Consider the following 57,671-nt stretch of genomic DNA (forward strand, 5'->3'; position numbering starts at 1 on the left):
CAAATATATAGGACAGGGATACGACGCCCCTCGCACCCATGAAGAGAAACCACAACCTTATGCGGTTGTGGTTTCTCACTATGCTTAGTTTATCCCATTGAACAACACAGGAAGCAAAATCAACTGGTTAATCACATGCGTGGCGATATGTCCGAGCATGGCGTAGGCTATTCCGTGTTTCCAATACAGATAGCCAAATCCGATGCCCGGCAAGAAGTTAAGCAATAGCGTCCGGGCTACAGTCACGTTGCTTAACCCCAGCATTTGTGCAGTCGCAGGAAGATGCCCTGCGGCAAAGATCAAGGCGGCCAAGACTATTCCCACGATATAGATGCTATTGCGATCCGAGGTGTTTGTCAGCTTGCTGGCCAGCCAGATGAGGATCGACATCAGTCCGAATCGGATTAGAAGCTCCTCAATGATTCCCCCATACAATACGCTTCCCGCAAAATAAAGCCAGGAAAATTCAAACTTCTCCGATAGTCCCAAACTTCCGGCAAACACCAGCTTCTCTGCAATGGCAATAAAACTGGCGGACAACAGTCCGATGCTCAGCGCTGCTACCAGGCTGGTTCTGCTCCACACCAATGGCTTGTTCAGATTCACTTTGGGAGCAGCCCAGATCCCTGCGATTGTAGCCAGTCCGGCTAACACTGCCGTTTGAAGCATGGTGATCAGAATAAGGACTTGCTTCGACCCGAGTTGCGCCGCGATTTGATCTTCCAGTTCAGGGGATAAGACAATCGTTTGCTGGGCTCCTAGCAAAGCCCCGGAGATCAAGCCTAGTACGATCGCGGCAATCACTTTTTTTGCAGATAACATTCTCTTTGTTGTGGTCATCGCTCGTTTTCCTTCCCAATACTAGATTTCAAGGCATTGATGACAGCAGCATCGTCACGAATGCCGACATCACGTAAATAGATCGAGCCGCTGGCGGATTGATCAAATACGAATCGGATTTGGTGGATCCGCTCCGGCTGGAACGACGAATTGACGTGGCTGAAGTCGGATAGCTGGAAAGCGAAGTTTTGAAACACCGGCTCTTTGGTCGGCATCAGCGACGTCAACGGCCATTTTACGATACCGCCTTCGAACATCGGCAGCAGACCGCCCGCTGCACTTAGCGGCAGGGAGGCCGTGTTGCCGCTGATATCCTCGACTTCGATGGTCAGATCGACCAGCTCTTCCTGTGTACCCGACCGATCCGCCATGGAGAAGACGAGGGTGCCATTCGGCGGGATAGCAACCCCATTATCGGGTAAGGCGATCGTATAAGAAGGAGTGCCATCGACCTTGACGCGGTCCCATCCGAGACGAACGGCGTTAAACGGACCAGGGGCGAACTTCATTTCGACCTTTTCTTCTTTCCATTCCGTGAGATGCTCTCCCTTCAGTTGCCCGCCGGGCAGCGTAGTTGTGGAGAGGTCGATATCCTCGTCGAAGGTGCTGATCAGCGTCGTCCGGGCGTCTGAATAATCGTGGATGTACATCGTATCCGGCAGCCATTCCTTTGCGTAACCTAGATTTTGGAAAATAGCTCGGTACTCTGTTCTCCCATACAAGGTTGCATCAAGGAAGGACGAGATGAGCACCTTCGCCGCTTGCAGCTGCTCCTCCTGCGGGATCAGCTGGGCCAGGTTGTACAGCAGGTTGCCAAGCCCCGGTGCATCGCTCCGGCCCCATACCGTATTGAACTGCCCGTGATTGGCCCCGTAGATATAGACGGACGCTTTGAAATCATCGCTGCCCGAGGTAAACCGGATCCGGTTGTACTGGCTTGCTCCGGCAAAGGAACTGACGTCCATGTCGTGGGCGCCTTGCAGGGCGAGGTAGTTCACATCAGTCAACTCCGTTGGCTGGCTTGCCGGTTTGTATTGCCCGTCTGTACCCGCCAGCGAGATGACGGAACGGATGCCAAAGCCGTAATTGAACTTGATGTTGCCGTCCTCCGGCGACGACTTCAGCCGGTTGTACGCGGCCGCCACGGTGACTGCCTCGCCGCCCCGGGAGTGGCCGATGAGCGCGATCCGGTTCATGTCCACTTTCCCGTAGAACGGGTTGCCCGCCGTGCTGTTCCATTCCTTCCATACGCTCAGGTGCTCCAGCATGAGCCAGCCGCGTGCCGGGTTTTCCTTCTCCAGCACGTTCAACATGAACAAGTCGTCGAAGGGCGACGTGTTGAGAAAATTCTCATCGATGGACACGACGATATAGCCGCGGCTTGCCAGCAGTTCCCCTAAATAGGCATAGCCCGGGTCTGAATAATCGGTGGCAAGATGGTTGCCATGCACGATCATCACCAGCGGAAAGGGCCCGTCTCCGTCTGGATACCAGACCAGTCCGTTTAACGGCATCGCATCTGGCCCAAAACCAAATGTCTTCGTCCGGAGCGAGGACCAGTTCGCTACAAAAGCAGACCCGTCCACCGGCTCTGTGATCAGCGAATCCTCTGCGTTAAAAACCTTACGGTAGCTGTCTGCGCTCCCGTAGGTTAGGGTTTGAACCGGATACGTTCCTGGCTCCGCAGGATTCGCTAGGGTTCCCGAGGAATGCCCCGCTGCCTTCATGGCCGACAGCCGGTAAGGCTTCACCAGTTCGGCGCGCCCGCCATCGACCAACCAAACTCCCGTACAGAGGGTAAAAGCTACGGTCACTGCCGTCGCCACTCCGGCCATCACCTTGGTGCGTGTTGTCACTTCGCGATAGGAACCCCGGATCCAGCGGGAGATCAACGCCCCCGATAAGGAACAGCCGGTCAGCACGGACAAGGTGACGATCAGCATGACCGTCATCGGACCGATGAAGCTGATGAACATCAGGATGAAGGAGGCAAGTGCCAGACCTATGTACCTCGAAGGCACACGCTTGGCAAGATGCAGTACCCCAGCAAGGATCATGGCAATGAAAGTAATGGCAATCAGGAACACTCCGGTTCCGATCACATAATCCCACAGGCCCCGCGACCCAATCAGGTGATAGCTTTGGATGAGAAAAATGACGCCCGCGATACCATAGAGCGCGATGGATGCTCCTTTCCAACCGGGAGACAACGGGGGCCTACGCTTGAACCCCTCGACAAGCCGATTCCGCCACGTTCGGATGGAACCTCTTCTGGACAACTCTGTTTCTGCCATAATATGACCTCTTTCTCAGATAAAAGTTACAACATCCAATATAGAAACTTTGCCTTTCTACCGCCTGTCGCTTTCCTTACAATAACCTTACATAGCAGGAAAACGGCTGCACGGTGCGAACATTACGAAGGAGTGAGGTGGTGGAATCATGCGCAAAACGATACTGTTAGTCGACGACGAGCAGGATATCTTGGATATGCTGAAGCTTTTTTTGGAGCCGGACTATCACGTTCTTGAAGCCAACGACGGACAATCCGCGATGGAGAGGTTCGCTCGCGAGTCCATTGACCTGGCAGTGATTGATATCATGATGCCTTATGTGGACGGCTTCAAGCTCCTTCAATGGATACGCGGCCATTCCAAGATTCCGGTGATTGTGCTGTCGGCCAAAAACCAGGAGGCGGACAAAATCGCCGGGCTTGGCCTCGGTGCAGACGATTTTATTACAAAGCCGTTTAGTCCCTTGGAGGTAGTGGCCCGAATTCAAGCGCACTTGCGAAGAACATACGAATTCAACGACGCCGGCACGGCTAAGGGAGCTGGTGCGGGCAAGGGCATCGTGGAGACCCGACTTGGAGAGTTGATCCTGGATCATGAAGCGTGCCTGTTGTACAAGCGTGGAGAACCGATCGAGCTGAGCGCGATCGAATACAAGCTGCTGAAGTTGTTTATGAGCAAACCGGGGCGTATTTTTACGAAAAAGCAAATCTTCGAGCAGGTGTGGTCCGAGCCCTATATCGCAGATGACAATACGATTATGGTGCAGATCAGCCGACTACGGGACAAAATCGAGGATTCGCCGCGGGAACCTTTTTATATTCGGACGGTCCGCGGACTCGGATACCGGTTCGCCAAAAAGGATGAGTTAGATGCGACGTAGACCCCAAAAGCTGTTTGGGATGTTGTTGCGGAATTACGTGATTTTTTCTCTCACGCTGGGGATAAGCTTCGTCTTGCTGCTGCTTTTTTTCGTGGAAAGAACCAATGTGCGGATGCCTGCGGATATGTCATTGCTGCAAGCCCATGCGATTGTTCGACCAAATCCGGCCGATATCCCGACCGATGTGGTTGAAGAAGTGGGCGGTTGGGCGGAAGTTCTCGATGAGCAGCTGCGGATCCAGGAGGTTAGGGGAGAGAAGCGGGACGGTGACAGAACAGCGTATACGGAGCGGGAAGTGAACGCTCTTTTTTACGATACGGACGACAATCCGTACTATACGTCAATGGCTCCATTTCATACGGAGGACGGAGAGCGTCGTTACGTCTTGGTCCGGCTGCCGAAACAACAGATCCAAGCGGAATTCATGCTCAACGAGATGACGGAGGACTATCAGAGAATCTTCTGGATCGCACTAGCCGAGACGGGAGCGTTGTTCGTCTTGCTATTTGGAATAAATGTATATGTATACAGTCGCTTGGCCGCAGTCAGATTAACTAACCCGCTTAGCGCGATTGCCGCAGGTATCCGGAGTGTATCGGATGGGCGTTACCATGAGCGGCTTCACATCGAAGCGAATTACGAGCTGGCGCAAATTCAGGAGAGCTTCAACAAGATGGCGGAAAAGCTGGAGCGAGCAGAAGCGAACAATCGACAGCTGGCGGAGAGCAAGCAGCAAATGCTTGTCCATATTTCGCACGATCTGAGAACGCCGATCACGACGATTCAAGGTTACGTAGAAGCGCTGCAGCATGGGGTCATCAAGGAGGAGGCCGGACGTCAACGGACACTTGGTCTCATCCACGGCAAGACGAAGCTGGTCGCGGAACTGATCGACGATGTCTTCGAGTTGGCGAAGCTGGAGGTTCCGGATTATCCTGTCGTCAAAAAGGGATGTGATCTTGCAGAGTTCACGCGCGAAATGGCCGCCGATTATTACGATATGTTCGAGGAGAAAGGGATGACGTTCGAGTTCGACATTCCTTCAGACGAGGTGTCGGTGCCGATTCATACCAAGCTGCTGTATCGAGCCGTTTCCAATCTGCTGGCGAACGCGCTGAAATACAATCCACCGGGGACGCATGTACGGCTGTCGCTTATTGATGAGCCGGACGTAGTGCGGATTGAGGTTGCAGACAACGGCGTTGGCATCCCCGCTGAACTGCGTGCCCGTGTCTTCGAGGCGTTCGTCCGCGGAGACGCTGCGCGCAAGAGCGACGGCGGCTCAGGGCTTGGCCTGACGATCGCCAAGCATATCGCAAAGAAGCATGAAGGCAGCCTTGTGCTTGATCGCGACGCAGGCTGGACGCGCTTTGTGCTGACCTTGCCAAAGACGGGGGAGATGAGCTCGGTCAAAGCCTAGTCGATATAAGACTGGGCTTTTTTTCTTATCTCTGGTTCGTAGACTTCACAAAATTCTCTAATTTTAAAATGCAAAAAAATTTGAATTTCTGTATTGATATTAATTTTTCATGATGCTACAATAACACTCAGTGATAATGATAATTATTATCAATGAATGATAACTTGCGATGTAAGGAAGTAAATTCATGAAGGATGGAACAAGGTACATACGGATTTAGTTCATCATTCAGTTTATATAATTTTGAATTAAAGGAGAGGTCATACAAATGAAAAGATTCACAATGAGTATCATGATGATAATCTTGGTGTTGGCGTTAGCCGCATGTTCCTCTAATACAAACACTGCGGGGGAAAGCAATGTGAAAGCAAATAACAGCAACGCTTCCACTGCAACCGAAACGTCCGCTGAATCGACGGAAGCAGCAAAACCAACGACCGTTGAGTTTACAGATAGCCATGGTACGGTAACGGTTCCGGTTAATCCGAAGAGCGTCGTTGCTTTGGATAACAGAACGTTTGAAACCCTTGCGGATTGGGGGGTTAAGCTCGCGGCTGCACCTAAAGGGGTAATGCCTAAAGATTCCCCTTATGTTGCCGACGAATCGGTACAAGATATCGGTAACCACAGAGAGCCTAACCTGGAAGTCATCGCTGCGGTTAACCCAGATCTGGTGATTGTAGGTCAACGTTTCTCCGGCTACTACGAAGATATTAAGAAGCTTGTTCCGAATGCAGCCGTCATTGATGTAAACGTTGATGTATCCGGTGAAAATGGCACGCCAGGTGACAATCTGGTCAACGGCTTCAAAGAGATTACAACGAAGTTTGGTGAAATCTTCGATAAGAATGAAGAAGCAGCTCAACTGGTAGCCGAATTCGATCAAGCGCTGGCTGACGCGAAAGCAGCTTACAATGGAACAGACAAAGTCATGAGCGTCATTGTTTCTGGTGGTAATATTGGTTTCGCTGCTCCATCTACTGGCCGCGTATGGGGTCCGCTGTACGATATCTTCGGCTGGGTTCCAGCACTGGAGGTAGAGAACGCAACTACTGACCACCAAGGGGATGAAGTTTCTGTAGAAGCTATTGCGCAAAGCAATCCGGATTGGATGTTCGTACTTGATCGCGACGCTGCAACTTCCAGCGGAGAAGAGAGTGTTCCTGCTCAAGACGTAATTAACAACGCTCCGGCACTTCAAAATACAACAGCCGTATCTAAAGGACAAGTTTTGTATGCTCCTACGGACACCTACACAAATGAATCGATTCAAACGTTCATTGAAATCTTCCAAGAAATTGCGCAAACTCTAAAGAAGTAAAATAAAGGAGTACATGATTGTGCCCGAGAATGTTATCGCTGAGGTTGAGACTACTTCTCAACCTCAGCTTTCTAAGCGTAAAAAGATATGGACGTTTCCCTTCATACTTGCCATCCTCGGCGTTATTATTCTAGGTATCATCTCTCTGTTTACGGGGGTGTATGATATCTTTGGACAAGAAGACGGCTGGGATATGTTCTTCATCACTCGGATTCCAAGAACGGTGGCCTTAATGCTTACCGGGGCGGCGATGGCCATGACAGGGCTGATCATGCAGCTGATGACACAGAACAAAATGGTCGAGCCGACCACCATCGGAACAACGGAGTGGGCGGGTTTAGGTCTGCTTACGGTCTACTTGCTAATCCCCAGCCCTTCATTAGTAGTACGGATGACGGGTGCAATTATATTTTCATTCGTTGGAACGATGGTTTTCTTCTTCTTCCTAAGGAGTGTAAGACTTCGCTCTTCTCTGATCGTTCCGATCATTGGATTAATGCTTGGTGCCGTCATCTCGGCATTGTCCACTTTCTTGTCGCTCTTCTTTAACATGTCTCAAGTGATCGAAGGCTGGTTCATCGGTTCTTTCGCTCCAGTTCAAGCCGGAAGATATGAATATTTGTGGATTATTATCATTGTCACGTTCTTCATTTTTCTATATGCCAATCGTCTAACGTTAGCTGGATTGGGAGAAGACGTAGCCACTGCTTTAGGTGTGAATTACAAGCGACTGATTCTGTTGGCGAATTTACTCATCGCGGTTGCCGTGGGGATTGTCGCCTCGGTCATTGGCAATCTTCCTTTCCTAGGATTGATTGTCCCGAACATCATATCTATGATTCGCGGAGATGATCTTCGCAGCAATCTCCCTTGGGTATGTGTCATGGGGATGGGGACGATCATGCTGTGCGATATCGTATCGAGGGTGATCATCATGCCATTCGAAGTGCCGGTCTCCTTAATTCTAGGGACCGTAGGCGCGGTCGTTTTCATCCTCATTTTGCTCAGACAACGAAGAAGCAGGAGGCTGTAATGAAGACCTTAACTGTGGAATCTCAACTCAGTACAAACCGCGATTCCAATGCCAGCCCTCGTGCTAGATCTGCCAGCGCATTTCGAACCAAGAAGGAAGCGAAACGCTACTGGATTTTACTCATGTCGTTCCTTGGTGTGGGTCTGCTTGCGGCATTGGGGTTGCTGCTTTATAACAATCCCGTCCCGGTGGATTCGCCGTCCTTCGTTCCTGTGGTCAAGCGACGGCTTGTAGCCATTGTCGCCATGTTCATTGCTGCATTGTGCCATAGCTTCTCCACCGTGGCGTTTCAGTCGGTAACGAGTAACCGGATGATTACCCCGTCTCTGCTCGGTTATGAATCCCTGTATTCAGCGATCCAGACCGGTACGTTGTTCTTCTTCGGGGCGGGTGCGCTTGTGAGCTTTACGGGGCCGGGTGCATTCTTCCTTCAGGTTTCGCTGATGATTCTGTTGAGCTTAATCTTGTATGGATGGCTGCTGTCCGGGAAGTATGGCAATCTGCAGCTAATGCTTCTCATCGGCATCATTATTGGAGCAGGTCTCAATTCCGTTTCAGGCTTTATGAGACGGATGCTGGCCCCATCGGAGTTTGACCTGCTGCAGTCCAGGCTGATCGGCTCGGTTAATAATGCGGATTCGGAATATTTTCCGATCGTCATTCCGCTGGTGGTCCTTACGGCTTTAGGTTTGTTCTTCTTCTCTAGAAAATTAAATGTCCTGGCGCTAGGCAAAGATGTGGCCACGACCTTCGGCGTGAACTATCAGAAGGGGATCATCTTCACGCTGGTCTTAGTCGCTGTCTTGATGGCGATTTCGACTTCATTGCTTGGTCCGCTGACCTTTTTTGGTTTTTTAGTGGCGATGCTGAGTTACCAAGCGGCACCCACGTATGATCACAGATATGTCTTTCCTATGGCTTTTGCTATCGGGTTTTGCATTCTCACTTCTGCGTATTTCTTGTTATATCACGTGTTTCATGCGCAAACCGTCGTAGGGGTCATTATTGAGCTGTTTGGTGGACTTACATTTCTTATCGTAATCTTAAGGAAGAGGTCGCTATGATAAGTATTCAGAACGCTAGAAAATGGTACGGGGAAGAGGTTAAAATCGGGCCCTTAAACATCGATATTCCGAAAGCCGGGGTCACTTCCTTAATTGGTCCGAACGGGGCTGGGAAATCGACAATCCTGCTCATGATCGGCAGGTTGCTGAACATGGATGAAGGGCAAATTACCGTCGCCAATATGAACGTGACAACATCGAAATCCGATGATCTAGCAAAGATCCTCACGATCTTGCGCCAGGAGAATCATTTCGTGACGAGACTGACCGTCCGACAGCTCGTAGGGTTCGGGAGATTCCCTTATTCCAAAGGAAGATTAACCAAGGAAGATGAAGTCATCATTTCGAAGTACATCGATTTTCTGAAGCTGACGGACCTTGAGCATCGGTTTTTGGATGAACTGTCCGGCGGGCAGAGGCAAAGAGCCTATGTCGCCATGGTGCTCTGTCAGGAGACCGAGTACGTGCTGTTAGATGAACCGCTCAACAACTTGGACATTGCCCGTTCGGTACAGATGATGGAGCATCTGAAGATCGCCGCGAATGAGTTTGGCCGAACCATTCTTACCGTCATGCATGACATCAACTTCGCCGCCAAGTATTCCGATCGCATCTGCGCGATGAAGAATGGACAAATTGCCGCATTCGGAACGGTTCAAGAGATTATGAAGCCTGAAATTTTGTCGGACATTTTCGAAACGAAAATTGAAATTATCGAAGGACCTTATGGTCCGATCGCAGTTTATTAGGTGAGCGGGAGATCAGTTAAGAGCATAAAGCTGTACGAGGCGAGTTTCAGGTTGTCCTGGGCTCGCCTTTTTGGTGTCTTTTGAACCAAGGAGAGCCCCTTGATTGAGCTAAATTGGCATTGATTGAATCATTGCAGAAGGCGATTGATTATATGGAAGCTCACGTTCTTGATCCTGACCGATATCACGGTTGGTGATTATATTCGGCGGCGTCGGTTAACGCTGGCGGCACAAGAATTAATCAGCACAGACAGCATGGTGTTACTCCGAGTGAAGCCCGAAAAGGGATCGGAAAACTACAATCCAGGGACCTGTCCCAACCGCATTTGTAAATACCTACAGACAAATTTATTCGGAATGGCTGCCTTCAAATGGGTATGTGCCTGCTGAACTCCCGACTATTGAGGCTTATATCAGTCAAGATCTCTATAGTCCGAATTCCAAGAATGAAATCTGGCCTGCCGTAAAGTGAAATTGTATTATCAGAAGGCTTGATTCAGATTCAACGGAGAATCAAGTACATTGGACGAGGCTGATCTGCAGCCTTGAGCCCTATAAAAGCGATCACATGACACTGTCATCCCAATCTCCTGACACCTGTGAATTCCGCCGCTCCCGTGCCTAAATGTAGAATGAAGCTACAATAATTCAAGAAACGAAAGGGCGGGAAAGGGATGGAGAATCACGGCGGGAGAATACGCTTGCTCGATATTCTGAGAGGGTTCGCGGTGTTGGGGACGCTGGGGACGAATATCTGGATTTTCGCGCATTTGGGAGACATTAATTATGTCTTTACTTTTTATCATGCGGCGTGGTGGTCGTCGCTTCAGGACTTCGTGCGAGTCTTCGTGTTGTTCTTGGTCAACGGCAAGCTGCTGGGCTTGCTGACGATCATGTTTGGCGTTGGGCTGGAGATGAAGTATCGCCAGGCCTTGAAGCGGGGGAACCCCTGGCCGGGAATGTACCTTTGGACGTCGTTTATCCTGATGGCGGAAGGGTTGCTGCATTTTACACTGGTGATGGAGTATGACATTCTGATGAGCTACGGGATCACGGCGATCATTGCCGCTTTTATCGTCAAAGGCGGGGATCGGGCGATTCGGCGGGCGATGTGGATCTTTGGCGGGGGGCATGGAGGAATCATGCTGCTGATCCTGGGCTTCGGGATCTATCTCGGACTCTCCGGGGCGCATATCTCCATGGGAGATATGCGTGCGACGACAGCGTTATATGGCGGCGGCAGCTGGGTTCAACAGGTACAGGATCGCCTGGCAAATTTCGTGGCGCTCCGTTTGGAAGCCGTGTTCGTAATTCCCATGAATTTGTTTCTGTTCTTGCTGGGCATTCGGATGATGCGGTCCGGGGTGTTTGCCCCCGATGAGCAGGGGCGGCGGCACCGAGGAAAGCTGTTGAAGCTGGGCTTGGCGATCGGGGTTCCGCTGAATTTGCTGATTTTTATCCCGGGCGGGTATCTGGATTTCCCTGTACGGTACTTATTTGCACCGATCCTCTCGCTGGGGTATCTTGCACTCATCGCGAAGCTGTTTGAACGATACGAAGGGCTGTGGCTGTGGAATCGGCTGGAGCAGGTGGGGCGGATGTCCCTGAGCTGCTATGTCTTGCAAAATATCACCGCTTCCCTTATTTTTTATGGATGGGGTCTTGGCCTGGGAGGCAAGGTGGACGCATTTACCACGGTTCTCATCTGGCTGGCCATCTCCAGTTTCCAAATCGTATTTGCCTCGCTGTGGTCCAAGCGGTTCCGATTCGGGCCGCTGGAAGCGACGAGAAGGTGGATGACGAACCTCGCGGGCAAGCTGGCCGCTTGAGGATCAAGCATAAGGTGAGGATGCCCATTGTTACGGAAGCTGTATCCTGCGGACCAAATCGAGAAGTTTTTACTGCTGGACGTTATTATCATTGTATTTCTAATCTACCGGGTGCTGATGCTGGACGTTCCCTATCCGATCCTCGTCAAAATAGGGTTTCTTCTCCTGTTCCTAGCCTCATACTATATTTGCCTATGGCAACGTCGGTGGCTGATGCTCCTGGGCAGCTGCGTTGGCTTCCTGTTGATTCTCGCGCTGAGCGTCTATGAAGGGATGGGGGCTTTGCTGTATGGCTTCGTGTTTGCGGATTTTTTGGGAAGGGCGGATCGCAAGCGGGTCATCGGCATCGGTATGGTCGGCATTGCCGCGATGTTCATTCTGGCTGGTTGGATCCATGAAGGGGAGCCGGCGGGAGTCTTTCGGACGGTTTATTTTCCGGTGATGATTATTCAACTGGCGGTCCCTCCCATCCTTCAGGTTCGAGAGGGAAATAAGGCGCTGAAGGAGAAGCTCAATCTCGCGAATGCTCAGCTGGAACGATATATTCAAGAGGAGGAGCGAAACCGGATCGCCCGGGATCTTCATGACACGTTAGGGCAAACCTTGACGATGATTAAGATGAAAAGCGAGCTGACCATCCGGTTAGTGGATCAACACCCTGATCAAGCCAAGGAGGAGCTGCGAGATATCGTGAACACCTCCAGACACGCTTTAAAGCAGGTGCGGGAGCTGGTGACCGGAATGAAGTATGTTCCGCTGGAGAAGGAGATCGAGCTGGCGGGGGATCTTTTGCAAAAGGTAGGGATTCGGTTGCTTGTTTCAAATGAGACGCCGTTAACCCCTCTATCCCCGGTGGCGGAAACGATGCTAGCGTTATCCGTCCGAGAGGCGGTCACGAACATCATCAAGCATAGCGGGGCTAGCGAATGCATGATCACCCGATACGAGCGGGATCAGCGACTTTATCTTGAAGTGAGCGATAACGGGAATGGTCAGCTGGAGCCGGGAAAAGGTAACGGCGTGCAGTCATTCCAGGAGCGCATGGCGATGCTGCAAGGTGAAGTTGAAATGAAGCAGCGCCCGGAGCAAGGGATATCCATTACGTTTATTGTACCGCTTATGGGAAATAGGGGGTGAAGACGGATGATCCGAATTGTCATTGCCGAGGATCAACAAATGCTGCGCGGGGCTTTTAAATCGCTGTTGTCTTTTGAAGAGGATATCGAGGTTGTCGCCGAAGCGGAGGACGGAGAAGCCGCATGGGAGGCGATTGTGCGCCTGGAGCCTGACGTGTGCTTGCTGGATATTGAAATTCCGGGGCTGACGGGGTTGGAGGTTGCCGAGCGGCTTAAACGGTCCGGAAATCCGGGGAAAGTGATAATCGTGACCACCTTTGCCCGTCCGGGGTATTTACAGAAAGCGATGGACCTCAAATTAGAGGGGTATCTGCTAAAGGATGAGCCCATCGAGTTTCTGATCGATGCCATCCGCAGAGTGATAGCCGGTGAGCGCGTGATTAGCAAGGACCTGGCGGAGGTGCTGTTTCTTAGAGAGGACAATCCGCTGACCGAACGGGAGACTGAGGTGCTGCGGTTATCGCATGCCGGACGGTCAACTCGGGAAATTGCGGAGACGTTGTTTTTGACGGAAGGAACGGTCCGAAACTACTTATCCCTGGCGATTCAAAAGCTCGGGGTGGAGACCCGGCAGCAGGCCACGGAGCGGGCGAGGGAGCAAGGCTGGATTTAGGCGAAGGCAGGAGACCTTCGTTATAGTCTCGGTCTAATACTATTGTAGACCTTATCGTTCAACGATAAGGTCTTCTTTTTTTATTCTTGTGAAATCCGGCTGCGAATCTCCTCAAGCTGCTGCTCGATCCGCTTTAATTGAAGCTGGGTCTCAAGCTGCACTTGTTCGGCCGCTCTTTGCGACTTGGTGTTGATCACAAGGACGATAATGGTCAGCCCCGCACTGAAAATGGTCAGCCCTCGGGCCAGTTGGTCGACATTCAGGTGGTTAACCGCTAATAAGCTGTCGGCTACCCCAGCCCCAACGAGAAATCCCCCGATGATCATCACCGTATTTAATAACCACTTCTGCTGAGTGAAAGTCCGCTGATCCGTTGGCCTAAACCAATTCGATAAGTTACGGTTCATGTAGAATTCCTGGTCTCCATTTCATGTCATCTCTTTCTTCTATTCTAGCAGAGGAGAATTTCGGGTGGAATGAGAAAAAGAGTTTCCCAATCACGTAAAAATCACTGTACTATATGTCATGATGAATATATTATATATAATTAAAATAGAACTATCATTATGGGAGGGATCAGTTTGAAGAACACAACCGCCTGTACGGATCGGGACTGGGCATCCTACGTCAATACGAATATCGGTACGTTGTCTTACAAAACATGGTCCACGTCTCCAACCGTGCAGCTTCCTCATGGGATGATGGAGGTCGATCCGGTTACCACGCCGGGCATCGGGGACAAGTATTTGGCGGACAAAATCTATGGATTTTCCTTCGGACCGGCAACGGTAACAGCCTCCAGCAGACCTTTGTCCGATCGGCGGGAGGAGCATGCCTCGACCTTCGATCATGATTTGGAGGAGACCCGGCCCTTTAAGTATCGCGTCTTCCTGGAGGATCATGAGATCGATGCCGAGATGACTACCGCTCAGCGCAGTGCTTATTTTCGCTTACATTCTGCTGGGACGGTCCATGTCATCATCGACGGCGGTGAGACAACGCAGGTTCACAAGCACGATGGACGCGTCGTCGAAGGAGAGCGCACGAATCAAGGATATGTTTGCTATTTTAGCTTAGAGATGAAAGAGGCCGCGTCCTCGTTTGGCGTGATCGAAAACAGCTCCAAACTCTATTTCACCTACGATCCGCAGCAGAAGGAAGAAACGATAGAGTTCAAGGTAGGGATCTCTTACATCAGCTTGGAGCAAGCCCGGAAGAACCGACAGCAGGAGCTGCCGGATTGGGACTTCGAAGCTGCCGTTTTCCGTGCCCGGGACGCTTGGAACCGCGCGCTTTCCGCAATTGAGGTGGAAGGCGGGACGGAGGAAGAGCGGACGATTTTCTATACGGCAATGTACCGTACCCTGCAACGGATGCGGAACATTACGGAAGACGGTCAATATTACAGCGGGTTTGATGGCAAGGTCCACTCTACAGAAGGACGGGATTTCTACACGCACGACCAGCTGTGGGATACGTACCGCTGCGCCCGACCGCTGCAAAGCATTATCGAGCCCCGCGTATTCGAAGATATGGTGTATTCGTTGGTCCGCATGTACGAACAAGGCGGGTTGCTGCCGAAATTCCCTCATCCGGGCGGAGATCATGCGGTGATGATCGGTCATCATGCCGCTTCGCTGATTGCGGATGCCTGTGCGAAAGGTCTGGATGATATCCAGCTGGAGAAGGCTTTTGAAGGAATGCTGAAGGATGCCACGGAAATGTCCCTGATCCCTTGGCGAACGGTGCCGGCAACGGAGTTGGATCAAGTGTACTACGAAAAGGGCTGGTTCCCTGCACTTCCGGTGAGGGAGGATGCGAAGGTCGCTGATCCGGACGCGTGGAGAAAAAATCTCTGGAATCTCGTCATGGAGAAGATGCCGAATCAAATCACCTGGGTGCCTGAGGTGGGTGTGGATGAATGGGTGCCCGAGGTCGACTCATGGCACCGCCGGCAATCGGTGTCCGTGACGCTGGAGCGAGCTTATGACGATTGGTGCGTCGCTCAAGTGGCCCGCAAGCTGGGGCGTGACAAGGAAGCCGAGTTGTTCCTTCAACGCGCAGGCAACTACCGCCATCTGTTCCGCCCAGACCTCGGCCTGATGGCGCCGAAGACAGCGGAAGGGGAATGGGTCGAACCGTTTGATCCGAAGCTGTCCGGCGGGTTTGCCGGGGAGGGGTATTTTGCCGAAGTGAACAGTTGGATCTATACGTTCCATGTACAGCATGATGTAGAGGGGTTAATTCGGCTGATGGGCGGCAGAGAGGCCTTCGTGCAGAAGCTCGACGCGTTGTTTACGGAGCAATATACGATGGAGAAGCCGTGGTTCCTGGGGCAGTTCCCGGATATGTCGGGGCTGATCGGGATGTATGCCCATGGCAATGAGCCCAGCTTTCATATCCCGTACCTGTACAATTATGCGGGAGCTCCTTGGAAAACCCAGCGGCGCGTCCGCGACATCCAATACCTGATGTATCACGACGGGCCGGCGGGCTTGTGCGGAGACGATGACATCGGTTCGCTGTCGTCCTGGTATGTTTTTAGTGCGATGGGCTTCTATCCGGTATGCCCGGGGCGGCCTGTCTATGATATCGGCAGCCCGATCTTCGAGAAGACGACACTGCATGTTGGCGAAGGCCGGACGTTTGTCATTGAAGCGCGTAATGTTTCCAAGGGGAACAAGTACATCCAATCCGCTCTCTTGAACGGGCAGCCGTATTCGCGGCCTTGGATCAGTCATCAGGACCTGATGAACGGCGGGCGACTTGTGCTGGAGATGGGCCCGCGGCCGAACAAGGCTTGGGGAAGCGCCTCGGAGGATGCGCCGCCTTCGACGACGTCGCTTTAGGAGTCCTGTCCTGTGAAGGAGGAATGCGGCATGACCCTAGGCAAGCCGATTTACCATTTTACTCCGCCGGACAATTGGATGAACGATCCGAATGGACTGATCTATTACGAAGGGGTCATACGGGAGAGGAAGCCTGTGGGAGTGTCCCAACGCAACGCCTTCCGACTGCATGACAAAGCGGTGCTGATGTACTCGCCCAGCGACAAGGTGAAGTATCTGGCAGGGTCCATGGGGGATGCCCTGCAATTTGTGAAGTTAGTTCAACCAAAGAATTGAGAACGGTTTCAGGGTAGATTGGAGTTTGATTCTACAAAGAGGAGAAAGGGGTTGAATAGGATGAACCTATTAACCTATCTAGATGAAAGTTGGCGTATCCAACGCATCGAGCACGTGCAGATGAAGGGGGAACGCCGCCGGTTGGCGGGCTGCAATGCACGGCTGGGAGTACACGGCAAGGAAGTCCGTTTTCCCTTAGTACGCATCACGATTGGGGGCATGACCGGCTTCGGTTGGTCAAGAATTACCCGTGAACAGGCAGCCGCTCTGATAGGGACTCCGGTTCGGGAGATCTTCTCCGAGGAGCAGTGGATTCACGACCGCTTCCTCAACCTGCAATTCCCGCTCTTTGATTGGTTGGGCAAGGTCCGCAATCAACCTGTTTATGAACTATTAACAGGGGGTTTGGCGATTTCTCCGCTGAAGGTGCCCTGCTATGATACTTCCCTTTATTTTGACGATTTGCATTTAAGCTCCGAGCGCGATGCGGTACGTCTGCTGCAGGAGGAAGCGATGCAAGGCTACAATGAAGGCTTCCGCGCTTTCAAAATCAAGGTGGGACGCGGAGCCATGCATATGGATTTAGAAGAAGGAACCAAACGCGACATCGCCATCGTCAACGGGATTCGGGAGGCGGTCGGTCCCGAATGCAAGCTGATGATTGACGCCAACAATGGTTACAACTTGAACCTGACCAAGCGTGTGCTGACAGAGACGGCCTCCTCCCAGTTGTCCTGGATCGAAGAGGCGTTTCATGAGGACGATAGTCTGTATCGCAACCTGAAGGAATGGATGCGCGAACAGCAGCTGAATGTGCTCATTACGGATGGCGAAGGTCACGCGGCACAGCCCATCGTAGACTGGGCCGAGCAAGGGTTGATCGACGCGATTCAGTATGACTTATTGGATTACGGCATTGTGAAGTGGATCAAGCTCGGGGAGCGTCTGGCCCGAAGCGGGGTTCACGCGGCACCGCATTTTGCTTCCGCGCAGGCTTACCCAGCGATCCCGGGATTCATGTCCGTCGAGTGGGATGAGGCACAAATCCCGGGCATCGACGCGTCGGGTTACGCGATTCGCGACGGTGTTGTCACTCTTCCTTCGACCCCAGGGTTTGGTTTACACCTTGACGAGGCCTATTATGAAGGGAAAGTAAGGGAAAGCGGCTGGACAGTATAAGCTCACCAGACGACAAACCATCGGTCAGGGATTTCTGGCCGATGGTTATTTTATGGCTATCTCAAATCAAACCCCTTGCTCTTCACGTACTCCGTGTACCCGCCGAGCGGCAGATCCTGTTTCAGGATGGACACCAATTTGCCGGACCAGCTGGCTTTTTGCTTGTTGCTCGTGCGTGCACCGTAATATTCCCCGATCTCCCGGTCATAGCTCTCGATTTGCTCTTTGAGATCCGGATTGTACTGGTTCTCGAAAAATACCGCACTACGCGGCAGACGCGGCTTCTGCTCGGGGGACTCGTCGGGAATGCCCACTGCCAGGCCAACCAAAGGCAGGACGAACTCCGGCAGACCAAGCCATTCGTCAAGGTCAGGCAGCGCCTCGTTGATTCCGCCGATCATGACGGCTCCAAGTCCCATGGATTCGGCCGCCACATTGGCATTTTGCACGGCCAGCGCAGCGCAGAACACCGCGGTTTGGTAAAAATACGAGTAGCTCAGGTTACGGCTGATGTTCTCCTGATCGGCGGGGTCGGCGGCTAGCTTGATTCGATAGAGATCGGCGCAAAACACGAAAAAGTAGCCGCATTCCTCAATCCAAGGATTGTTGGAACGCTTTGCGATCTTGCTTCGTCGTTCAGGGTCGGTGATACCGACGATGGAGTAGGGCTGCATATGTGCAGAGGATGGAGCCATTTGTGCGGCATCCACGATCGCTCCGATTTGTTCTTTGGTGAGCGGGATATTCTGAAACTTGCGAATCGAGCGGTGTTGGCCGATGACTTGCAGAACTTCGTTCATATGATTTCCTCCCATTCATCATTTCTTATGGTTTCCATGGAAACCATATTAACAGGATGGATCGATTTCGTCAAATAGTTTCTTAGGAAACCATGTTATAATAAAAAGAAAAAAGGCAGGCTTATCATATGCCCGATCTAAATGACGATTTGCTTCACCTTAAACATCGAATTGAACAGTCCATGTACCGGATTCTGATTCGTGAAGCCGATGAAGATCAGGATCGGCTGTGGATGATGGAGCGTATTTCCGACGATAGGCTCAAGAAGCTGCTTCCTCACCTCTCGATCTCCAGCTTGCACGTGTTGGATGTGATCTTTACGCATGGCAGCATCAAAGGGGTGGATATCGCCCGCGAGATGGGAATGACGAAGGGCGCGGTCTCGAAAATTACGCGTAAGCTGCTGGATCAAGGATTGATTCAGAAAACGCAGCTTCCGGATAATCTGAAAGAAATCTACTTTTCCGTCACGCCGCTTGGCACCGAACTGGCCGAAATGCATCAGGTATTTCACCAAGCGCAAGAGCATCGAGGGCTGGAGCTGTTTAAGAGTTACGATATGGCGTCCTTAGAGATTGTTGCCGATTTCCTGGAGAAGCTGGCCGGCCTGGTGTCGGAGCCGCCGCACCCGGAGGAATGACGGGGCTTGTCCTAGCCTAAAGTCTAGTTTCAAACACCACCTAAGACGGTTATGTCACGCCAGCAGGGTCGTTATAATGAGCTTATACATTTGGTACGTGACTGAAGGAGTCAAAGGAGTGTTTAAACGTGAAGGCAGTTGAAGCGACAAATGTGGCGAAAGCGGGGAAGGTGAATTGGGCGCTGTTTAATCCCAAAACCTATGCAACGATGCTCTATTTGCTGTTAGCTCTCCCGTTAGGGATTATTTATTTCACGCTGGCGATCACCGGGCTTGCCATTTCCATTGCGTTGACTCCGGTATTTATCGGAATCCCGATGTTTTTGGGAATGGCGAAGTTGATAAACGGCATTGTGAGCTTTGAGCAAGGTCTGATTCGGCATATATTGGGGTTGCCGGTTCCGCCTGCAGCAGCTCCAAAGCAACCCTCGGCAGAAGCCGGCACGAATTGGTTCATGCGTATGGTCAAAGGGTTTGACGGGGAACTGTTCTTCCGCAACTTGATGTTGGTCGTGCTTCGTTTGGTCACCGGCATCGTATTCTTTGCGGTCATGATCGTTGCGCTTGCCCTGGGCATTGGCTTTATTGCGCTCCCTGTGGTGCACATCGTTCTGATGAATGAATATCAGCTGGATATTTTGGAAAATAACCTGTTTACCTACTTCCATCTCAACTGGACCTATAATCAACAATACCTGCTATACGTGGGCGTAGGGCTCTTCCTGTTCTGGGTAGCGCTTCGCGTCGTGAATGGGCTGATGCAGGTTCAGCGCAGAATCATGTATGTAGACGAAGCTTATTTGCAGCCGGCACCTGAGCCGTCGGCTCCAGCTCCAGCTTCACACCCATTCCATACACCGGTGATTCCGCAATTTGAGGATGATCTTCCCGAGCATCCTGCGACTGAGAAAGTGTGGCTTGCTTAAGAAGTAAGGGTGATATTAAGTCCAATTTAACGGCAGTACGATCAAGGAAGGGTCGGTTTATCCGGCTCTTCCTTTTATTTTTTCCACAAGAATTTACAGGGCTAAGGATTTCTGCTTGAGATTCCAATTTGTAATGATGCTATTTATAAGCGACTGCTATATATTGATTTTAAGATCTAGCAAATTTGAAGCAACGGATTAGACTGGCATACAAAGGGTGGCTGAAGATTGAGACAGACTGCATGGAAGAAGATCGTGAAGGGGAAGTGGCATTGGTTTGATCTTGTGTTTCTCGCCGTACGCACCTCCTGGTTAATCCTGGCGTTAAGAGATTTACGCGTCAACCCTGAGCAAATCATCGAGGCCTCCAATCCCTTGTTGACGACAGGTGCGCTTGCGCTGGTGGCTTTATGGTTAACAGCAAGTTATCTAATTCCGCTCGTGTTTTATTTTTCCAAGAAACTAAAACCTTACAGCCCGTTGATTGAACTGGTCCTGATGGGACCGCTGGTTCTGTACTTCGCTGGAGAACCCGGGGTATTCGATTTGTATAATTTGCCTGTGTTTACCGTGGGGTACTTTAGTTTTCGCAAAAAATATGCGTGGTACTACCTGCCAACCGTGATCGTGATTCCTTTACTGGCAGGCTGGATCTATGACTATCCGCTCAAGATGATTGCCAACGAAATGCTGGATAATACCGTGATGTTCATCATCGGTATTTGCTTGCGCGCGATGATCACGGGTCACACCCGGATGAAGGAAATGGTTCAGATCATTCAGGATCAGAACCAGACCTTAGAGCTGTACTCGAAGCAAATCAAACAGCTTACGATTGTCGAGGAAAGAAACCGGATTGCCAGCGAGCTGCATGATACGGTGGGGCATACGTTTACGTCGACCATCCTAGGGATGGAAGCGGTCTATTACCAAATGGACCACGCTCCGGATGTAGCCAAGGCGCAGTTGAAGGAGCTGGTGGAGTTTGCACGTACGGGCTACGAGGATGTCCGGCGGAACATTCACCAAATGGCGGTGTATGAGAACGAGAAATCACTGGTCAAGAGCTTGGCGGAGATTGCCGCGGAATTTGGCGAGCACACCCGAACACATGTGGTAGTGGAAGTGACCGGGGAAGAGCAAGAGCCGTACACCACCCCCGAGTCGATTCGGATCGCATTGATTCGTTGTCTGCAAGAGGCTCTCACCAATGCCAAGCGCCATGGGCGGGCCACCGAAATCACCGTCAGCTTGACCTTTACGCCGCAATCGATATCCATGAAAGTCGTAGATAACGGCACGGGGCAGGAGAAGATCTCGGCCGGCTTCGGATTAAATGCCATGAACCAGCGGATTACCGGCCTAAATGGCACCATGGAGATCAGCTCGAAAGCTAACCTCGGAACAAGTCTCACGTGTACCATTCCACTGAAAGCAGGTTGAAAATATGAAGTCTATTCAGGTCGTCCTTGTCGAAGATCAACTCCTGATCTTAAACAGCCTGAAGATCATCCTCAACGCGACCGAGGATATCGAAGTCGTAGGAACGGCGATGAACGGGGAAGAGGCGTTGTCCGTATTGGAGCAAGTGCAGCCGGATGTCGTATTGATGGATGTCCATATGCCGATCATGGACGGGTTAGAAGCGACGAGGCTCGCCAAAGCCAAGTGGCCCTCCTTGAAAATCATCATGCTGACGACGCTGCAAACCAGAGATTCCGTCGTAGGCGCTCTAGAAGCCGGGGCAGAAGGGTACATCTTAAAAGCGATTGATCCGCTTGATCTCGCGGCAGCCATTCGGCTCGTGAGTCGGGGGGAGACGATGATTTCCCAGGAGGTCGCCAAGCTGCTGTTCACCGGCCCGAAGGGCGGGCATCTGCAGCCGGCGAATGAGCGGGAGGCGCTGACCGAACGAGAGATGGAAATCCTGAAATGCCTCTCCAATGGGTTAACGAACAGTATGATCGCCGAGAAGCTATTTTTATCCGAAGGAACGGTAAGAAACTATATCTCCAGCATTTACAGCAAATTAAATGTACATAGCCGGATTGAGGCAATCAACAAAGCGAAAGGCTTATTTTAAGAGCTCTGGAATTGGTCCAGAGCTTTTTTTTAGATATGACATATCATGTGACACGATCATGACAACCTGCACTATGCGCCAGTGACATCTTTTCCGTACGCTTAGGATGTGATCAATAGGTTAGGAAAGGAAGTAGAACAACTTGATGCGAAAACTGCTTTTGCTTGTCATCATTTTCTTCGTGAGCGGGCTTCCTTCGGTCAGCTTGGCGCAAGAGAAGGGGATTAGCCAAACAACATTAAATATCATCCATGAGTATGTCACAGAGCAGTTTAACAATAACCGGGTGATCGGCGGGGCGTACGCCATTACTCAAGAAGGAAAGGTCATTGCGGCTAAGGGCATCGGGATTGCGGATGTAGAGACCAAGGAGCCGGTTACGCCGGAAACCGTCTATGCGACAGCTTCAGTCACGAAGGCATTCACAGCTGCGGCGATTTTGCAATTAGCAGAGCAAGGTCAAATCGACCTGGACGCGCCCGTGAACACCTACATTCCTTGGTTTACCTATAAAGATCGGGATCGCTCCGCTAAAGTGACGATTCGCCATTTGCTTACCCATTCGGCCGGAATTCAACGGTTGGAAGCGGACGGGTCTATCTTTCAAAATGAACGGGAAAATCGGAACTCCTTGGAGAAGAGCGTCCGGGCTTTGAGCACCGTCTCCATGACCGCAGATCCCGGTACCGAGGGTTCTTACTGCAATACTTGTTACAATACGCTGGGATTGGTGATTGAGAAGGTCACCCAGACCGACTATGAACAATATATGAAGGAGCATATCTTCGCACCATTAGGGATGGACCACACCGCATTTGATCCGACCAAAATGGACCATGTCGCAAGTGAGTATATGTGGTTGTTTGGACTGAAGCATAAATCTGCTCCGAACGTAGAGGTCTTTGGCCATAGTCAGAACCCGGAAGGCGGGATCTATTCGAATGTGCTCGATCTGTCCAAGTTTCTAGCCGCGATGCTGGGAGAGGGTCCGGAGTTGCTTCGTCCGGAGACCTTGCAGACCTCGCAGCAGGGAGAGATTTCTACGGGGAGCGACGGGTCTTTCTACTCCATTAGCGGCTTTGAAGAGGGAAGCCGGCATCAGACCCGGATTCTATACAAAGCGGGCGACGGTATTGGCTCGACGGCGATGGTTGTGATGATTCCCGAGATGAAGGTAGGAATATCCCTGCTCATTGGCGATTCTATTCCGGAAATAGGTCAGCCCCTGGCCTTTGGGATTGCTGATATCCTGTTAGGGAAGAAGCCCTCCGATGTTCATGTGGGGATCACCTTCTGGAGGCTGCTGGGTTCGATCTCCTTAGGGCTGGTTATTATCGGAATCGTCCTGCTGGTCTTGCTCGTGAGATCGATTTTCTTGTTACAGCATCCACAGAAGCCATTTCGAAGAGGATGGACGATTTGCCGGACCGTGCTATGTATCATCATACTCCTGCCCATCATGTACTTGCTGATCACCGTGCATCCGACGCAAATCGGTTTTTACGGGTATCCGCACGATCTAGCCGTCGGCTTATTCGCCATCATGATATCTTTGGCCCTCTGGGTGGTGTATAGCCTCATCGCATTGATCGCGATAAGGAAATAAGGAGAAATCAGACAGGGCTCCAGGCTTCGCCGGGAGCCCTTTTTTGTTGTTCACTATGTCATTTGCCTCTAGGAATGTTTGAAAATTGAAAGGGATGGTTCAAATTTTGAATGTAGTCGCTGTGTAATTTTTTCTAAAATATGGGTGCAACAAACTAAATGAACTTAAAGGAGGGAATTTATGAAAGCGCTTCTATTAGCATCTGATAGAAGTGTTAATTCAGTTATCGTTGGAATCGGTTAGCAGATAGTAAGTTCACAGCCTGGGATTCGCGAGCAAAACCAAGAGAACATGACGATCGTAGGAGGGATTCTTTCATGAAGAGAAGAATAAGGCTATTCCTGCAATCCATGATGATGTTGTTGATCAGTGTATCCTTAATGCTAACGAATGCTTCCTATTCGGGAGCAGAGGCTGCTGCAGCTGCGGGTCCAGGTCATCCTGATCCGGGAGCCAAGAACGGATTCGATCCTCAAGGCAGAATGGTCGCGAAATTCGGGTCGCCTGTGATCGATGGTAACGTGGATAAGGTATGGAGCAAGGCGCAGCCGGTGTCACCCCAACATGTGTCGGGCGAGGTGGAGGCCTCTGCTGTTTTAAGAGCGCTATGGGATGACCAGGCTCTCTATGTTCTGGCTGAAGTCAAGGACCCGCACCTATCCGTTGCCTCCGTAAACCCGTACATGCAAGATTCCTTGGAGTTGTTTCTTGATGAGAACCATGACAAGACCTCGGAATATGGTGTAGACGATGTGCATTTTCGCGTCAATTATGAGAATAACCAGTCGGTAGACAACGGGGATGTGCAGCGGTTTTATACGGCTGCGAAACGAGTGGACGGCGGATATGTAATCGAAGCCCGAATTGCTCTGAAATCCAAACCCGAAAACAACAAGGTTGTAGGCTTCGAGCTGCAAATCAACGATGCCAAAGGATCAACGAGATCGGGTACGCTTAACGTCTTTGATGCCACAGGCAATGCCTGGAATGACACGGGAAAGTTCGGGGAACTGGTTCTAAACGGCAAGGGGAAGGGCGACATTAGCGGAGTAAATCCTTATGATCTTCTCAACTTGTTCCGAAGCACACTCAAGCTTGACTTCAAGCTATATAAAAACCCCGATGTCGTTACGGAAGCTCTCACGAAGGTTGTCGCGGCTAACGTGTTAAACGATAAAAAAGTCACCCAACAACAGATAGACGAACAGATTGCCATGATCCAAGCTGCGGTGGACCAATTGGAAATGACGGAAGAAGCGGCCAATGAGAAATATTTCAAGCCGGTTCCGGATGCCTATCGGATGGCCAGCGATCAACCAGGCACCATCGAGAGACTCACATACTTGGCACCGAATGTAACGAACGGAATGGACGAGAAGAAGTTGAATGTCTATCTTCCTTATGGCTATGACCCTTCCGATCCCGCGAAGAAATATAATGTTCTATACCTGATGCACGGCGGCGGGGAAAATGAAGACCTGCTCTTTGGCGGACCAGGGCAAAGCAAGGAGCTCGCGAAAATCTTGGACAATATGATCGCAAACGGGGATATCGAGCCGTTGATTGTGGTTACGCCAACCTTCTATGGCGGGAAGAATGATACCGCCCTATTCCACGAGGAATTGACCAATATCATTCTTCCATTGGTAGAGACCAAATATCATACCTATGCCCAATCGGCTAGCCCGGAAGATTTGAAGGCTTCCCGGGAGCATCGGGCGTTCGGCGGCTTCTCTATGGGATCCGTTACAACTTGGTATACTTTTATTCATAAGCTTGACTACTTTAAGTATTACCTGCCGTTAAGCGGTGATAGTTGGGTGTTAGGCCAGGGAGCCGGGGGCAGCAAACCGAAGGAAACTGCGGAATATCTGGCCAAAGTTGTGAAAGATGCGGGCTATCAACCGCAGGATTATTATATTTTCAGTGCCACCGGCAATCTGGATATTGCTTACCCGAATTTAAAACCGCAGATTGATGCGATGAAGCAACTCACGGACACCTTTATCTACTCATCGGATACGACTAAAGGGAACTTCTATTTCATTGTAGGCGACGGCGGTACGCATGCTTGGCATTGGGTGAATCAGTACATTTATGATATTCTGCCAGATCTGTTCCACTAGCCCCCCTACATCCTCATACTTGTTCAATTCCAAGGCCATTTGTCACTGAGGTGACAGATGGCCTTAAGGTAGAATGAAATCGGCTATGTCCCATAGGAGAGACGGTCGTTATATAATGGGGGTTATAGATATTCGCATCAGAAGCAGGAGGCCGATGAAATGAGGGCACAACTCAGGGACAGCTTTAGAATGATGAGTTACGGTAAACCAAGAAAACTAGCATTTAAGATCCCGTCTGCCTATTTCTTGGTCATACTGCTGACCGTAGGCTTCAGCTACTTGGTATTGAATCAAATCGCGGCGAACTCCGCCCAGAAGAAAATTAACGAAGCATCTTTGCAAACGATTACATCGATTCGAACGAACATAGACCTGATGATCGAGAATGTGAACAACTATTCGAAGATGATTTTCTCGGACCGCAATCTGCAGAACTTGCTTCGGCAAGGGGATGTGTATGCTAACCTTCAAACCCAATCGAAGGTCAGCGCTTATTTATACAACTTAATGCAAGCGGTTCCGATTATCGACTCGGTACATATTTACGATAATGGAGGACATCGTTTTTCAGTTGCCACCCAGGAGCTGCCGACGTACATGGAGGTGAACATCAAGGACGCCCCTTGGTACGAACAGGTATTGAGCAATAACGGCAAATATATTCTGAGACTGGATCGTAGAGGCGGGGAGGGGACATCCGGCGGGAATATCGTTTCCTTCATCCGGTTGATTCGGGATCTCGATAACACAGCACCCCTTGGGGTATTGGTCATCGAGATCAAGGATGATGCGTTGGTACAAGCCTATTCGAATCTGCTCAGTGAAACTTCGTTGCAAATTGCCATTCTGGATGAGAATAATCAGACCATTGTTGCTGATTCCACGGATGAGCCCGGAAGATCGGCAATATTTGAGCTGTTGAATACTAACCTAGCATTACTAGAGGATCGATTTCAGCAAAGTGACTCAGGGAATTTAATCGTCCATTTAGGCTCCCTGAAATATACGGTAACTTATTTGTCGGGCGGGGCTTATAACTGGAAGTTCGTGAGCCTCTCGCCGCATAAGAACATGGAGTTCCGAAATCAATCTTTGGTCCTGTTGGCTTTCGGGCTGTTGCTCATTAACGGAACGATTTTCTTCGTTAGCTCCTTTATCATCTCGCGCAGCATTATTAAGCCGATTCAGAAGCTGCTGCGGGCTATGAATCGAGCGCCAAGCGGGAACTTCATGAAGGTCAGCGCTGAGCGGAACAGCTTCGAGATGGAACAGTTGTACGACGGATATAACCAGATGATTGAGCAAATTGATCAACTGTTAAAGCGCGTCATCGAAGAACAGAAGACGATACGCAGAGCAGAACTCAATGCGCTTCAGTCTCAGATCAAACCTCACTTCCTATACAACACGTTGGACTCCATTACTTCGCTGGCACTATCCGGAGACAATGAGCAGGTATGTGGGCTGATCGAGGCGTTGGGAACCTACTATCGCTTAAGTGTTAGCAAAGGTCAGGACGTCATTACCGTTTCGGAAGAAATCGAGATGGTCCGCAATTATTTGAAGATCCAGAGCGTACGGTACGACAATGTCTTCGAGGCCCAGTTCGAGGTAGATAGGGAATGTGCCATGATCCCAATTCCCAAGCTGGTGCTGCAGCCGTTGGTTGAGAACTCGCTGTATCATGGCATAAGACCTAAAGGAACCAAAGGCATCATACGAATCAGCACGAGATCTGTAGATTCTGCTGTGGTCATCACCATATCAGATGACGGCGTGGGGATGTCGAAGGAGGAAATCGAGGAAATCTTACTTACGGAAAGACAAGGTCAGATCAAGAGCTTTGGGCTTTGGGGAACCAAGGAACGATTGCGGATCTTTTATGATGATCGAGATGTTTTACATATTGATAGTGAACCTGGAGTCGGAACGACAATTACTTTAACCTTACCGATTGGAGTAGATTCGCCATGGAAAAATTAAAGGTTTTGATCGTTGATGATGAACATTTGATTCGGAATTTGATTCGTTTACGTATCGATTGGGAACAGGAGGGCTTCGAGATCACGGGGGAAGCCTCCAATGCCCAAGAAGCGCTGGAGCTGGTGGAGGAGCAGAATCCAGATATTATCTTTACCGATATTTATATGCCCAATATGGATGGGATTGAGCTTAGCCGAAGAGTACTCGAGAGGTATCCACACATCAAAATCGTGGTTGTGAGCGGTCATGACGAGTTCGAATACGCACAGCAGGGCATCAAAATTGGGATCTTCGACTTCCTATTGAAGCCCATCCGAGCCTCGGACCTGCTTCATGTTGCGGGGAATCTCAAGCAGAAAATTCATGAAGAGCGAACACGGGCCAAGGAAATCTCAAAGATGAAGGAGGAGATGGAGCGGAACTTGCCCTATCTGCGTGAAAGATTTCTATTTCAGTGGTTGAACGGCACGTTGTCTCGGGAGGAAATAGTAGAGCAGGCCGATTACTTCAAATTACCTGCATTCCGGCAGAGCAGCGGGTTTCAGGTTGCTGTTGTCGAGATCGCTCCGGTCTCCGAGAAACACACTGAGGAGCAGCTGATTATGCTGGGGCTGGTGTGCAAGCATCAGATCGAGCTGTTTTTCCAGAACGATCCGCTGGTTGAGATCTTATCCGAGACCCGTAATCAATTCATCCTCGTCTCATTTTATCCGGGGAGAGAGCTCGCGGAGACTTGTGAATCACTGATGGCTTATCTCCTCGCTTCCACTCAATGTTTGGTCAACATTGGAGTCGGCCGAAAGCGTGAGAATGTGCAAGACGCACGTCTGAGCTATCAAGAGGCCTGCCGAGCCATCCGCTACAAAGCCTTCGTCGGGAATAATCAAGTCGTATGTTATGAAGAAATGATCGGGAACCGGGAAGAGACGTACCAATCCGATCCAGAGCTTCTGCGACAGCTGCAGTTTTATGTTAGCGTCGGATCGTCCGAACGTGCAGTGCAGCTGCTAAGCCAGATTTTTGGTCTGTCATTCTCAAGCGAATCGGATTTCCGTATGGCCGCGTTGGATGTGATCCATGAATGCCAGCGTGCGATCACAGAGCAAGGGATTGAGGGGGAACAGGGGCTCGTTAAAGAAACGATGCTCGCTGTCATGACCGCTGACAACTTGCCGGAATTAGTCCAAACCTTGGAGCGCTACATTGTTGTGGTTTCGGAGGCAATTCTGTCGAAGAGGCAAGACAAGGAAGGGAACCTGATCAGTCAGGTGAAAGCGTATCTGGAACAAAATCTCGGAGATCCGGAGGTGGGGTTGGCTAGTACCGCGGCAGCCTTCTTTGTAAGTCCGGGTCATTTGGGACGGTTGATGAAGAAGGAGACGGGTCAGACCTTTGTCGAGTATTTGACGAACCTGCGTATGAAGAAAGCAGAGACGCTTCTCAAAACAACCGATTTAAAAGGTTACGAGATTGGGGCACAGGTGGGGATTACGGACCCGCATTATTTTAGCATCTTATTCAAGAAGGTCATGGGCAGATCAATGAACGAGTATAGGGTTGGAAAATGCCAATAAGGATGATCGAATTTTATAAGGGGATGCGCGTTTTGTGAATGGAGGATTCCCATCGACTTCCCTAAAATGGCTTTAGATGCATCGAATTCTATTGGGAGGTCAAAGAGATGAAAGCGTTATTAAAAAGATCCATGAGTATCGTTTTAGCGGTAGGTCTAGCAGGAAGCTTAGCAGCGTGCTCATCCAATTCCTCCGGAGAGAAATCTTCGGGCGGAAGTGGAAGCGATTCCATTAAGTTGACGCTTTGGGATCAATCCGTAGGAAATACGGATCCATCGGCAAAATTGCTGCCGGAAATTGTTGAGAAATGGAACAAAGAGCATCCCAACATCCAGGTTGAACGAACAGGTACGACAGGCGAGCAGTATAAGACGAAAATCAAAACATCGCTGGCGGCCAACGAAGCACCTGACCTCTTTTACGGTATGGGCGGCGGAAGCTTCATGCAGCCTTACATTGAATCCGGCAACGTGCTGGAAATCTCCAGTTATTTGACAGATGAAATCAAGTCCAAGATGGGGCCGGGGATGGCCGAAGCGATTGAAACCGACGGCAAAATTTATACTCTCCCCGTTTACACCCATATTGCCAATCTCTATGTGAATACTGAGCTGTTCGATAAAGCGGGAGCCAAAATTCCAACCACTTATACCGAACTGCTGGATGCGGTAGAAAAATTGAAGGCAGCAGGAATTACACCGGCGTTGATCGGCGAGAAAGACCGCTGGCCGGGCATGTATTGGTATGACATTATCGCGATGCGTCAGGCAGGATATGATGCGGTGATCGAAGCCTTCAAAGATCCATCCAAATGGGATTCGCCGGATTTCGTCGCTGCAGCTGCCAAAATGCAGGAACTCGCGAAGGTTGGGGCATTCAACAGCAGCATGTTGAGCATGAGCTATGACGAGATGCTGGGGGCATTTAATGCGGGCAGCGGTGCGATGATGTTCCAGGCGAACTGGGTAAATGCAGGCATTGAGGATCCGTCCTCGGCGACAAAAGGCAAGGTTCAAGTCGTTCCTTTCCCTGTATTTGAAGATGGTAAAGGTAAGGTGACGGAAATTTTTGGCGGAGCGGTGGATGGTTTCTACATCAGCAGCAACACGAAGCATCCTAAAGAAGCCGTTGATTTCTTGATGTATTTGAGTGAACAGCTCGGAACGCAAGGCTATCTGGCAGGAGCGGGTCTCCCAAGCTGGAAAATCGATGGACTAGACACATCGAGCCTCTCTTCGCTGGATCGTTCGGCTGCCGAGATTATGTCGACAGCGACTTCGTTTATTACCTGGTGGGATAATATTCTCCCTGCCGAATCTGCGGAAACGCATAAGAACTTGATTGCATCGCTTCTTGCTGGTGACATTACGCCGGAAGAGTTCTGTAAACAGATGGCGCAGCTCCAACCGACGGAACTCAAACTTTGATTCTAGAATAATCTCAAACCAGATGTGGTCAGGGGGATCCCTGACCACATCTTTGAGAGGAGAACTCACATGAACACAGTTTTTTCCAATAAGAAAGCGATCGCGATATTTGTGCTTCCTACACTTCTCATTTTTTGCGGGATCGTCTTAATTCCGATTTTCGTATCGAGTTATTATAGCGTACTGGATTGGAATGGCGTCGGTAAGGGAACGTTTGTTGGACTAGATAATTATGTGGAGATGTTTACGGATTCCCGGGCTTTACTGTCGATCCGGAACTCCTTCCTGTTTGCGGCAGCGTCTGTTTTCATTCAATTGCCGATTTCTCTGTTGCTTGCCTTGATTTTGGCATCTTCGGTCAAAGGCGAGGGCTTTTATAGAACGGTGTACTTTATTCCGGTACTGATCTCCACCGTTGTGATCGCGCAATTATGGTCCAAAATCTACAATGCGGATTACGGCCTTTTAAATACATTGCTTGAGAATATTGGTTTGTCTGAATTAGCCCAGGACTGGCTCGGTCAGAAGAAGACCGCACTCGCGGCTTCTTTCATTCCAACCCTCTGGCAGTATGTCGGTTATCATATGCTCCTGATGTATGCCGGAGCGAAATCGATCTCGCAGGAAATCTTCGAAGCGGCGAAAATGGACGGGGCTTCCCGTATTCGGACGGCCTTCTCCATTACAATCCCGCTGATGAAGCCTATATTGAAAGTATGTCTTGTCTTCTCTATTATCGGAGCCTTCAAAGTCTTTGATCTGGTGTATGTACTTACGGGCGGCGGGCCGCTGTTTGCTACTGAGGTACCAAGCACGTTGATGTACACGACTATTTTTAATACGTACAGATATGGATATGGCAGCGCGGTGTCTGTCTTTATTATTCTAGAATGCTTGGTGTTTACAATCCTGATTAATAAATTCTTCAAGACCGAATAGGGGGGAGCATATTGAATACTGCAGAAGTAAGGTTGCCCAAGCGAGTCTTCTTGGGAAAATTCCTGTTGCAATTTTTTCTCATCATCGTAGCGTTCGTTCAGGTCTATCCCCTTATTTGGCTGGCGTTCTTCTCGTTGAAAGACAATAGTGAAATCTTCAGCGGCGATGTCGCGGGTTTCCCGAAGAAGCTTCTATGGAGTAACTATACCAAAGCGTTATCTGACGGTAATGTGATGAATTATTTCGGCAACAGCGTGTTGGTCACTGCGGCCTCTATCATCCTGGTGCTGATTCTCTCCTCGATGGCCGCTTACGCCATCACGAGAATGAATTGGAAGCTTAGCAACGCAACGATGACCTTGATTCTGCTTGGGATGATGGTTCCCATTCATGCGGCATTGCTGCCGCTGTTCATGGTGTTGAAGAGCTTGCACTTGCTGAATACTTACTGGTCGCTGATTATCCCGTATGTGGCGTTCGGGATTCCCATGGCGGTGTTCATTCTGGGAAGCTTCTTCAAAGGCGTCCCTCGCGAACTCGAAGAATCTGCGGTGATGGACGGATGCGGTGTCTACAGAACGTACTTCTCCATTATTCTTCCGTTGATTCGTCCGGCGATTGCCACCGTATCGATCTTTACCTTCCTTTCCTGCTGGAATGAACTGATGTTTGCGGTGACATTCATTAATGACACACATTATCAAACATTGACGGTGGGAATGATGTCGATGGTCGGAACCTACATTACGCAGTGGGGCATTATTGGGGCCGGGCTTATGATCACAACCATCCCAACGGTGATCATTTATTTGCTCTTAAACAAGCAAGTACAACAGAGCATGATTGCAGGTGCAGTGAAAGGATAAGGACAATTACAGGCGTGAAGGGAGAAACTTGCGATGAAGGCAACGATGACGGTAAGTGCTGACCAGGCCGTTGGAACGATCAGCCGCCATATCTACGGACATTTCGCTGAGCATCTCGGCCGTTGTATATATGAAGGGATCTGGGTTGGTGAGGATTCGCCGATTCCGAATACCCGAGGCATCCGGAACGATGTGGTGGACGCATTACGTGGTTTGAACATCCCGGTGCTTCGCTGGCCGGGCGGCTGCTTTGCCGATGAGTACCACTGGAAGGACGGCGTCGGCCCGCGAGAGCAACGCAAGCGGATGGTGAACACCCACTGGGGCGGCGTGGTGGAGAATAACCACTTCGGAACGCATGAATTTTTTGATTTGTGTGAACTGCTTGGTGCAGAGCCTTATATTTGCGGCAATGTCGGGAGCGGCACCGTGCAAGAGATGCAAGAGTGGGTCGAGTATATGACCTTCGATGGTGAATCGCCAATGGCCAACTGGCGCCGAGAAAACGGGCGGGAGAAGCCGTGGAAATTGAAGTACTTTGGCGTCGGCAACGAGAACTGGGGCTGCGGCGGCAATATGCGGGCGGAGTATTACGCTGACGAATATCGCCGGTATCAAACGTATGTCCGAAATTATGGGAAGAACCGGATCTATAAAATAGCCGGGGGCGCCAATGTCGATGACTACCATTGGACGGAAACGCTAATGCGTCTAGCTGGTCCGATGATGGATGGACTCAGCTTGCACAACTATACCGTGCCGGGTGGATTTGAGGTCAAACGCCCTGCGCTGGGCTTCGATGAGGCCGAATGGTTTGAGACGATGAAGCTGGCGCTTCATATGGACGAGTTAATCAAGCGCCATTCGGCGATTATGGACCAATATGATCCGCAGAAACGAATTGGGCTGATTATTGATGAATGGGGGAATTGGTTCCAGGTTGAGCCAGGCACGAATCCCGGCTTCCTGTACCAGCAAAACTCCATGCGGGATGCGCTCGTCGCCGGCTTGCATTTTCACATCTTCCATCGTCACTGCGATCGCGTCCATATGGCGAACATTGCCCAGACCGTAAACGTCCTGCAGGCGATGATCTTAACCGAAGGCGAGAAGATGTTACTGACTCCGACCTACCATGTCTTTGAAATGTTCAAGGTCCATCAGGATGCGGAAGCCCTCGCGCTTCACCTTGAGACAGATGAGTACCGTATGGGTGAGGATACCATCCCTCAAGTTAGCGGTTCGGCCTCTAAACGGGCAGACGGCACCATCGACATCAGTCTGTGCAACGTTCACCCGCATCAGCAGGCAGATGTCACGCTGCGGTTGCGCGGATTGGGAGAGGCCAAGAAGGTCGCGGGCCGCATCCTAACCCACACGGATATGAATGCCCACAATACCTTTGATCAGCCAGAGACAGTGAAGCCGCAAGATTTTGACGGGTTTACTGATGTAAATGAAGGCAGCTTGTCGGTCAAATTGCCGCCGATGTCGGTGGTGGTGTTGTCGTTTTCCTAGAGAGAAATGAGAGAGGTTAGAAGGCATTAAGCGAGTTAAAACGCGGATAATTGGAGGAATACCATCATGTCCAATGGGTCGTTGGTGCATCGGGTCCCCACCCGAGAGAAGGTCGTCGCCTTTACGTTCGACGATGGGCCCCATCCCGTATTTACGAGACAAGTGCTAGATATTTTCCGGAAGGTGAATGGGAAGGCGACATTTTTCATGATTGGTCAAGAGATGGATGCGTTTGAAGAACTCGCCAAGGAAGTTCATGCCGCTGGGCATGAGATTGGGAACCACACGTATTCGCATCCTGATTTAACGCTGTTGACTCAAGGGGAAGCGCGCGGGGAAATCAAACAGGCGAGCGAGCGGATTCGACGTGTGACCGGGCGTCATCCCTCGAGTTTCAGACCACCGTATTTTGCCGTGAATGAGGATGTGTTCTCGCTTGCAGCTGAGTTCGGATACGATGTGATTGGTTGCGTCAATGGCGAGGCCAAGGACTGGGAACAGCCCCAACCCGGCGTAGAGTACATCTTGGAGCAGACGAGGGCGACTGTTGATAACGGCAGCATCTTCCTGTTCCATGACGGGTATGGCGATCGTACTCAGACAGTTGAGGCCGTTCGGGTGCTTGTTGCGGAATTGGCTGACCAGGGGTATCGGTTTGTGACAATCCGTGAGTTAATGGAGTTAGCTGGCAACAGCTTGCTAAACTAGATTTTGATAATTGAGTTGCTTCGAATAGACGTCTTCGATCAGCAGATATTGCTGAAACGGAGGCGTCTTTTTTATAAAAAACCGAAATGCTGCTATTAATGTAAAATTTTAAATATGATTATATATCAAAAATCAATAAGGATAGATCATTGTTTTCGAATAGGCAAAAGCTTTATTTTTTAAATAGCATTGGAAGCGCTATCAGTGCAAAAGGATAACCAAGTTAATGAAATGGGAGGTGTCTGCTGGGTCGGGGGCGTAGGCTAAATGTACTGGAATAAGAATAGATCAATTATCATGCAAGGGAATCCACTTAGGGCTTAATGTTCATTTGTCGTTTGAAACACATATCCGTGAATCCGGCAAAGGGGGATCTGCATATGAAAAAATATTTGCTCATTTTATTCATCGTCGTCTTCATGACTGGACTCACCGCCTGCGGAGGCGGCAACAGTAATCAGGCGGGGAACACTGCTGCAGGAAGTGACACGGCTACAGGAAATGACTCTGCTGCAGGGAATGGTGCTAATTCAGAGCAAGAAATTTCCGGAGAAATTACAGTATTCGGATGGGGCGGCGGAGAGGAGCTTCAATCTCGAAAAGATGCTACGAAGGTCTTCAAGAAGCTATATCCTAAAGTGAAGGTGAATGAAGTATGGCTTCCGGCGGACAATGTTGATGTGAAGCTGGATGCAGCCCTGGCCGCAGGAAATGCCGGTGATGTGATCATGATGTCTCCAGACTGGAAGGGGCTGCGGACCAAGTGGTTTGAAGATCTGAACCCATACATTGAAAGGGATCAGCTAGATCTTGAGGCCCTGTTTACAGAAGGCGTTGACGGAGGATATGTGGATCCGGATGGAAAACGCGAAGGCATGCCGGCAACTGCTTCGGACTTTATGATTGCCTATAATAAATTTTCAACTCCCAATTTGGACTTGTGAATTATTTTCTATCTCTGTTCGGCATCAATGGGCCTAGTTGGTTGAGTGATACCAGATGGGCGATGCCGGCGATTATCATTATGGGGATTTGGACGATTGGCAATTCCATTATCATTACTCTCGCAGGACTGCAGGATATACCGGAAGCCCTGTATGAAAGTGCTGAAATAGATGGGGCCAACAGTTTCGTGAAAATCACCCGGATTACTTTGCCGTTGGTAACGCCAACGCTTTATTTCAACCTGGTCATGGGGATCATCGGCGGCTTCCAAATTTTTATGCAGCCCTACATTTTGACCGAAGGCGGTCCCAGCTATGCAACCTATACGTATATGATGCATATTTACAACAGCGGCTTTAAATATTACGAGATGGGTTACGCTTCGACCTTGGCCTGGTTATTGTTTATCGTCATCATGATTATTACTCAAATCGTAAACCGGACCTCCAGACACTGGGTATATTACGATAACTAATATGAGAGGTGCAGCCATGGAGGCTTATTATAGAAGTAAAAAAACCACCGACCGGATTACCACCGTGTTAAGTTATTTGGTGTTAACGGTCGTAGCTGTTATTTTTATCTTCCCATTTATATGGATGATTTCCACTGCTCTTAAAATTCCTTCAGAAGCTTATACCCTGCCTCCCAAAATCATTCCGAAGACGTTCACATGGAATAACTTCGTTGAAGGTTGGCAGTATGCGGATTTCACCCGGTATACATTGAACACCCTAACCGTAACGGTGCTTGCCACGCTAGGAACCGTTATTTCGGCTTCTTTGGTCGCTTATGGCTTTGCACGATTTAAATCCCGGTTTAACGGTGTACTGTTTACTGTCGTGCTTGCGACGATGATGCTCCCCAGTCAGGTGACTCTGGTTCCGACCTACCTCTTGTTTACCAAGCTGGGCTGGTTGGACACGTTAATGCCTTTGATTATTCCCTCCTTTTTTGGTGGAGGTGCGTTTAATATCTTTCTGCTGCGGCAATTCTTCAAGACGATTCCGAAAGACCTAGATGAAGCCGCATATATTGACGGCGCTAATGCTTTTCAGATCTATTACAAAATATTGCTGCCTGCTATCAAACCAGCTTTGATTACGGTGGGTCTCATGTCGGTGACCTTCCATTGGAATGACTACATGTCTCCACTGATCTATTTAAACAGTGATCATAACTTTACACTGGCAATCGGTTTGCAATTTTTCCAGAATTCCTTCGGTTCCTCACAGATTCAGATGCTGATGGCGGTATCCTTAATTACGGTCATTCCCGTACTCATTTTATTCTTTATCGGGCAAAAGTATTTTGTTCAGGGGATCACCATGACCGGCATCAAAGGTTAATTTCCAATGATTTGGTCTTATCATCATCTCTATTTATATTTGGACCGGTATTGAGCTTGGGATATTTCCTTGGCGAGGTACCGGTCATTTGCTTGAATTGTCTGCAGAAGTGCTCTACATTTCGATATCCGCACCGTTCCGCAATCTCTGCAACTGTGTAGTGACTATGTATGAGGTATTCTTTAGCTAAGCGAATGCGGCATTGAATCACATCATCCATACAAGAAAGTCCGAAGGTCTTCTTGTAGATGACTTGAAGATACCCTGGGCTGATGCTCAAAATTTCAGCCATTTCTGACACGGTCCAGGGGTGGGCAGGGTTATTATGAATGGCTGCCCGCAGCTTGATCAGGTTATAGTGCTGAGGAGCAATGTCTTCGCGGAAGTAAGACTCCAGCAATTTATTAAACAGCGTTCGGAGCAGATGATCAATGGACGATCTCCTGTAGTCTTTGTTGAATGAGTTCTCGATGACCAGCAGCTGGAACAGCTTGTGACAGTATTCAGGGTCATCTAATGGAAAGGGAATTCCAAAGGGCAAAGAGGATTCAATCACGTAAGGTTCATCGGTTTCAAAGCGGATCCAGTCATTGATATATTGTTCAGCACAAGCCCGGTAATATATTTTTTGATGCGGCTTATAAAGCACTGCACAGTGGGGCGGATATTCCTTCAAGCTTCCCTCTACCCAAAATAATGCGGGAGTTTGCGTGATGACTAATAACCAACAATCATGTCCATTCGGAATGTCAAAGACAAACTGGCTGTTATGTGTTGCATCGTACTCGACATAAAAAATGTTTGTCATCCTTTTCACCTTCGTGATTTTGTTTTTATCTATTATAAAAGGACAACTTTTGGACAACTATTGAAATATGAATAACGGTTCGTTGTCTTTTTTGAGGCCATTTCTGAAACATGGAGGGGCCTCTTTCATTTTTGTCTAAACCTGTTTTAAAGGGATAGGCAGCGTGGTGAATCTGAGTCACTCATTCATTGAGGTGTTACTTAATATATGTTAGTATTAAATTATGTAACATTATGCGGAGGGATTCTCTGTGGAGTTTGTTAATCCGATTCGAGACCTTGAAACCATTCAGGCGATGAAGGAGGAGTTGCGTAAACATTCGGTTCGAGACTTATTACTGTTCGTGCTGGGGATTAATACAGGTATCAGTTTGATCGATTTGCTAAATCTGACAGTCGAGGATGTGTGGGACGGGGAGAAGCCGAAGCAGTTCCTTTACGTGAAGAATGAACGAACAGGGGAAGATCAGGCGCATTATCTCAACTGCAATATCGGGGAAATTTTGAGGGAGTATTTGAGCATGATCGATTGGCAGCCAGGGGACTACTTATTCAAGTCCAAGAAGGATTGCCGGCCGATTACCCGCCAGCAGGCTTATCGCATTATTAATCGTTCGGCCAGAGAGGTGGGCATTTCGGAGAAGATCGGAACGCATACTTTGCGCAAGACCTTTGGTTATCATGCCTACTATAAAGGGGTGGCCATCTCGATCATTAAGTCGATCTTGCATCATCACTCTACCGCTGAAACCCTAAAGTATCTAGGGATTGATAAAAATGAAAGGTTGCCGATCAAAGTGGACGTTAATTTGTAACATTCCCGTTTGGCCATGACAAATCACAAAAAAACTCTCCACATAAAGCATGCGGAGAGTCTGTTATCCCTCATTCGTTAATATTCCCTTTTGCCTACTGTTCTTCTACGGCGACCCGATTCATCGCGGTTTGAATGTCCACATTTTTGAGTTCGTTGACGATTCCGTCTTTGACCAGGACCTGAAGCGTTTCAGCGTCCTTCATAAAGCGGAAGATGCCATTATCGAAATCCGTATTGGCTTCCTTGAAGAAGATCCCTTCATATTCGGCATCCTTGAGGTGGTTAAAGCTTAAGGTAAAATGATCGCCGTCTTTGATCAAGTAAGCACGAACTCCCTTTTCATAAATCCCTTCCTCGTCGGGAATATAACGGGCAACGGAAATCAGATGCAGGTCCACAAAGGGGATCTCCCGGATCAAGGCATTGATAATGGACCCTTTCGTCATTTGTTCCCAACGGCTCTGGGCCGTCTGTCCAAGGATGATTTGAGTAATGTTCTTCTCTCGAGCCACTTCGGCAATGACCTTATAAACAGGGCGGCTTTCATTGTCCTTCATAATAAACTGTGCTGTCGGGTGGGAATTGGCATACTCTTTCCACTGTTCGATATGAAATACCTTATCTGCATCCAATTCGTCGAAAGGTTTGGGATCTACCGTCAGTATATATAGCGGGGCCTTCATCAGGTTAGCAATTTTGCAACCACGTTTGATTAGTCGTTCTCCGTTCGGCCCATAATAAACGCAAACCAGAACACTTTCATTACATGGATGATCCATTTTGTATTATTCACCTCAAAGGATAATAATAGAGCGTTGCAATAAACTACGTACGACTATAATGGATGTTTCATCCCCCGTCAAATCGTATAATCGTCAGATTGATTCTCAGGTAAGGAGGATTGCGCTTGGTTACATTCTATACCTTCATTTTTCTTCCGTTGTTAAGTGCTATACTCGTACCCTTTCTGTATAAATACTTGAATCGTCAAGTCCATACAGGATGGTTTGTGCTCATTATCCCCCTATCCATCTTCGTCTATTTATTACAATATATACCCGATGTTGCAGGCGGGAAAACCTATGTCTATACGTTGCCGTGGATTCCGACGTTAGATATCCAGTTGACTTCTTATGTGGATGGACTAGGTCTCTTATTTGGGCTTCTGATTTCGGGTGTAGGGGCTCTGGTTATTCTCTATTCGGTCTTCTATATGTCCAAGGAGCGGGAGGCGCTCCATAACTTCTACATCTATTTGCTGATGTTCATGGGGGCCATGCTAGGCGTCGTATTCTCGGATCACCTTCTGGTCTTCTACGGCTTCTGGGAGTTGACCAGCGTGTCCTCGTTCTTATTGATCTCGTATTGGTTTGAGCGGCGAAGCTCCCGACAAGGCGCGTTGAAGGCGATGTTGATAACCGTGTTTGGCGGAATCGCCATGTTAGCGGGATTCATTATGTTGATTATGATGGCGGATACCTACAGCATTCGAGAATTGATTGCGAACGTGGATTTGATTCAAAATCATGTTTTGTTTATTCCGGCAATGCTGTGCGTGTTATTGGGGGCATTTACGAAATCGGCACAGTTCCCCTTTAGCATATGGCTGCCGGATGCGATGGAAGCACCCACTCCGGTCAGCAGCTATCTCCATTCCGCAACGATGGTGAAGGCAGGCATTTACTTGGTGGCGCGAATGACACCGATCTTTGGCGGCAGCTCGGTCTGGTTCTGGCTGGTCGCTGGTGTGGGGCTGATTACGCTGCTTTACGGTTCCTTAAGTGCGCTCAGACAGACCGATCTTAAAGCGCTCTTAGCTTATTCTACGATCAGTCAATTAGGATTGATCATGTGTTTGCTAGGGATCGGCTCGCTGGCAGTTTATTTTGGGCCTGGGGAGAGCGGAACGGTCTTTACGGTAGCCACCTTTGCCGCCCTATTTCATTTGTTTAACCACTCCACGTTTAAAGGCAGCTTGTTTATGGTCGTGGGCATTATTGACCATGAGACCGGTCGGCGGGATATTCGCTATTTGGGCGGCTTGCTGCAGGTGATGCCGGTGACGTTTACGATCGCCTTGGTTGGCGGTCTATCGATGGCTGGGTTACCGCCATTTAACGGCTTTTTGAGTAAGGAAATGTTCTTTGCAGCGGTCAATGAAGTTGCTGAGGCGGGAATCTTTGGGCTTAGCCATATCGGCTTATTGTTCCCGATCGTGGCTTGGGTAGCCAGCATATTCACCTTTGTGTATTGTATGATTTTTATCTTCAAAACCTTCGGCGGCAGCTTCCGTCCGGAACGATTGATGAAAGAAGTGCATGAAGCCCCTTTGGGAATGCTGATCTCACCGATCGTTTTGGGTGTGCTCGTGATTGTGATTTTCTTCTTCCCGAATGTTCTCGGAAAATATATTTTAACGCCCGCTTTGAACGCGGTATTGCCGATGATGTCTGTGACGGCCTATGATCTCAAAATCAGTGCGTGGCATGGCCTAAACCTTGAATTGCTGATGACCGTGGGCGTCATCCTCTTGGGGGTATTCCTCTTTCGGACAACGAAACGATGGATTCCGGCCCTTCGAAGCTTCCCGCAGAAGCTGACGCTAAATCACTGGTTTAATCAGGGGCTGGAAGGATCCGAGAAGTTCTCGCGATCGCTGACCGATGGATATATGACGGGTTCGCTGAGACATTATCTCATTTATATCTTTTCATTTTTTGTGATATTGCTAATGGCTTCCCTATTAGGATTCTATGGCTTGAGTCTTGATTTCTCCAAGGATGCTCCTATCGGGATCTTCGAAGCCGGACTGGTGGTGGCAATGATCATCGCGGCCTTCACCGTCTTGTTCGCCTCGAATCGTATCGTCGCAATTGTAGCTTTGGGGGCGATAGGGTATATGATTTCGATGTTCTTCGTCATCTTCAGGGCTCCTGATTTGGCATTAACGCAAATGGTGGTGGAGACGGTGACCACGGTTCTGTTCTTGCTGTGCTTCTACCATTTACCGAAGCTGAAGAAGAGCATCGAACGACTATCGTTTAAGCTGACGAATCTGATCATTTCCATGGCGATGGGATTAACGGTAAGTCTCTTGGCTTTAGCTGCGAACGGACATAAGCTGTTCGAGCCAATCACCTCGTTTTTCGAAAATGCCTATGAGCTGGCCGGGGCCAAAAATATCGTCAACGCCATCCTCGTGGATTTCCGCGGCTTTGACACCATGCTGGAGATATCCGTGCTGACGATCGCCGGGCTGGGCGTCTATCTCTTGGTTCATCAGCGTTCCAAAAGGAGGGAACCCAATGAAACCGAATGATGTGATTTTAAAAAGCGTCACCCGCGTGGCGGCCGTCATTATCTTAACCTTTTCGATTTACCTGTTCATGAACGGCCATCATCACCCGGGCGGCGGATTTATCGGCGGGCTGAGCACGGCATCGGCCATTGTTCTCCTGTACTTGTCCTATGGGATCGAGAAGGTGAGAGAGAACATCCGCATGGATTTTAAGAAGCTCGCGGCGATTGGGGTGCTGATCGCCGTGTTCACCGGCATGGCCGGGGTGATCTTCGGCGAGCCGTTTCTAACTCAAACCTTCGGCCACGTCGAATTGCCGATATTCGGGGATACTGAGCTGGCCTCCGCGCTGATTTTTGATACGGGGGTTGCCCTCGCGGTCATAGGGACGGCGGTAAATATCATTCTAAGCATAAGTGAGGATCGATAAATATGGAGACACTCATCGTCATACTCGTCGGGATACTCGTATCGATCGGCACCTATTTGATCTTATCCAAGCAATTGCTTCGCATTGTGTTGGGAACGTCGATTGTGAGCCATGCGGTGAATTTATTGCTGCTTACCTCCGGCGGGCTGAAGCGGGGGAGCGCCCCCCTGTTGGGCGAGAAGGAAGCCGGTTTTACAGATGCGATGCCTCAAGCTTTGATCTTGACGGCCATCGTCATTAACTTTGCCGTGACGGCACTAGTTTTAGTTTTATGTTATCGGGCCTATCAACATTTCGGGACAGATGACATGGAGCGATTAAGGGGACATGAGCATGAATAACTGGTTGATTGGTCCGGTGATTATTCCCCTGATCATGGGGATGCTTCTCATTGTTTTTCAAAAAAACCTCCGGCTTCAGCGGATCCTTGGCTTGCTTGCTCTGTTGGCGACGTGTGCGGTATCCATCCTGCTCATTCACCAGATCCAGACGGGTGGGATTCAGACGCTGCAACTCGGCGGTTGGGATGCCCCTTACGGCATTAGCTTCGTTGGCGATATGTTTAGCGCGCTACTGCTGCTTGCCACCTCGGTGGTTTCGATCGGGTGTTTGCTGTATGCCTTCCCGTCGATCGGGCGGAAACAGGAGAAGCTCTATTTTTATCCGTTGTTTTTGTTCTTGATCGTCGGCGTGAACGGGTCTTTTCTGACAGGGGACTTATTTAATTTATATGTCTTCTTCGAAGTATTTCTGGTCGCGTCGTATGTGTTGATCACGATGGGGGGAGCACGGCGGCAGTTTCGTGAAGCGCCAAAATATATTTTCACGAACATTATCGCTTCGGCGTTCTTCCTAATGGGGGTTGCCTACTTATATTCGATGACAGGCACGTTAAACCTCGCCCACTTGTCGATCCGGATCGCTGAGGCTGGTCAGGACGGGTTGATTACCACCGTAGCCTTGCTGTTCCTGATCGTGTTCGCCTTAAAGGCTGGGTTGTTGCTCTTCTTCTGGTTGCCAGGTTCCTATAGCGTACCGCCTACCGCCATTGCGGCCATCTTTGCGGCGCTACTCACCAAGGTGGGGATTTATGCCATCTTTCGGATGTTTACGCTCATCTTCTATCATGAGCCGCAGATCACTCATTTGACCATAGGAATCTTGGCGGCGGTAACGATGATTCTTGGAGGGCTTGGGGCAGTAGGCTTCGGGGATTTGAAGCAAATCCTCACCTACAATGTGATTATCAGCGTTGGGTTTATCCTGCTTGGCCTGGTCTCGATGACAGAGGAAGGCATGATGGGGTCTATCTACTATTTGATGCACGATATTCTGATCAAGGCCTTGATCTTTCTCATCGGCGGGACGGTGGTCTATCTGACGGGGACCAGCAGGTTACAAAACATCAGTGGTCTGATTCGACTTCACCCACAATTAGGTTGGATGTTCCTGATCGCCGCATTATCGATGGTGGGCATTCCCCCGCTCAGCGGCTTCCTCGGCAAAGTGTTTACGATTCAAGGAACCTTCGATTCTGGGGATTATTGGCTAGGGGGCATCGGTCTGGCCGCCAGTATGTTGATTCTATATTCCATGATCAAATTGTTCATGAGCGTCTTCTGGGGGGAGACCATTCTGTGCGTCGATGATGAGAAGGGTACGACCAAGGGGCTTATCCTTCCGATCGCGCTGTTGACCGCTGCTAGCCTGGCTTTAGGGATTGGTGCTGAAGGGGTGGCGGGTTATGTGACCCAAGCGGCACAGGAATTGCTTGATCCAAATCGATATATCCATGCTGTGATGGATTAAAGGGGGGACAGCCATGCCCATTCAGGTGCTGCTTAACATCTTTATTGCTTATCTGTGGATGTTTCTGCAGGATGAAACGAGCATTATCAACTTTATTGGCGGTTACATCGCCGGGGTGTTTATCCTATTTTGCATCCGCCGCTTCTTTAATAAGCCGTTCTACCTCTTTACATTGGCAGCGGTAGGCAAGCTATTTGTGATCTTCATTTATGAACTGGTGATCTCGTCGATGATGGTGATGAAGCACGTGCTCCGTCCCAAAGTCGATGTGAAGCCGGGGATCTTTAAGGTGGAGACGGATTTGGAAGGGGATTTGGAAGTGACCCTGTTGTCCTTGTTGATCTGTCTGACACCGGGCTCCGTTGTGATGGAGATTACCCCGGATGCGAAGACACTATACATTCACGGACTGAATATGCCAGAGTCCAAAGAGTCGGTACTGAAGTCCAAATCCGTGTTCGAGAAAGCGATAAAGGATGTGACCCGGAAATGATTTTTCAGACGATCTTGATCATCGCGTTATGTCTGTTACTGGCGGCGATCTTAGCTAACTTGTACCGCGTCGTCAAAGGTCCGTCCAGTGTGGATCGGATCATGGCGCTGGATTCCATCAGCATCAATTTAATTGCGAGTATCGCGGTATTCTCGGTATTGCTGCATACGCATGCGTTCTTTGATCTTATCTTGCTGATTGGGATTTTATCCTTCATCGGAACGGTGGCGTTTGCCCGGTTTATGGAAAGGGGTGCGGTCATTGAGCGGAAGCGGTGAAGTTGTAGGGGCGATTCTGATCCTCGCGGGGGCTGTCTTCAGCTTGATTAGCGCGATTGGCAATTTGCGTTTACCGGATGTGTACACAAGGTCTCATGCTGCATCGAAAAGTTCTACATTGGGTGTGCTGTGCGCTATGGTTGGCACTTTGCTGTATTTTATCATCGCCGAAGGCTATTTCAGTATTCGCCTGATCTTGGGGATCTTCTTCGTCTTTCTGACGGCTCCGGTGGCCGCCCATGTCATCAGCCGTGCCGCCTATCGTCACTGCGTGCCGTTAGCGGAGGAAACTGCCCAGGATGAGCTTCGAGAATACTACCAGCAGGATGAGAATTTCGAGGGGGAAGATCAGGTAGAGCCGGTGGAGCAAGAGACGGTGCTTCAAAGTACCTCCTAAGCCGATATTCGCCCATGTGAGGATTGTCATAGATGACAGTCGTTAAAATTTTAGATAATAATGAAGCGGCACAGGCCGCAGGAATCACATTGGTAAAAAGGGGCAAGTAGTATGGCTGTTCATCGGGGACCCGTAGATCAAGACGTGGTCATTGAGAAGGTTCGGAGTTTATTTACATGCCGGGTGTTGTGGAGCGAAGGGCGTCCCTGCCTGGAGTACGACAGCCGGGAAGAGCTCGATCGGATCTCTGAATACGTCAGAACGAATTTTGGGATGGAGCTGCTTGATGTTTTCTTTACGGCAGTCGAGAGCTTGCCGGATGATGATTAATGGAATAATCGCTTTGTAGTTAGCACCCTTAGGGGTGCTTTTTTTCTATATGGAACGAAGTTCCAAGGGGATGAGGGAATGTCTGGCCCTGTCGGAGAGACCCTATCGTTAAGGAGGAGCTGGTGATGATTACGGTACTGAATACAGATGGTCGGGAATTAACCCCTTGTACCCTGGACCGAGCTTGGCGGGAGGTGAATCGATCGCGTGCCGTTTGGATTAATGAGCAGACCATTCAGTTGTTATACAACCCTTTTCTGTTCCGGAAATATCGGAAGATCGCCTTAAAAAGAGACCGTTACACATGCCTATGGTGCGGACAGCCTGCAACAACGGTGGATCATCTGATCCCCTCCAGCAAGGGCGGTTCGGATCTGCCGCGCAACCTTATTGCCTCCTGCGGCGAGTGCAACTCAAGACGGGGGAATCGCCCGGCGTGGGAGTATTTTAGAGAGAAGATGGGTTCCATTCCCCGTCCCCTCAAGCTTGGTTTTCATATTTTGATAGCTTTAGGCTGCTCAAAGATCAAACCAAGATCTCATTAAATAATTCTATAACCGGAAAGAAAGGATTTCCCGGCCTTTGGGTGGAAATCAGTAGTGTACGATCAAAACGATTGGCGCTAGGGGAGCGAACGCGCCTGTCGGCCTGGGGTTAGATTCGGCTATTCCGGGTATATTAATTATGAAGACTTGATGAACTGAATTGACAGTGAGAATCATTAGCATATAATAATTAATATAAATAACCAGAAGAAAACAATAAAGATAAAAGGAGAGTTCAAATCATGTCGTTGATTGGAAAAGAAGTATTGCCTTTTAAAGCGCAAGCCTATCACAACGGGAAATTCATCGAGGTTTCCAACGAAGATTTCAAGGGAAAATGGAGCGTTGTTTGCTTCTATCCAGCGGACTTCACTTTCGTATGCCCAACTGAGCTGGAAGACTTGCAAGATCACTACGCTACTCTGAAGGAGCTTGGCGTTGAAGTATATTCCGTTTCCACGGACTCCCATTTCGTGCACAAAGCATGGCATGACAGCTCCGAAGCGATCGGCAAGGTTACTTACATTATGATTGGTGACCCAACTCACACAATTTCCCGTAACTTCGATGTATTGATCGAAGAAGAAGGCGTAGCTGACCGCGCTACCTTTATTATCGACCCGAACGGCGTGATCCAAGCGATTGAAATTACCGCTGGTGGTATCGGACGTGACGCAAGCACGCTGATCGACAAGATCAAAGCTGCTCAATACGTTCACAACCATCCAGGTGAAGTGTGCCCTGCGAAATGGAAAGAGGGCGCCGCTACTTTGAAACCAAGCCTTGACTTGGTAGGCAAAATCTAAGGAGACCCACTATGAAACTGGATGCAGACATTAAACAACAATTAGAGCAATATCTTCAGCTTTTGGAAGGGAATGTTCTGCTGAAAGTCAGTGCCGGAACCGATGCGGTTTCGAACGAGATGCTGGACCTCGTGAACGAGTTGTCCACCATGTCGGATAAAATTACCGTCGAGCAAACGAGTTTACCCAGAACCCCAAGCTTTAGCGTAAATCGCGTGGGGGAAGACACCGGCATCACCTTTGCCGGTGTTCCTCTGGGCCATGAGTTTACTTCCCTGGTACTGGCTTTGTTGCAAGTCAGCGGAAGACCACCTAAGGTGGAGCAAAATATCATTGATCAAATCAAAGCGATTAAAGGTGAATACCGCTTTGAAACATATGTGAGCTTGTCCTGCCACAACTGCCCGGACGTCGTTCAGGCGTTGAACCTGATGAGCGTGCTCAATCCTGGTATTTCCCATACCATGATCGACGGCGCGGCTTATAAAGATGAAGTTGAGAGCAAAGAGATTATGGCAGTGCCTACGGTATTCTTGAACGGCGAGTTGTTTGGCAATGGCCGGATGTCCGTTGAGGATATTTTGGCGAAATTGGGCGCTTCGGACACATCTGCGTTTGAAGGTAAAGAACCTTTTGACGTGCTTGTGATCGGGGGCGGACCTGCGGGCTCTAGCGCAGCGATTTATGCTGCACGCAAAGGCATTCGTACCGGGATCGTGGCAGAACGCTTCGGCGGCCAAGTCAACGACACCTTGGGAATCGAGAACTTGATCGGTACGAAATATACCGAAGGTCCGAAGCTCGCAGCAAGCTTGGAAGAACATGCGAAGGAATATGACATCGACATCATGACGTCGCAACGGGCGAAGAGTCTTCGCAAGAACGACTTGGTTGAAGTGGAATTGGAGAACGGTGCTGTGCTGAAGAGCAAGACCGTGATCATCTCCACAGGGGCCCGTTGGCGCAACATGAATGTACCGGGCGAAGCGGAATTCAAGAACAAAGGCGTGGCTTATTGCCCGCACTGTGATGGTCCGCTGTTCGCAGGCAAACGCGTGGCTGTTGTTGGCGGAGGGAACTCCGGCGTAGAAGCAGCCATCGACCTGGCGGGCATCGCCTCGCATGTAACCGTGCTTGAATACATGTCTGAGCTGAAAGCAGACTCGGTTCTGCAAGATCGTCTGAACAGCTTGCCAAATGCGACTGTGATTAAGAACGCGCAAGTGAAGGAAGTCACAGGCGACAGCAAGGTGAACGGACTGACTTACATCGACCGGGAAAGCGGCGAAGAGAAGCATCTGGAGCTGGAAGGCGTATTCGTTCAAATCGGTCTCGTACCGAACACTGAATGGTTGGAAGGCACGCTGGAACGCACCCGGATGGGCGAGATCATCGTCGACAACCGCGGAGCTACAACGATTCCAGGCGTATTTGCCGCCGGCGACTGCACGAATACGGCTTACAAGCAGATCATCATTTCCATGGGATCTGGCGCGACGGCAGCATTAGGTGCCTTCGATTACCTGATTCGCAATCAATAAAATATGGCGTTATCGATAAAGCCCGCTCATTGAGCGGGCCTTTTTGGTGTGCAAATCTAACGTTTTTTGACTATAGTCTCAAGTTTGTTGTCTAGATGAAAGCGCTATCTCTCCAATAAAATGAGGGTATCCAGAACAAAACAAGCTGAAGTGGAAAGAGGTGACCGCGTATGGACTCGAAGCTAAATGGAAAGCGCTTACGGACGCGTTGGCGCAAGCAAGACACGGAGCTGACCTTGTTGGCTTTGCCAACCACAATCTGGTACATCTTGTTCAGCTTCCTGCCGATGTTCGGTATCATCATTGCCTTCAAGAACTTCAAAATCACCGGCGGTTTTCTGAGCAATGTATTCAAGAGCCCATGGGCAGGTCTCAAGAACTTTGAGTTCCTATTCAAGTCCAACGATGCCTGGATCATTATCCGTAACACGATCGGCTACAACATTATTTTTATCGTTCTTGGAATTGTGATCCCTGTAGCCTTGGCATTAATGATCGGGATGCTTCACAACCGCAAGGCAGGCAAGGCGTATCAAACGATGATGTTCCTGCCGTACTTTCTCTCCTGGGTTGTCGTCTCGGCTGTGGGCTGGGCGTTCTTGAGCTTCGATAAAGGGATTTTGAATCAAATGCTGGCTGGTTGGGGAGTAGATCCCATCAACTGGTATATGGAACCGCAATATTGGCCTTACTTCTTGATTTTTATGAATGTGTGGAAGGGACTTGGCTACGGTATGGTTGTGTATTTGGCGACCATCGCGGGTATCGATAAAACTTACTACGAAGCGGCCGTCATCGACGGCGCCACCCTTTGGCAGCAGACCCGGTTCATTACGCTTCCCCTGATGAAGCTGGTCATCGTCATGATGTTCATCCTGGCGGTGGGACGCATCTTCTATACCGATTTCGGGCTGTTCTTCCAGGTGCCGCGGGATTCCAACTCCCTGTTTAATGTGACCACAACCATTGATGTTATGGTTTACAAGCAGTTGAAAACCGCAACGGTGGGGATGGCCTCGGCAGCAGCCTTCGTACAGTCGGTTCTGGGCTGTCTGATGATTCTGGCCGCGAACTGGACGGTTCGCAAAATCGATCCTGACAGCGCGATGATTTAAGGAGGTGCAGATATGGCAGCAAGAACGGTGTATGAAAACGGCCTGGACCGATTTAATCGTCCAAGTAAAGGGGTGAACGTGCTCCTTCATCTCCTTTTCTTCTTCCTGGCTTTGATTTGCGTCGTGCCGATGCTGGTGGTGTTGTCGATCTCGCTGTCCAGTGAGCAATCGATCCGGGAGAATGGGTATCACCTGATCCCAACGGCGTTCTCGGGAGAGGCTTACGGGTATATCGCCAAGCAAGGAACGGTTATTTTGCAGGCGTTAGGGATCTCGGTCTTCGTTACGATCGTCGGAACGGTGCTGGGCATTCTGCTCACCACCTCAATGGGGTACGTTCTGTCCCGGCCGAACTATAAGCTGAAGGGGTTCCTGACTTGGGTCGTTTTTATTCCGATGGTGTTTAACGGCGGTTTGGTCTCCAGCTACTATATCAATGCGAATATGCTGGGTTTGAAAGATACGGTATGGGCGTTGATTCTGCCTCTGGCGGTCTCCTCGTTTAATGTCATCATCTGTAAAACGTTCTTCAAAAGCACGATTCCGGATGGGTTAATTGAATCCGCGGAAATCGACGGGGCCGGCCAACTCCGGATCTTCTTCTCGATCATCCTGCCGATCTCGTTGCCGGTGATCGCTACGATTGGTTTGTTCCTATGCTTTGGTTACTGGAATGACTGGTTCCAATCGATGTTGTATATCAACAATCAGGACCTGTATTCCTTGCAGGCGCTGCTGAATAACTTGATGAGCAACGTTGACGCGCTGGCTCGAAATGCCTCGAGCCTGGGGATCAGCTACGCCGAGCTGGTGGCCACGATGCCTAAGGAATCGGCCCGGATGGCAGTAGCTATCGTTATCGTGCTTCCTGTCGCCTTTGCGTATCCGTTCTTCCAACGCTACTTCATTTCCGGGTTGACGGTAGGTGCGGTCAAAGGCTAATGCGAAATAAGCTGAGCTTGTCTCAGTTTATGAAATATATATTCAAAGGGAGGATATATCTATGAAAAGGTCTTTGAAGCTCATCTCTACTCTATGTGCTGTGATGCTTTTCTTGTCCGTTCTTGCGGCTTGCGGCGGCGGTTCAAACTCCAATTCTTCGTCGTCCAGCAATACGCCATCGGACACTTCTTCCAACACCTCTACAGATAACTCGACAACAACAGGTTCTGGGGAAATCCCGACCTTGGTGTGGTGGACGATTGGCGGACAAATTCCGGATAACTTCGAGAAAGCCGTCGAAGCGATGAATGAATACACCGCAGAAAAAATTGGCGTTAAAGTAGATATCAAGGTAGCCAGCTGGGGCGAGTGGGACACCAAAATCAATACGATTGTAAATACGGGTGAACCTTTCGACATTCTGTTTACCAACGTCTCCAAATACAATCAGCAAGTGACGATGGGCGCATTGGCGGACATCACCGAGCTGGTGCAAAGTGAGACGCCGGAGCTGTACAACTTCATTCCAGAGAAAGTATGGGATGGGACGAAGGTTGACGGCAAAATCTATGCTGTGCCAACCTATAAGGATTCTTCGATGACCCAATACTGGGTGTTCGACCACAAATATGTTGATAAATACGGCATCGACTTAAGCAACATCAAGACGTTGAAGGATCTGGATAAACCGTTCCACGATATGAAAGCAGGCGAAGGCAAGAGCTTCTATCCGTTGCCACTGACGCAAGGCGATGGGTTTAACGGATTCTTCAATCGGTATGACGATCTTGCACTGGGCTTCCCTCCGGTTGGCGTGAAGGTAGACGACGCTTCCCGTCAAGTCGTTTCCGTGCTGGAACAGCAAGATATCATGGATGAACTGAAGATTTTGCACCAATGGTACAAAGATGGCATTATCAATCCAGATGCTCCAACCAAGCCTGAAGCCGACAAAGGCCGTCCATTCTTCAGTGCACAAGGCTTCCCAGGCGCGGATATCACTTGGCAAATTAACGAAGGCGTCGAAAAGTACGATATGACGCAAGTTTATGGTCCGCTCTATACGACGGCTACGATTCAAGGTTCCCTCAACGGAATCTCGGCGAACTCGAAGTATAAGAAGGAAGCACTGAAATACCTGGAGCTGGTGAATACGGATCCGAAGCTGCGTAACATGCTGGCCTTTGGTGAAGAAGGCGTGGACTATGTGAAAGTAGATGGCGAGAAAGTGGTTGAACGGATTTCTGATACTTGGCCGCTGGCCGCTTATACGCAAGGCACATTCTTCAACATGGCAACAACCAAAGGGGCTCCAGAAGATCAATGGCAACAAGTTCAAAAGCTGAACGAACAAGCAACAGCTTCGGCCTTGCTGGGCTTCTCGCTCGACACAACGAATCTGCAAACGGAAGTGGCGAACGTAAAAGCAACATGGGATAAATACCGTTACGAGTTGCTGACGGGCGCATCCGATCCGGAGAAGATGGTACCGAAGATTGTTGAAGAACTTAAGAAAGCCGGGATGGATACGATCATGAAGGCAGCTCAAGAGCAAATCGATGCCTTCTTTCAATAAGAAATAAAGCCCGAGTAAGTGAGCCCGGACGGAGGAGGATTCCCCGTTCGGGCTTTCCCATATGATGATATAATGGGAATGAATGAGGGCAATGGAATCAGCGCCGCAAGACTAACGGTGAAGGAGGCGCGGGAGTGGGTTCCTTTTGGCAGATTAAAATCTATCGCAACAAATTCATTGCCTATACGGTGTTTGTCGTAGCCATCGGTCTCGTGCTGGGCCTTATGACCTGCGCGGTGCTCATCTATCAGTGGATCGAGGGGGCTCGTAACGAGGCGGTCAGCGCCTTCGGCCGGGTCGAGAGCGAACTGCAGTATGATACCGATCGTATTGAGGCTTATATGCAGCGGATCTATTCCAATGACCGCTTGATGACGGATGTCCGATATTTCTTGGGAAACACGGCGGAAGGGTATCTGACGAGCAGACTGGAATACAGCTTGTATAATGAGCCGTTGGTTTCCTTCCCTGAAGATATGAGGGCCTTCTTATACAGCTCGATGAAGGGGGATCTCACGCAAGTCAGTTTGCATACCGAGAACGGGGCCAACCTCGTGCGGTTTAGCAACAGCGGCAATGTCAGCTTTCGGTTTGGCGTTCCGAATACGGATGAGATTTTTCGCGAGAAATTGGAGAAAGGATTTGTGTACCGGAAGAAGCTGTCCGATCCAAACCAAATCTCTCGTCAGATTGGGGAATTTCGCTTCCTGATTGGCAGCGAACCGTTATTCCGAAAGATTCTTGGCTATAAATTGGATATCGCCGCTGCCGTCAGTGGTACGGGTGAAGTGTACATGATCACCGGGATGGATCACGGAACGCAGGAGATGATTCTGCGCGCCGCTGAAGAGACCCGCAACAGCGGATTTTCTTCCCTTGGCGGATTAAAAAATGTCTTCTTCATGAACTTCCATTCCACGAAGTTTGATTACCGTTTGATCATGCTTGTGGACTTGTCCCATCTGATGCGTGAGAAAGCGGGCATACTAGCCACCATCGTTGGCAGTGTCTTGCTGGCCATGATCAGCGTTCTGATGCTCATCAGCTACAACATGCGAGATGACGCCAGATTTTTGAAGCATATTATCAATTCCATTAAACGGGTCAAAACGGCCGATTTCACACCGAATTCCCCTGCCCGATATCGCCGTAACGAGTACGGGATGATTGCCCGGGAATTGGACGATATGGTTCATGAGCTGGACAAACATATCCGTACGGAATATTTGCTAAAGCTCAAGCAGCAGGAAACCGAGATGAAAGCGCTTCAGCATCAGATCAACCCGCATTTTCTCTATAATACGCTGGAGTCGATTCGATCTACCGCGTTGTTGCACAAGGACGTGGATACTGCGGATGCGATCGCGACCCTAGGCTCCTTGTACCGCGATATCGTCCACAAAGATAATATTATTACGATCGGCGAAGAACTGGAGCTGCTGCAGAAATTTTTAAGCATCATGGAGCTCAAATATCCGGGAAGATTCTATTATCAAATTGATGTGGAAGAGCCGCTGCTTGCCATATCCACGGTGAAATTTTGGATGCAACCGCTGGCTGAGAACTTCTTCGTGCATGGCTTTAATCCGAGCAGTGAATTTAATTTGCTCGTCGTGAATGGCTGGGAGGAGGAAGGGCGCTTCGTTCTCGAATTTGTGGATAATGGCAAAAGTATACCTGAAGCGCGCTTGGAGGAAGTGAGACGATGTCTTTACAGCAGAGAGGATGCCCCCGTTCGGAGCATTGGGCTAAGGAATGTGTATACTCGGCTGAGCTTTTTCTATGGGGACGCTTTTCGGATGGAAATTGAGAATAATGAGGAAGCAGGAGTCAAAATTACCGTAATCATCTCAAAGGGGTGACTGCAGGATGTACAAACTTCTGATCGTAGATGATGAACCGCAGATTCTGGAGGGGATGAAGCGAACCCTGAATTGGGAAGAGTACGGCTTCCACCTGATCGAGACGTGTGAAACGAGGGAAGATGCGATCGCTAAATCTGTGGAGATTATACCGGACATCGCTATCTTCGACGTACGTATCGGCCCGGATCTCGGTTATGAGATTATCCAAAAGCTCAATGAGCTGCGTCTTCCAACCCAATATATCATTATGAGCGGGTACAGCGAGTTTGAATATGCCCAAGCGGCGATCCGTTGCGGCGTGAAGGACTATCTGCTCAAGCCCGTCGATCGTTCCAAGCTGCAGACGGTGATTGAGAAGATCATTGTGGAGGACCTGAACGGGGACTTGGACGGGATTCACAAGCAAGATCTGAATATAGACCCGATCCTGGGCATTCCTTACGAGGAACTGTCCAAGCTTACGAACCGCATATTGCTGATGGTGAAGGCGGAATACGCTCAGAACATTACCCTGAAGTCGGTAGCTGAGCGGTTTCGCATGAACAGCACGTACCTGGGGCAGCTGTTTCTAAAGGAAACCCGCATGAAGTTTTCGGAGTATTTGATGGCTTACCGGATGCTGCAAGCGAAGGAACAGATCCTGACCACCAACGAGAAGATTTCCAGTATTGCGCATAGTGTCGGGTATCCGAATTTGAATTATTTTTATACCCAGTTTCAAGGATACTTTGGCATGTCCCCATCAGATTTACGGAAAAAAAGCTAGTCTCCTCGTAGCGGAAAGGAGGATGTTATGCAGCAGCCCTCTTGGTTCAGACACCTGACCCTATGCGCGGTGGTCGCCGGCTTGTTAGCCTTGTTGGCCGTGGGTTGTTCCCTTTTTTCGGATAAAGGGGCTACGGCGCCCCATGGGGACATGGTCAATCTGGTCTACTATACGATTGGAGAGCCGGATCCGGATCTGGAGTTGGTGAATGCCAAAATCAATGAAGTGTTGGCCAAGAAAATCGGCATCACGATCACCTATAACAAGGTCGGATGGCAGGAATACGAAAACCGCCTGAACGCCATGGTATCGGCAGGAACTCCCTTCGACATCGCTTACGCCCCTGAGTTCACGACATATGTCAAACGCGGGGCCTGGCTGCGGCTGGATGACTATCTGTCCAATACGGGCAAGGATATGTATGATGTGATTGACCCGATCTTTTGGGAAGGGGTGCGCATGGACGACGGGGGGATCTACGGGGTGCCGACCAACAAGGAACTCGCGGTCCGCCAACAATGGATGTATCCGGAAGAGCTGGTGAGCAAGTATAACCTCGATATTACGAAGTACAACACGTTGGAATCCCTGGAGCCGTTGCTGCAGATGATCCAGCAGAAGGAACCTGAGTATCTGCCAATGGAGCTGGATAAAGACTCCCATAACTTCTTCGCTTTACATGGTTATGAGTATGTTATTGATAAGGAACTCCCGTTGATGGTACGGTCACTAGAGCCGACCCCTCAGGTTGTGAACATCTTCGAAACGGAGGAAGCCCGGCAGGTGATGGATACGCTGCGGCATTATTATCAGGCCGGCTACATCAATGAGGATGCGGCTTTGAGGGAAAGTCAGGAACTGGAGCGGGGCAAAAAGGTGTTCTGGAAGGCGTCGAGCGGCGGTCCCTTGTCCGATCATAGCTGGAGTAAGGATCGCGGCTACAGAGTGGTGGCGCATCCCGTCACGACCGAGGTGGTCACGACCGAGGACGTGCGGGGAGGCGTTATGGCTGTGAGCGCCGATACGAAGTACCCGGTCGAATGTATCAAGTTCCTGAATCTGCTGAATACCGATCCTGAGGTGCGGAACCTGTTCAACTATGGGATCGAAGGCGTGCATTACACGATAGACAAGAACGGCCAAGTCGTGCTGATCCCAAGGAAGGATGCCGACGGTAACCCGATTCCGGACGCTTTGCCAGGGTATACGGGCGTGACCTATACCCAAGGCAACTGGTTCATTCTGAAGACGCGAGGCGGAGACGATCCGGAGCCGTTAAACAAATGGGAGGAGTTCCGCGCCTCGAACGCCCGGGCCGTGAAGTCCAGCACGTTTGGGTTTACGCCGGATTTATCAATGATGCCGATCCAGATCCAGAACATTAAGATGGTATGGCAAAAATATTATCCCAGCCTCATGACCGGCAGCGTAGACGTCGACACGGAGCTTCCGAAGTTTAATGAGGAGCTGAAGCAGGCGGGATTGGACGAGGTTCGGGCCGAGATCCAGAAGCAGCTGGATGCCTGGAGCGCCTCGAAGCAACAGTGAGTCTGAAAAAAACGGCGGTGCAAGGAGTTGGAATCCTGGCACCGCCGTTTTTGGTATTATTTTTTCCCTTTCGGGACTTTGACTGTGGCTTGAGCCGTCGTCTTATTGCCCGCCTTGTCGGTTGCTTCATAGGTGATGGTGTAAATTCTTCCGTTTCCATTGCCCGAACGTTCGGCACGAAGCAAGAACTCTTGATCCGCCGTCCCGTAGTCTGCACCTTGAATGTCGTTGGCCGTGTTGCCATCGCCCACCCCGTTATCGCTCTCGTTGCTGGTGATGGATACCAGCTTGATCGTGTCAATGCCGGATCCTTCGTCGCTGGCTTTCCAGGTAACCTTGATCGGAACCAGCTTGTGATTAGGCGTGGAGAGGACGGACGGGCTAACGGTCAGCTTCAAGACCGGCGGCGTCGTATCGACAGGGCCTTTGCCCGTCAGCGTTAGCACGCCGAAGACGGAGGGGTCCTGATACCCGTTGCCGGTGGCGTCGTTCCAGGCGGCTACACTTTGGCGCGCGCCGTCTTTGGCATCGTTGATCTGCGCGTCGAAGCCGATTTTTACATAATTCGCCGGGGTGATTGTTTTCAATGGGATCTTCATTTCCACCGTATAGTTCGTTCCGTTGACCCGGACTGCCGATACGAAGCCTTCAGCGATGGACGCCGGATTAAAGCTGGTCTCATTCGCGTAGTTCACGCGGTATTGTCCATCATCGGATTGGTAGAACGAGGTTTTGGCGTTATTTTCGTCCAGGAACACCTCGACGGAGTCCTGCTCCCATGGGTTGGGGCTGTTCTTATCCAGCTGCGCATCGCTCACTTGGATCAGGACGTACAGGTTGTGATCGTCCCAGAGCGCTTTGGCCGTACCGGTTGCGCCTTGCCAAGCGGTCTGGTACCGCTCGATCGGCATCGCCGGCGCTTGATTCCAAATCGCGTCGACGGCTCCGTCTACGGCAGGTGTGCCATAGAGGGCGGTGGATTGATTCGCCTCCGACACGTCCGGCTGGTGCTCTTCGATAAATTTGGCGGGGTCAATTACGCCGTAATAGGCTGGTTTGGCTTGCAGGTTCTTGTCGAACAGCAACGGGTTGGTCGAGGAGCGCCAGCTTGTGCCGTCATCCAATCCCCAGAAGGTCACGCGTGCAATATGATCCGCATGGGCTTTGAACAGCTGCATCAACTGCGCGTACAAATACCCCTGCGCATTAGCCAGCTTCTCCGACAGCTCATAGTTGCTGCCGGCTTGGATGTCCAGCTCGGTGATGCTGATTTCTACGCCCAAGGAGATGAAGCGCTCCAAGGAGAGCCGCACATTCTCCGGATTCGTGTTGAC

The 57,671-nt window shown here is 49.9% G+C and carries 54 protein-coding genes (1 of these 54 running past the window's edge); 47 read left to right on the plus strand and 7 right to left on the minus strand.

Annotated features, from left to right (window positions below; all coding sequences use genetic code 11):
- Positions 1 to 84: 84 nt before the first annotated feature.
- Positions 85 to 840 (minus strand): CPBP family intramembrane glutamic endopeptidase, encoded by a 756-nt coding sequence (locus tag PBA01S_RS06010; RefSeq protein ID WP_127575546.1) that lies wholly within the window; start codon positions 838 to 840, stop codon positions 85 to 87.
- Positions 837 to 3,134: an alpha/beta hydrolase family protein gene (locus tag PBA01S_RS06015; protein WP_127575547.1), complete on the minus strand. Its 2,298-nt coding sequence runs from the start codon at positions 3,132 to 3,134 to the stop codon at positions 837 to 839. The genes PBA01S_RS06010 and PBA01S_RS06015 overlap by 4 nt, the downstream gene beginning before the upstream one ends.
- A 148-nt stretch (positions 3,135 to 3,282) precedes the next feature.
- On the opposite strand from PBA01S_RS06015, the gene PBA01S_RS06020 reads away from it, so the two are divergent.
- The 10 genes from PBA01S_RS06020 (at position 3,283) to PBA01S_RS06065 (ending at position 13,179) form a co-directional block, all read left to right on the plus strand.
- The gene (locus tag PBA01S_RS06020) at positions 3,283 to 4,014 is read left to right on the plus strand and encodes a response regulator transcription factor (protein WP_127575548.1); all 732 of its coding nucleotides are present in this window, start codon (positions 3,283 to 3,285) and stop codon (positions 4,012 to 4,014) included.
- Positions 4,004 to 5,434: a sensor histidine kinase gene (locus tag PBA01S_RS06025; protein ID WP_127575549.1), complete on the plus strand. Its 1,431-nt coding sequence runs from the start codon at positions 4,004 to 4,006 to the stop codon at positions 5,432 to 5,434. Before PBA01S_RS06020 ends, PBA01S_RS06025 begins: the two co-directional genes overlap by 11 nt.
- Before the next feature lie 268 nt (positions 5,435 to 5,702).
- Positions 5,703 to 6,755 carry a siderophore ABC transporter substrate-binding protein gene (locus tag PBA01S_RS06030; RefSeq protein ID WP_127575550.1) on the plus strand — a complete coding sequence of 351 codons (1,053 nt, stop codon included), beginning with the start codon at positions 5,703 to 5,705 and terminating at the stop codon, positions 6,753 to 6,755.
- A gap of 13 nt (positions 6,756 to 6,768) precedes the next feature.
- Entirely contained in the window at positions 6,769 to 7,788 is a 1,020-nt protein-coding gene (locus PBA01S_RS06035) for an iron chelate uptake ABC transporter family permease subunit (RefSeq protein WP_371859500.1), read from the plus strand.
- The gene (locus PBA01S_RS06040) at positions 7,788 to 8,852 is read left to right on the plus strand and encodes an iron chelate uptake ABC transporter family permease subunit (RefSeq protein WP_127575552.1); all 1,065 of its coding nucleotides are present in this window, start codon (positions 7,788 to 7,790) and stop codon (positions 8,850 to 8,852) included. Before PBA01S_RS06035 ends, PBA01S_RS06040 begins: the two co-directional genes overlap by 1 nt.
- Positions 8,849 to 9,601 (plus strand): iron ABC transporter ATP-binding protein, encoded by a 753-nt coding sequence (locus tag PBA01S_RS06045; RefSeq protein WP_127575553.1) that lies wholly within the window; start codon positions 8,849 to 8,851, stop codon positions 9,599 to 9,601. The genes PBA01S_RS06040 and PBA01S_RS06045 overlap by 4 nt, the downstream gene beginning before the upstream one ends.
- 346 nt (positions 9,602 to 9,947) lie before the next feature.
- On the plus strand, positions 9,948 to 10,073 hold the full coding sequence (locus PBA01S_RS23065; protein WP_232228314.1) for a hypothetical protein: 126 nt from the start codon (positions 9,948 to 9,950) through the stop codon (positions 10,071 to 10,073).
- A gap of 202 nt (positions 10,074 to 10,275) precedes the next feature.
- Positions 10,276 to 11,430, plus strand: a complete 1,155-nt coding sequence (locus PBA01S_RS06055) for a DUF418 domain-containing protein (protein ID WP_127575554.1) — start codon at positions 10,276 to 10,278, stop codon at positions 11,428 to 11,430.
- Between the two features lie 27 nt (positions 11,431 to 11,457).
- Positions 11,458 to 12,567 (plus strand): sensor histidine kinase, encoded by a 1,110-nt coding sequence (locus PBA01S_RS06060; protein ID WP_127575555.1) that lies wholly within the window; start codon positions 11,458 to 11,460, stop codon positions 12,565 to 12,567.
- Positions 12,568 to 12,573: 6 nt separating this feature from the next.
- Positions 12,574 to 13,179, plus strand: a complete 606-nt coding sequence (locus PBA01S_RS06065) for a response regulator transcription factor (protein ID WP_016313922.1) — start codon at positions 12,574 to 12,576, stop codon at positions 13,177 to 13,179.
- A gap of 80 nt (positions 13,180 to 13,259) precedes the next feature.
- On the opposite strand, the gene PBA01S_RS06070 is transcribed toward PBA01S_RS06065, so the two are convergent.
- On the minus strand, positions 13,260 to 13,586 hold the full coding sequence (locus PBA01S_RS06070) for a hypothetical protein (RefSeq protein WP_127575556.1): 327 nt from the start codon (positions 13,584 to 13,586) through the stop codon (positions 13,260 to 13,262).
- A 174-nt stretch (positions 13,587 to 13,760) separates the two neighbouring features.
- Here PBA01S_RS06070 and PBA01S_RS06075 point away from each other — a divergent pair, with 174 nt between their 5' ends.
- The 3 genes from PBA01S_RS06075 to PBA01S_RS06085 are packed head-to-tail and all read left to right on the plus strand — an operon-like array spanning position 13,761 to position 17,483.
- Entirely contained in the window at positions 13,761 to 16,028 is a 2,268-nt protein-coding gene (locus tag PBA01S_RS06075; RefSeq protein WP_164744095.1) for a GH92 family glycosyl hydrolase, read from the plus strand.
- 30 nt (positions 16,029 to 16,058) lie between these two features.
- A complete protein-coding gene (locus tag PBA01S_RS06080; protein WP_127575558.1) occupies positions 16,059 to 16,304 on the plus strand; it encodes a hypothetical protein in 246 nt (81 codons plus the stop codon).
- Positions 16,305 to 16,364: 60 nt separating this feature from the next.
- Positions 16,365 to 17,483 (plus strand): enolase C-terminal domain-like protein, encoded by a 1,119-nt coding sequence (locus tag PBA01S_RS06085; protein WP_127575559.1) that lies wholly within the window; start codon positions 16,365 to 16,367, stop codon positions 17,481 to 17,483.
- A 56-nt stretch (positions 17,484 to 17,539) separates the two neighbouring features.
- Here PBA01S_RS06085 and PBA01S_RS06090 read toward each other — a convergent pair whose 3' ends face one another.
- Complete coding sequence (locus PBA01S_RS06090) at positions 17,540 to 18,283, minus strand: NADPH-dependent oxidoreductase (RefSeq protein ID WP_085278824.1); 744 nt, start codon at positions 18,281 to 18,283, stop codon at positions 17,540 to 17,542.
- Between the two features lie 128 nt (positions 18,284 to 18,411).
- Here PBA01S_RS06090 and PBA01S_RS06095 point away from each other — a divergent pair, with 128 nt between their 5' ends.
- The 16 genes from PBA01S_RS06095 (at position 18,412) to PBA01S_RS06170 (ending at position 36,974) form a co-directional block, all read left to right on the plus strand.
- Positions 18,412 to 18,924, plus strand: a complete 513-nt coding sequence (locus PBA01S_RS06095) for a MarR family transcriptional regulator (protein WP_085278823.1) — start codon at positions 18,412 to 18,414, stop codon at positions 18,922 to 18,924.
- 128 nt (positions 18,925 to 19,052) lie between these two features.
- Positions 19,053 to 19,850: a sensor domain-containing protein gene (locus PBA01S_RS06100; RefSeq protein WP_127575560.1), complete on the plus strand. Its 798-nt coding sequence runs from the start codon at positions 19,053 to 19,055 to the stop codon at positions 19,848 to 19,850.
- Between the two features lie 228 nt (positions 19,851 to 20,078).
- A complete protein-coding gene (locus PBA01S_RS06105) occupies positions 20,079 to 21,293 on the plus strand; it encodes a sensor histidine kinase (protein WP_085278821.1) in 1,215 nt (404 codons plus the stop codon).
- Positions 21,294 to 21,297: 4 nt separating this feature from the next.
- Positions 21,298 to 21,933 (plus strand): response regulator, encoded by a 636-nt coding sequence (locus PBA01S_RS06110; protein ID WP_016313912.1) that lies wholly within the window; start codon positions 21,298 to 21,300, stop codon positions 21,931 to 21,933.
- Between the two features lie 145 nt (positions 21,934 to 22,078).
- Positions 22,079 to 23,539 carry a serine hydrolase gene (locus PBA01S_RS06115; protein WP_127575561.1) on the plus strand — a complete coding sequence of 487 codons (1,461 nt, stop codon included), beginning with the start codon at positions 22,079 to 22,081 and terminating at the stop codon, positions 23,537 to 23,539.
- A 317-nt stretch (positions 23,540 to 23,856) separates the two neighbouring features.
- A complete protein-coding gene (locus PBA01S_RS06120) occupies positions 23,857 to 25,665 on the plus strand; it encodes a sugar-binding protein (RefSeq protein ID WP_085278819.1) in 1,809 nt (602 codons plus the stop codon).
- 159 nt (positions 25,666 to 25,824) lie between these two features.
- Positions 25,825 to 27,648, plus strand: coding sequence for a cache domain-containing sensor histidine kinase (locus tag PBA01S_RS06125; protein WP_016313909.1), 1,824 nt, complete (start codon positions 25,825 to 25,827; stop codon positions 27,646 to 27,648).
- The gene (locus tag PBA01S_RS06130) at positions 27,636 to 29,222 is read left to right on the plus strand and encodes a response regulator (protein WP_127575562.1); all 1,587 of its coding nucleotides are present in this window, start codon (positions 27,636 to 27,638) and stop codon (positions 29,220 to 29,222) included. Before PBA01S_RS06125 ends, PBA01S_RS06130 begins: the two co-directional genes overlap by 13 nt.
- Positions 29,223 to 29,329: 107 nt before the next feature.
- On the plus strand, positions 29,330 to 30,649 hold the full coding sequence (locus tag PBA01S_RS06135; RefSeq protein WP_009224914.1) for an extracellular solute-binding protein: 1,320 nt from the start codon (positions 29,330 to 29,332) through the stop codon (positions 30,647 to 30,649).
- Between the two features lie 69 nt (positions 30,650 to 30,718).
- Positions 30,719 to 31,588 carry a carbohydrate ABC transporter permease gene (locus PBA01S_RS06140; RefSeq protein ID WP_009224913.1) on the plus strand — a complete coding sequence of 290 codons (870 nt, stop codon included), beginning with the start codon at positions 30,719 to 30,721 and terminating at the stop codon, positions 31,586 to 31,588.
- 11 nt (positions 31,589 to 31,599) lie between these two features.
- On the plus strand, positions 31,600 to 32,454 hold the full coding sequence (locus tag PBA01S_RS06145; RefSeq protein WP_051416888.1) for a carbohydrate ABC transporter permease: 855 nt from the start codon (positions 31,600 to 31,602) through the stop codon (positions 32,452 to 32,454).
- A gap of 33 nt (positions 32,455 to 32,487) precedes the next feature.
- Positions 32,488 to 33,972, plus strand: a complete 1,485-nt coding sequence (locus PBA01S_RS06150) for an alpha-N-arabinofuranosidase (RefSeq protein ID WP_127575563.1) — start codon at positions 32,488 to 32,490, stop codon at positions 33,970 to 33,972.
- 66 nt (positions 33,973 to 34,038) lie between these two features.
- Positions 34,039 to 34,680 carry a polysaccharide deacetylase family protein gene (locus PBA01S_RS06155; protein ID WP_028538605.1) on the plus strand — a complete coding sequence of 214 codons (642 nt, stop codon included), beginning with the start codon at positions 34,039 to 34,041 and terminating at the stop codon, positions 34,678 to 34,680.
- 380 nt (positions 34,681 to 35,060) lie between these two features.
- Positions 35,061 to 35,624, plus strand: coding sequence for an ABC transporter substrate-binding protein (locus tag PBA01S_RS06160; protein WP_164744096.1), 564 nt, complete (start codon positions 35,061 to 35,063; stop codon positions 35,622 to 35,624).
- Positions 35,621 to 36,100 (plus strand): carbohydrate ABC transporter permease, encoded by a 480-nt coding sequence (locus tag PBA01S_RS06165; RefSeq protein WP_255315296.1) that lies wholly within the window; start codon positions 35,621 to 35,623, stop codon positions 36,098 to 36,100. The genes PBA01S_RS06160 and PBA01S_RS06165 overlap by 4 nt, the downstream gene beginning before the upstream one ends.
- A gap of 16 nt (positions 36,101 to 36,116) precedes the next feature.
- Positions 36,117 to 36,974 (plus strand): carbohydrate ABC transporter permease, encoded by an 858-nt coding sequence (locus PBA01S_RS06170; protein ID WP_036699856.1) that lies wholly within the window; start codon positions 36,117 to 36,119, stop codon positions 36,972 to 36,974.
- Here the strand turns inward: PBA01S_RS06170 and PBA01S_RS06175 are convergent.
- Positions 36,964 to 37,782, minus strand: coding sequence for a helix-turn-helix transcriptional regulator (locus PBA01S_RS06175; protein WP_016313900.1), 819 nt, complete (start codon positions 37,780 to 37,782; stop codon positions 36,964 to 36,966). The two genes, PBA01S_RS06170 and PBA01S_RS06175, sit on opposite strands and share 11 nt — an antisense overlap.
- Before the next feature lie 250 nt (positions 37,783 to 38,032).
- On the opposite strand from PBA01S_RS06175, the gene PBA01S_RS06180 reads away from it, so the two are divergent.
- Positions 38,033 to 38,596 (plus strand): tyrosine-type recombinase/integrase, encoded by a 564-nt coding sequence (locus tag PBA01S_RS06180; protein ID WP_016313899.1) that lies wholly within the window; start codon positions 38,033 to 38,035, stop codon positions 38,594 to 38,596.
- A gap of 94 nt (positions 38,597 to 38,690) precedes the next feature.
- On the opposite strand, the gene PBA01S_RS06185 is transcribed toward PBA01S_RS06180, so the two are convergent.
- Entirely contained in the window at positions 38,691 to 39,377 is a 687-nt protein-coding gene (locus PBA01S_RS06185) for a universal stress protein (RefSeq protein WP_016313898.1), read from the minus strand.
- A gap of 128 nt (positions 39,378 to 39,505) precedes the next feature.
- Between PBA01S_RS06185 and PBA01S_RS06190 the strand changes: the two genes are divergently transcribed.
- The 17 genes from PBA01S_RS06190 to PBA01S_RS06270 all read left to right on the plus strand — a co-directional run bounded on the left by PBA01S_RS06190 (position 39,506) and on the right by PBA01S_RS06270 (position 56,337).
- Positions 39,506 to 41,917 carry a Na+/H+ antiporter subunit A gene (locus PBA01S_RS06190; RefSeq protein WP_036699853.1) on the plus strand — a complete coding sequence of 804 codons (2,412 nt, stop codon included), beginning with the start codon at positions 39,506 to 39,508 and terminating at the stop codon, positions 41,915 to 41,917.
- Positions 41,904 to 42,326: a Na(+)/H(+) antiporter subunit B gene (locus PBA01S_RS06195; RefSeq protein WP_016313896.1), complete on the plus strand. Its 423-nt coding sequence runs from the start codon at positions 41,904 to 41,906 to the stop codon at positions 42,324 to 42,326. Before PBA01S_RS06190 ends, PBA01S_RS06195 begins: the two co-directional genes overlap by 14 nt.
- A gap of 2 nt (positions 42,327 to 42,328) precedes the next feature.
- A complete protein-coding gene (locus PBA01S_RS06200; RefSeq protein WP_028538600.1) occupies positions 42,329 to 42,667 on the plus strand; it encodes a Na(+)/H(+) antiporter subunit C in 339 nt (112 codons plus the stop codon).
- On the plus strand, positions 42,660 to 44,135 hold the full coding sequence (locus PBA01S_RS06205) for a Na+/H+ antiporter subunit D (protein ID WP_218027428.1): 1,476 nt from the start codon (positions 42,660 to 42,662) through the stop codon (positions 44,133 to 44,135). Before PBA01S_RS06200 ends, PBA01S_RS06205 begins: the two co-directional genes overlap by 8 nt.
- Positions 44,136 to 44,148: 13 nt before the next feature.
- Entirely contained in the window at positions 44,149 to 44,628 is a 480-nt protein-coding gene (locus PBA01S_RS06210; RefSeq protein ID WP_028538598.1) for a Na+/H+ antiporter subunit E, read from the plus strand.
- Positions 44,625 to 44,906 (plus strand): Na(+)/H(+) antiporter subunit F1, encoded by a 282-nt coding sequence (locus PBA01S_RS06215; protein ID WP_016313892.1) that lies wholly within the window; start codon positions 44,625 to 44,627, stop codon positions 44,904 to 44,906. Before PBA01S_RS06210 ends, PBA01S_RS06215 begins: the two co-directional genes overlap by 4 nt.
- Positions 44,890 to 45,303 carry a monovalent cation/H(+) antiporter subunit G gene (gene mnhG, locus PBA01S_RS06220; protein ID WP_036625680.1) on the plus strand — a complete coding sequence of 138 codons (414 nt, stop codon included), beginning with the start codon at positions 44,890 to 44,892 and terminating at the stop codon, positions 45,301 to 45,303. The genes PBA01S_RS06215 and mnhG overlap by 17 nt, the downstream gene beginning before the upstream one ends.
- A 111-nt stretch (positions 45,304 to 45,414) precedes the next feature.
- Positions 45,415 to 45,633 (plus strand): hypothetical protein, encoded by a 219-nt coding sequence (locus PBA01S_RS06225; RefSeq protein ID WP_016313890.1) that lies wholly within the window; start codon positions 45,415 to 45,417, stop codon positions 45,631 to 45,633.
- 125 nt (positions 45,634 to 45,758) lie between these two features.
- Entirely contained in the window at positions 45,759 to 46,178 is a 420-nt protein-coding gene (locus PBA01S_RS06230) for an HNH endonuclease (RefSeq protein WP_036699844.1), read from the plus strand.
- 242 nt (positions 46,179 to 46,420) lie between these two features.
- Positions 46,421 to 46,984: an alkyl hydroperoxide reductase subunit C gene (gene ahpC / locus PBA01S_RS06235; RefSeq protein ID WP_028538594.1), complete on the plus strand. Its 564-nt coding sequence runs from the start codon at positions 46,421 to 46,423 to the stop codon at positions 46,982 to 46,984.
- Between the two features lie 11 nt (positions 46,985 to 46,995).
- A complete protein-coding gene (ahpF, locus tag PBA01S_RS06240) occupies positions 46,996 to 48,525 on the plus strand; it encodes an alkyl hydroperoxide reductase subunit F (protein ID WP_028538593.1) in 1,530 nt (509 codons plus the stop codon).
- Positions 48,526 to 48,695: 170 nt separating this feature from the next.
- A complete protein-coding gene (locus PBA01S_RS06245; protein ID WP_016313886.1) occupies positions 48,696 to 49,640 on the plus strand; it encodes an ABC transporter permease in 945 nt (314 codons plus the stop codon).
- Positions 49,641 to 49,652: 12 nt separating this feature from the next.
- Positions 49,653 to 50,582, plus strand: a complete 930-nt coding sequence (locus tag PBA01S_RS06250) for a carbohydrate ABC transporter permease (protein WP_016313885.1) — start codon at positions 49,653 to 49,655, stop codon at positions 50,580 to 50,582.
- A gap of 61 nt (positions 50,583 to 50,643) precedes the next feature.
- Positions 50,644 to 52,158: an ABC transporter substrate-binding protein gene (locus PBA01S_RS06255; protein ID WP_028538592.1), complete on the plus strand. Its 1,515-nt coding sequence runs from the start codon at positions 50,644 to 50,646 to the stop codon at positions 52,156 to 52,158.
- A gap of 134 nt (positions 52,159 to 52,292) precedes the next feature.
- On the plus strand, positions 52,293 to 54,020 hold the full coding sequence (locus tag PBA01S_RS06260) for a sensor histidine kinase (RefSeq protein ID WP_085169396.1): 1,728 nt from the start codon (positions 52,293 to 52,295) through the stop codon (positions 54,018 to 54,020).
- 7 nt (positions 54,021 to 54,027) lie between these two features.
- Complete coding sequence (locus tag PBA01S_RS06265; RefSeq protein WP_016313882.1) at positions 54,028 to 54,789, plus strand: response regulator transcription factor; 762 nt, start codon at positions 54,028 to 54,030, stop codon at positions 54,787 to 54,789.
- A 27-nt stretch (positions 54,790 to 54,816) separates the two neighbouring features.
- A complete protein-coding gene (locus tag PBA01S_RS06270; protein ID WP_028538590.1) occupies positions 54,817 to 56,337 on the plus strand; it encodes an ABC transporter substrate-binding protein in 1,521 nt (506 codons plus the stop codon).
- 56 nt (positions 56,338 to 56,393) lie between these two features.
- Here the strand turns inward: PBA01S_RS06270 and PBA01S_RS06275 are convergent, their stop codons facing one another.
- A protein-coding gene (locus tag PBA01S_RS06275; RefSeq protein WP_127575566.1) for an endo-1,4-beta-xylanase crosses the window boundary here: on the minus strand, positions 56,394 to 57,671 show its 3' end. 1,785 nt of this gene lie beyond the right edge of the window; the window shows 1,278 of its 3,063 coding nt (coding positions 1,786-3,063); its start codon lies beyond the right edge, outside the window; its stop codon occupies positions 56,394 to 56,396.

The sequence above is a fragment of the Paenibacillus barengoltzii NBRC 101215 genome, assembly GCF_004000745.1.
Lineage (GTDB): Bacteria > Bacillota > Bacilli > Paenibacillales > Paenibacillaceae > Fontibacillus > Fontibacillus barengoltzii.

What these genes read in the sequence shown, in the direction of transcription:
- PBA01S_RS06010 (WP_127575546.1), bottom strand. Translation starts at nt 840, where the DNA reads ATGACCACAACAAAGAGAATGTTATCTGCAAAAAAAGTGATTGCCGCG.
- PBA01S_RS06015 (WP_127575547.1), bottom strand. Translation starts at nt 3,134, where the DNA reads ATGGCAGAAACAGAGTTGTCCAGAAGAGGTTCCATCCGAACGTGGCGG.
- PBA01S_RS06020 (WP_127575548.1), top strand. Translation starts at nt 3,283, where the DNA reads ATGCGCAAAACGATACTGTTAGTCGACGACGAGCAGGATATCTTGGAT.
- PBA01S_RS06025 (WP_127575549.1), top strand. Translation starts at nt 4,004, where the DNA reads ATGCGACGTAGACCCCAAAAGCTGTTTGGGATGTTGTTGCGGAATTAC.
- PBA01S_RS06030 (WP_127575550.1), top strand. Translation starts at nt 5,703, where the DNA reads ATGAAAAGATTCACAATGAGTATCATGATGATAATCTTGGTGTTGGCG.
- PBA01S_RS06035 (WP_371859500.1), top strand. Translation starts at nt 6,769, where the DNA reads ATGATTGTGCCCGAGAATGTTATCGCTGAGGTTGAGACTACTTCTCAA.
- PBA01S_RS06040 (WP_127575552.1), top strand. Translation starts at nt 7,788, where the DNA reads ATGAAGACCTTAACTGTGGAATCTCAACTCAGTACAAACCGCGATTCC.
- PBA01S_RS06045 (WP_127575553.1), top strand. Translation starts at nt 8,849, where the DNA reads ATGATAAGTATTCAGAACGCTAGAAAATGGTACGGGGAAGAGGTTAAA.
- PBA01S_RS06055 (WP_127575554.1), top strand. Translation starts at nt 10,276, where the DNA reads ATGGAGAATCACGGCGGGAGAATACGCTTGCTCGATATTCTGAGAGGG.
- PBA01S_RS06065 (WP_016313922.1), top strand. Translation starts at nt 12,574, where the DNA reads ATGATCCGAATTGTCATTGCCGAGGATCAACAAATGCTGCGCGGGGCT.
- PBA01S_RS06070 (WP_127575556.1), bottom strand. Translation starts at nt 13,586, where the DNA reads ATGAACCGTAACTTATCGAATTGGTTTAGGCCAACGGATCAGCGGACT.
- PBA01S_RS06080 (WP_127575558.1), top strand. Translation starts at nt 16,059, where the DNA reads ATGACCCTAGGCAAGCCGATTTACCATTTTACTCCGCCGGACAATTGG.
- PBA01S_RS06085 (WP_127575559.1), top strand. Translation starts at nt 16,365, where the DNA reads ATGAACCTATTAACCTATCTAGATGAAAGTTGGCGTATCCAACGCATC.
- PBA01S_RS06090 (WP_085278824.1), bottom strand. Translation starts at nt 18,283, where the DNA reads ATGAACGAAGTTCTGCAAGTCATCGGCCAACACCGCTCGATTCGCAAG.
- PBA01S_RS06095 (WP_085278823.1), top strand. Translation starts at nt 18,412, where the DNA reads ATGCCCGATCTAAATGACGATTTGCTTCACCTTAAACATCGAATTGAA.
- PBA01S_RS06110 (WP_016313912.1), top strand. Translation starts at nt 21,298, where the DNA reads ATGAAGTCTATTCAGGTCGTCCTTGTCGAAGATCAACTCCTGATCTTA.
- PBA01S_RS06115 (WP_127575561.1), top strand. Translation starts at nt 22,079, where the DNA reads ATGCGAAAACTGCTTTTGCTTGTCATCATTTTCTTCGTGAGCGGGCTT.
- PBA01S_RS06120 (WP_085278819.1), top strand. Translation starts at nt 23,857, where the DNA reads ATGAAGAGAAGAATAAGGCTATTCCTGCAATCCATGATGATGTTGTTG.
- PBA01S_RS06125 (WP_016313909.1), top strand. Translation starts at nt 25,825, where the DNA reads ATGAGGGCACAACTCAGGGACAGCTTTAGAATGATGAGTTACGGTAAA.
- PBA01S_RS06130 (WP_127575562.1), top strand. Translation starts at nt 27,636, where the DNA reads ATGGAAAAATTAAAGGTTTTGATCGTTGATGATGAACATTTGATTCGG.
- PBA01S_RS06135 (WP_009224914.1), top strand. Translation starts at nt 29,330, where the DNA reads ATGAAAGCGTTATTAAAAAGATCCATGAGTATCGTTTTAGCGGTAGGT.
- PBA01S_RS06140 (WP_009224913.1), top strand. Translation starts at nt 30,719, where the DNA reads ATGAACACAGTTTTTTCCAATAAGAAAGCGATCGCGATATTTGTGCTT.
- PBA01S_RS06150 (WP_127575563.1), top strand. Translation starts at nt 32,488, where the DNA reads ATGAAGGCAACGATGACGGTAAGTGCTGACCAGGCCGTTGGAACGATC.
- PBA01S_RS06155 (WP_028538605.1), top strand. Translation starts at nt 34,039, where the DNA reads ATGTCCAATGGGTCGTTGGTGCATCGGGTCCCCACCCGAGAGAAGGTC.
- PBA01S_RS06160 (WP_164744096.1), top strand. Translation starts at nt 35,061, where the DNA reads ATGAAAAAATATTTGCTCATTTTATTCATCGTCGTCTTCATGACTGGA.
- PBA01S_RS06170 (WP_036699856.1), top strand. Translation starts at nt 36,117, where the DNA reads ATGGAGGCTTATTATAGAAGTAAAAAAACCACCGACCGGATTACCACC.
- PBA01S_RS06175 (WP_016313900.1), bottom strand. Translation starts at nt 37,782, where the DNA reads ATGACAAACATTTTTTATGTCGAGTACGATGCAACACATAACAGCCAG.
- PBA01S_RS06185 (WP_016313898.1), bottom strand. Translation starts at nt 39,377, where the DNA reads ATGGATCATCCATGTAATGAAAGTGTTCTGGTTTGCGTTTATTATGGG.
- PBA01S_RS06195 (WP_016313896.1), top strand. Translation starts at nt 41,904, where the DNA reads ATGAAACCGAATGATGTGATTTTAAAAAGCGTCACCCGCGTGGCGGCC.
- PBA01S_RS06200 (WP_028538600.1), top strand. Translation starts at nt 42,329, where the DNA reads ATGGAGACACTCATCGTCATACTCGTCGGGATACTCGTATCGATCGGC.
- PBA01S_RS06205 (WP_218027428.1), top strand. Translation starts at nt 42,660, where the DNA reads ATGAATAACTGGTTGATTGGTCCGGTGATTATTCCCCTGATCATGGGG.
- PBA01S_RS06210 (WP_028538598.1), top strand. Translation starts at nt 44,149, where the DNA reads ATGCCCATTCAGGTGCTGCTTAACATCTTTATTGCTTATCTGTGGATG.
- PBA01S_RS06215 (WP_016313892.1), top strand. Translation starts at nt 44,625, where the DNA reads ATGATTTTTCAGACGATCTTGATCATCGCGTTATGTCTGTTACTGGCG.
- PBA01S_RS06225 (WP_016313890.1), top strand. Translation starts at nt 45,415, where the DNA reads ATGGCTGTTCATCGGGGACCCGTAGATCAAGACGTGGTCATTGAGAAG.
- PBA01S_RS06230 (WP_036699844.1), top strand. Translation starts at nt 45,759, where the DNA reads ATGATTACGGTACTGAATACAGATGGTCGGGAATTAACCCCTTGTACC.
- ahpC (WP_028538594.1), top strand. Translation starts at nt 46,421, where the DNA reads ATGTCGTTGATTGGAAAAGAAGTATTGCCTTTTAAAGCGCAAGCCTAT.
- ahpF (WP_028538593.1), top strand. Translation starts at nt 46,996, where the DNA reads ATGAAACTGGATGCAGACATTAAACAACAATTAGAGCAATATCTTCAG.
- PBA01S_RS06245 (WP_016313886.1), top strand. Translation starts at nt 48,696, where the DNA reads ATGGACTCGAAGCTAAATGGAAAGCGCTTACGGACGCGTTGGCGCAAG.
- PBA01S_RS06250 (WP_016313885.1), top strand. Translation starts at nt 49,653, where the DNA reads ATGGCAGCAAGAACGGTGTATGAAAACGGCCTGGACCGATTTAATCGT.
- PBA01S_RS06255 (WP_028538592.1), top strand. Translation starts at nt 50,644, where the DNA reads ATGAAAAGGTCTTTGAAGCTCATCTCTACTCTATGTGCTGTGATGCTT.
- PBA01S_RS06265 (WP_016313882.1), top strand. Translation starts at nt 54,028, where the DNA reads ATGTACAAACTTCTGATCGTAGATGATGAACCGCAGATTCTGGAGGGG.
- PBA01S_RS06270 (WP_028538590.1), top strand. Translation starts at nt 54,817, where the DNA reads ATGCAGCAGCCCTCTTGGTTCAGACACCTGACCCTATGCGCGGTGGTC.